The sequence below is a fragment of the Streptomyces chumphonensis genome, from assembly GCF_014779715.1.
In the GTDB taxonomy this organism is placed as follows: domain Bacteria; phylum Actinomycetota; class Actinomycetes; order Streptomycetales; family Streptomycetaceae; genus Streptomyces; species Streptomyces chumphonensis.
The window spans coordinates 1-57,671 of the sequence record NZ_JACXYU010000019.1 but is presented as its reverse complement, the minus strand read 5'-3'; the positions used below and the strand labels follow the sequence as shown (position 1 = coordinate 57,671).

Genomic DNA, 57,671 nt, shown 5'->3' with positions numbered 1-57,671 from the left:
CGCCATCACCTGCCGGTGCAGCGCATGTACGCGCTGACCCGCATCGGCGGGAACACCTGGCTGACGGAGGGCAGTACGGACGGGCTGCTCGCGGCCCGGAACGAGGCGCAGCGGCTCGGCTCGGCCACCATCGTCTACACGATCGACGGCATCCTGATCCTCGACGCGGTCCTGCGCGGCGAGTTCGACGCGGCACGGGAGGCGGGCCGGGAGTGCCTGGCGGTCGTCCAGCGGCTCCGGCTGGCCCCGGCGAGCCGGTACGTGCTGATGGCGCAGGCGACCCGGGCCGCGCACCTGGGCGACCGGGCGGCCATGGACGGCGCGCTGGCGGCGTTCGCCGAGTGGGACGGCAGCGGTTCGCAGGAGGAGCCGCTGACCCGGGGGCTGGCGCGGGCGTTCTGCGCGCTCCTGGAGGAGGACCGGGACGGGGCGCTGACGGAGCTGAGGGCCGTCTCCGCGCTGGAGGACGCCAACCCCAGCACGTACTACCTCAGCGGCCGGTACGGCGTCGGGCTGCTGCTGGAGGTGCTGGCGGGGGAGGCCGACCGGGGCCGGTTCGAGGAGATCGCCGCGACCGCCCCCGGGCGCATGCGCTGGAACCGGCAGTTCCTGTTCTTCGCGGACGCCGTCCTGCTGGGCCGCGAGGGGCGCGGGGACGCGGCGGAGGCGGCCGTCGCCGAGGCGCTGCGGGTCGCCGCGCCGTACCCGACGGCGCTGCACCTGGGGCTGCGGCTGACCGCGGAGGCCGCGCACGAGAGCGGCTGGGGCGAGCCGGTGGCCTGGCTCCGCAAGGCCGAACTCCACTTCCACCAGCACGCGGTGACGGCCGTGGCGAACGCCTCGCGCGCGGCGCTGCGCGGCATGGGCGCCCCGGTGCACCAGCGGCGCAGCGGGGCGAGCCGCATTCCCGACGAGCTGCGCACGCAGGGCGTCACGGTGCGCGAGTACGAGGTGTTCCAGCTTCTGGCGGAGCGGCTGGGCAACAAGGACATCGCCGACCGGCTCTACATATCGCCGCGCACCGTGGAGAAGCACATCGCCGCCCTCGGCACCAAGACGGGCCGCCCGAACCGGGCGGCCCTCTGTGATCTGGCGGCCGCGCTGGCCCCCTGAACCCCGTCTCGTCGAGCCCCGCCGCCCCCGGGCGGGGACGGCGGGGCGGCGGCGGGGGGTCAGCGCATGCCGCGCACGGTCCGGGAGCTGAGCACCCCGAGCGCGGTCAGGCTCAGCAGCACGGCCGAGAAGGCGAACAGCGTGTCCGTGCCCGTCCGGGCCAGCGAGCCGCACAGCACGAGGGAGAGCGGGGCGACGGCGTACCCGATCACCATGTCCACGGAGATGACGCGGCTGAGCACGGAGCCGTGGATGTTGCGCTGGATCCAGCTCATGCCGAAGACGCCCTGGAAGCCGATGCCGAAGCCCATGGTGAGGACCGTGACCAGGGCGGCCACCGTGCTGTCGACCAGACCGAGCGTGCCCATGCCGACGGCGAGCCAGCCCGCCAGGGCGGCGATCAGCAGGCCGACGCGCGGTCTGCTGCTCAGCGCGCCGCCGACCAGCGTGCCGAGCATGGCGCCGCCCGCGAGCGCGCCGTTGAGGAGGCCGAGCGTCGTCGAGCCGCCCTCCAGGCCGGTCTTGGCGAGGGTGGCGAAGCCGACCGTGAAGGGACCGGCCTGGCAGAACGTGACCGCCGCGTCGACGACGAGGATGGTGCGGATACGCGGGTCCTCCCAGGCGTAGCGCAGGCCGGCCCGGATGCGGGCCATGAGGGAGGTGCCGCCGTCCGGTGCCGGGGCGACCGGTTCCGTGCCGTCCGCGCCCGGGTCCTTCACCGTGCCCGCCGCCGACGCCTGCGACGGTTCGGGGTCTGCGGCTTCGGCGGGTTCCTTCGGCGGCAGGGTGCGGACGCGGGACACGCACAGGCCGCACAGGGCGAAGCACACCCCGTCGACGAGGAACGCCACGGGCGCGTTCGTCACGGCGACCACGATGCCGCCGACCGCCGGGCCGAGCACCGAGGAGACCTTGATGCCGAGGCCGAGCAGCGCGTTGGCCGAGGGCAGCAGGTCCTTCTCGACCACGGACGGCAGGATGGAGGCCCGCGCGGGCTGGAAGAAGGCGTCCACGGCGCCGAACGCGGCGGCGGCGCCGCACAGGAGCCAGACGTTCAGCGCCCCGCCGAGCCCGGCCAGGCCCACCGCCACCATCAGGACCGCTCGGGCGTAGCTGGAGAACCGCATGAGCGTGCGGGAGGACCACTTGTCGCTGAGCGAGCCGCCCACGAGCGTCAGCAGGGCGCGCGGGATCGCCTGGCAGGCGAGCACGTAGCCGAGCGCGAGCGTCGAGCCGGTGAGGCTCAGGGTGATCCAGGAGAAGGCGATGTAGCTGAATCCGTCGCCGAGCAGGGACAGGGACTGCCCCAGCCACAGCAGGCGGAACGACGGCGAGCGGGCGGGTGCGCCCAGGCGGGAGCCCGCCGCCGTCAGTGTGTTCGCCATGTCGAACCCTTCGTCGGGCCGCCGCGGGGCGGCCGTGGTCAGTAGCGGACGGGCAGGGCCGTCAGGGCGCGGTTGAGCAGCGAGGGCTGCCAGGCGTGCGCGTGGTCGGTCAGGCGCAGGGCGGGGTACTCGCGGACGAGGACGTCCACCACCACGCCCGCGACGAGGCGGGCGAGCGCGGCGCCGATGCAGAAGTGGGCGCCGAAGCCGAGCCCGAGGTGGGAGGCGGCGTTGTCGCGCCGGACGTCGAACGTGCCCGGGTCGGGGAAGCGTTCGGGGTCGCGGTTGGCCGCCGCCGTCACCAGGAACACGCGGTCCCCGGTCCGCAGGGCCTCGCCGTCCAGCTCGACGTCGCGGGCCACGGTGCGGACGGACATCTTCGACGGTCCGTCGTGGCGCAGCGTCTCCTCCACGGCGGCCGGCACGAGCTCCGGCTCCGCGCGGACGGCCGCCAGGGCCTCCGGGTGGGTGAGGAGGGCGCGCACGGTGTTGGCGATGAGGTTGCTGGTGGTCTCGCCGCCCGCGAAGGCCATCTGCGTGAGCATGCCGACGAACTCCTCCTCGCTGACGGAGGTGCCGATGCGGCCCTGTGCCAGCACGGAGCTGATGAGGTCGTCCTTCGGCTCGGCGCGGCGCTGCCGCACCAGGTCGGCGAGGTAGTCCTCCAGGTTCACCAGGGACTGGAGCGAGGTGCGGTACTCCCGCTCCTCCTGGGCGGCGCCGAGGATCAGGTCGCCCACCCGGGCGTTCCAGTACCAGAACGACGGGCTGTGGGCCTGCGGGACGCCGAGCCAGCGCGCGAAGACGAGGGCCGGCAGCGGCCGGGCGACGTCCGCGAGCAGCTCGCCCGCGCGGCCGGGGGCGGCGCGGCGGGCCAGCATGGCCCGGGTGGCCCGGCCGACGAAGGCGCGGTAGCGGCCGATGGCGCGCGCGGAGAACTGCTCCTGGAACGCCTGGCGCAGCCGCCGGTGGTTCGGCGGGTCGTTGAAGACCATCCAGCGGGAGAGGATCCCGAAGGCCCGCCCGGCGTCCTCGCGGGCGCCCTCGGGGACGGCGTCCATGAGGGGGCGTACCCGCTCGGCGGAGAACGCCGGGTCGCGCAGGCAGTGCATCACCTGGGCGTGTCCGGTGACCAGCCAGGCGCGGTGCAGGGCGCTCCAGTACACCGGCCGGGTCGCGCGCAGGGCGTCCAGGTAGCCGTACGGGTCGGCCGTGAGGGCGGGTTCGAGGAGGTAGCGCTCGGTGAAGCCGGGCGCGGGGGCCGTCGTCGCGTGCGTCAGGGTCGTCATCGCCGGGCCCCCGTCATGATCGTGTCGAGCAGCGCGGCGGTCGAGGGCATGAGGCGTTCGGACATCATGGACATGTGGTCGCCTTCGGTGACGTGCACCGTCACCCCGCCGTGCGCCACGTCACGCCAGCGGTCGAGGTAGGTGCGGTAGTCGACGTCGAGGCCGGGCATGGGTTCTCCGTCCGGCAGGCCGGCGGCCACGGAGCCGACGACGAGGTGGAGGTGGCCGGGGTAGGGGCGGGTGCGGTAGTCGGCGAGGGCCGTCAGCAGGGAGTGCCAGACCTCGATGGGCGCGTTCTCGACGAGGGCCGCCTCGCTCGGGCTCATGCCGTTGTCCAGCAGCAGGCGGGTCAGCTCGGCCACGGCGGCCTCGCGCTCGGGCGACGGCGGCAGGGCGCGCACGTGGTCGCGCAGCCGCAGTCCCTCCTCCATGGCCCGGCCGACCCCCAGGAGGCGGGCGCGGGCGTCCGGGTTGGGCAGGTAGGGCTCGATCAGGACGAGCGGTTCGACGGGTTGCCCGGCCTCGTGGAGCTGGGTGGCCATCTCCAGGGCGAGGTTGGCGCCCATGGACCAGCCGAGGAGGTGGTGCGGTCCCGACGCGCCGTGCGCGGTCATCTCGCCCGCGTAGTTGGCGGCGATCCCGGCGATCGTCGTCGGGTCGACGCCGCCGAGCAGGCCGCGGGCCTGGAACGCCCGCACGGGCCGGCCCGGCGGCAGGGTCCGGGCGAGGGGGACGTACCAGGCGGCGCTGCCGCCCGTGGGGTGCACGCACCACAGCGGGGAGCCGTCGCCGTCCCGCAGCCGTACCTCGGAGCGGACGGGTTCCTCGCCGCCCGCTGTGCCCGCCCGTGCGGCGAGTCCGGCGATCGTCGGCTGTTCGACGAGGTCCCGCACCGAGACGTGCAGGCCGCGCGCGTTCGCCTGGGCGGCCACCCGGACGGTGGAGAGCGAACTCCCGCCCAGCCGGAAGAAGTCGTCGTGGACGCCGACCTCCGGGATGCCGAGGACGTGGCACCACACCTCCGCGAGCACCAGCTCGGCCGGGGTGCGCGGCGCGACGTACTCCGTCGTGGCCTCCGCCCGCCCGGCCGCCGGCAGCGGCAGCGCCCGCCGGTCGATCTTCCCGCTGCTGTTGACCGGCAGCGCGTCCAGGAGGACGAACCGGGCCGGCACCATGTAGCCGGGCATCCGGGAGCGCAGCGCCCGCCGCATCTCCTCGGTGTCGGCGGTGTCGGCGGCGCCGTCGGGGACGACGTAGGCGACGAGGGCGGGTTCGCCGGGCAGGTCGCGGCGCAGCAGGACGACGGCCTGCCGCACGCCGGGCAGTTCGCGCAGCGCGTGCTCGATCTCGCCCAGCTCGATGCGGAAGCCGCGCAGCTTGATCTGGCCGTCGCGGCGGCCGAGCCACTCCACCGTCCCGTCGGGGCGCTGGGCGCCGATGTCGCCGGTGCGGCACAGCCTCTCGCCCGGCCCGCCGTAGGGGTCGGGCACGAAGGTGGCGGCGGTCAGTTCGGGGCGTCCCAGGTAGCCGGGGCCGACGGCCGCGCCGCCCAGGTGGATCTCGCCGGGCACGCCGACCGGGACGGGTTGCAGGTCCTCGCCGAGGACGTACATGCGCGTGTTGCGGATGGGACGGCCGATGGGCGGACGTGCGCAGTCGGGGGTGAGCCGGGCGGCGACCGACCACACCGTGGTCTCCGTGAGCCCGTAGACGTTGAAGAACCGGCGTCCGCGCGACCAGGTGCGGGCCAGCTCGGCCGGGCACGCCTCACCCGCCACCTGGAGGACCTTCAGCTCGGGGAAGCGGTCCTCGCCGAGGACGGCCAGGGCGCTCGGCGGCAGCATCGTCCCGGTGACGCCGTACCGGTGGAGGGTGTCGGCGAGGTCGGGGCCCGGGCGCAGGGCGTCGCGGGGCGGGGTGCACAGCGTGCCGCCGTTGGCCAGGGCCCAGGTCAGCTCCAGGACGGAGGCGTCGAAGCTCGCCGAGGCGAACTGCAGGACGCGCTCGCCCGGTCGCGGCGCGAACAGGTCGCGCTGGCCTTCGAGCATGTTCGTCAGGCCGCGGTGCGCGATGGCGACGCCCTTGGGCGTGCCGGTCGATCCGGAGGTGTAGATGATGTACGCGGTGTTGTCGGCGGTGGCGCAGGCGGGTTCCGCGTCGGCGTCCGGCGCGGGCTCGTCCGCACGCCCCGGCGCCGGCTCCTCCCGGGGCCGCGGCTGCGGCCCCCAGCCGGTGTCCGGGTCGTCGAGCCGCAGTACCGGGCCGTCGAAGGGCACGGTCCCGTCCAGGGCGGACTGCGTGAGCAGCACCCGCATCCCGCTGTCGGCGACCATGAACGCCAGCCGGTCGGTGGGGTGCTGCGGGTCCAGCGGCAGGAACGCGCCGCCCGCCGCCAGGACGCCGAGCACCGCACGCACCCAGTCCGGTCCCCGGTCGACGCAGATGCCGACGACGACCTCGGGTCCGACGCCGAGGCCGCGCAGCCGCCGGGCCAGGGCGCGGGCGGAGAGCTCCAGCTCGGCGTAGCCGATCTCGCCGCCCTCGTGGGCGACGGCCGGGGCGAGCGGGGCGAGCGCGGCGCGTCCGGCCACGATCTCGGGGAAGGTGAGCGGGGTGTTGGTGCGGTCGGGGCCGCAGGCCCACTCCTGGAGCGCGCGCTCGCGGGCCTCGCCGGACAGGGCGGGCGCGACGACGGCGGCGTCCGGGTCCTCGACCATCTGGGCGAGCACCGAGCAGAGCAGGTCGGCGAGTTGTTCGGCGGTGGCGGGGGAGAGGTAGTCCGGGTCCGCGTCCAGGGCGAAGCCGTCCACACTGGCGTTCACCAGCAGCGGGAACATCGTGCGGGAGATCTCCAGGGACTCGTCCCAGGTGTCGCCGGACAGCCGGTGGAAGTTGACGTAGTTGAAGACGGCCTCGACCAGGCTCGGTTCGCCCGGCCGCAGCTGCTGGAGCCGGACGAGCGGGACCCGGCGGTGCGGCAGCATCTCCTGCTCCGCCTCGAAGACCGACCGCAGGTACTCCAGCCAGCTCCCCTCCGGGCGCCGCACGCCGAACGGGACGGTGTTGAGGAACAGCCCGCGCATGCGGTCGGCGCCCGGCAGTTCGGGCCGGCCGTTGGTGACGAGTCCGACGGCGTGCCCGGCGGCGTCGTCGCCGCCGAGGGCACGGGCGGCGAACAGGCTCATGGTGTGGTGGAACGCGGTGACCAGGACCGTCCTGCGGGGCACTCCGGCGCGGCGGGCGAGCCGTCCGATGGGCTCGGCGAGCGTCCGGTAGGAGCGGGTGGTCTCGTGGACGAGACGCTCGGGTTCGGCGGTGTCGGCGGTGTCGGCGCCGCGCCGGGTGAAGCGCACCGGGCTCAGCTCGGACAGCGTCCGGCGCCAGTGGTCCAGGCTCTCCTCGTCGTGGGTGGCGGCGCGTTCGAGGGCGACGTACTCGGCGAACGGGGGTGCGGCGGGCAGCCGCGGGTCGCGGCCGTGGGCCACGGCCTGCCGGTGCAGGTCGAGCAGGTCGGCGATGAGGGAGGTCAGGCTCCAGCCGTCGAGGACGACGTGGCAGTCGGTGAGGGTCAGCCGCAGCTCCGTGTCGGTCATCCGGTGCAGGTGGATGCGGATGAGCGGAGGCGTGGCGAGGTCGAAGCGCCGCCCGAACTCCGCGTCGACGAAGGCCCGCAGCGCCGCGCGCTGCTCCTCGGGCGGCAGCTGCCGCAGGTCGGTGTGGCCGACGGGGACGTCGGCGGCGCGGTGGACGAGCTGCACCGGCTCGCTGAAGGAGACGAGGTCGATGGAGGAGCGCAGGATGCCGTACTCGCGCACGACGGTGTCCACGGCCTGCTGGAACGCGGCCGGGTCGAAGCCCTCCGGCACGGTGATCTTGAGCGCCGTGACGTTGTGGTAGGCGCCGCGCCGGGGGTCGGCCAGCATCTCGTGCAGCATCCCCGCCTGGAGCATGGTGAGCGGGTAGGCGTCCTCCAGCCCCTCGGGCAGCCGGGCCGCGTCGGCCGGGTCGAGCTGGGAGAACGGCGCGACGGGGGCCGGGGCCGCCGTCTCGGCCGGGGTGGCCCGCCGGGCCAGGTCGGCCAGGGTGCGGGCGCGGAAGAGGTCCGGGACGCCGAGGGCCAGCCCGGCCGCGCGGGCGAGGCCGATGACGCGCAGGGCGAGGATCGAGTCGCCGCCGAGGTCGAAGAAGTTCGCGGTGCCGCTGACCCGTTCGACGCCGAGGACCTCCGCCCAGATGCCCGCCAGGGTCTCCTCGACGGGGCCGGACGGCGGGACGTGTTCGGCGTGCTCGCCGGAGCCCTCGGCGGTCGCCTCCGCGCCCGCCGCCACCAGGGCCGCGCGGTCGACCTTGCCGTTGGCGGTCACCGGCAGCCGGGGGTGCCGGACGTAGAGCGCCGGGACCATGTAGCCGGGCAGCGTGAGCCGCAGCCGTTCGCGCAGGTCGGCGGCGTCGAGCGGACGTCCCTCGGTGAGGGTGACGTGGGCGACGAGCCGGGCGCCGCCGTGCCCGTCCTGCCGCGGCACGACGGCCGCGTCGGTGACGCCCGGCAGCGCGCGCAGGGCCGTCTCGATCTCGCCCGGCTCGATGCGGTGGCCGCGGATCTTGACCTGGTGGTCGGCGCGGCCGACGTAGGCCAGCTGCCCGTCGGGCAGGACGCGCACGAGGTCGCCGGTGCGGTACATACGACCGCCCTGCGGCGCGAACGGGTCGAAGGGGAACCGTTCGGCGGTGAGTTCGGGCCGGTTGCGGTAGCCGCGCGCGACGCCGCCCCCGGCGACGTGGAGTTCGCCCACGGTGCCGCGCGGCACGAGCCGCCCGGCCGGGTCGAGGACGTAGCCGTGCTGGCCCGCCAGCGGGCGTCCGATGGGCGAGTACACCCGGGAGGTGATGTCCGCCTCCTCGATCAGCCGGTAGGTGACGTGCACGGTCGTCTCGGTGATCCCGTACATGTTGACCAGCGCGGGACGCTCGTCGGCGGGGGCGGCGAACCAGTCCCGGTAGTCGCGGGCGTCGAAGGCGTCACCGCCGAAGACGACGGTGCGCAGCGGTAGTTCGGCGAAGCGGGCGCCCTGCTGCGCGAGGTGCGCGCGCAGCCCCTTGAAGGCGGCGGGCGTCTGGTTGAGGACGGTGACGCCCTCGTCGCGCAGCACCGCGTGCACGGCCGCCGGGTCACGCACCTCGTCCTCGGTCAGCACCACGACCCGGCCGCCCGAGGCGAGCGGTCCCCACAGCTCCCAGACGGAGAAGTCGAAGGCGGGCGAGTGCTGGAGCGTCCAGACGTCGTCCGGGCCGAAGTCGAAGTGGTGGTCGGCGGCGTCCAGCAGCCAGCCGAGGTTCCCGTGCGTCACCTCGACGCCCTTGGGACGCCCGGTGGAGCCGGAGGTGTAGATGACGTAGGCGAGATCCCCCGGCGCGGGGTCGGCCGGCTCCGGGCCCACCGCGTCGGCGTCCCCCGGCCGCGGGTCCGTCGCCGGCTCGGCCGCCAGCGGGACCACCTCCACGGGCAGTCCCTCCACGGCCGCGCGGCCGGTGGCGTCGGCGACGACCAGCTCCACGCCGGCGTCCTCGACCGTGAAGGCGCGGCGGGCGCGGGGGTGGGTGGGGTCGAGCGGCAGGTAGGCGGCGCCCGCCCGCCACACGCCCAGCAGCGCGACGGCCAGCTCCGCCGAGCGGTCCAGGCAGACGCCGACGAGCGACTCCGGGCCGACGCCCGCCGCGCGCAGCCGTCCGGCCAGGGCGCGGGAGGCGGCGTCGAGCCCGGCGTAGGTCAGGGACCGCCCGCCGCACCGGACGGCGACCGCGTCGGGGGTGCGGCGCGCGTGCTCGGCCACCCGGGCCGGGGCCATGCGCGGGGCGTCCCGTGGGACGTCGGCCAGTGGCGCGGCGGGCCCGTTGGGGCCGAGCAGCTCGCCGATCTCCTCGTCGGTGAGGAGGGCCATCTCGCTCAGCGGGATGCTCGGCACCCGGGTGAAGGCGCGCAGCACGGCCACGGTGTGCGCGGCGAGCCGGGCCACGGACTCCGGCGTGAACAGGTCGGTGCGGTGGACGAACCGCAGCCGGGTCGTGTCACCGTCCTCCTGGAGGTCCAGCGTCAGGTCGAACTTGGCGGTGGTCAGGTCGATGGGGTGGGCGGCGCCGGTCGCGGAGCCGAGGGCGTAGGTGCCCCGCTGGACGGGGGTGTGGGAGAAGAGCACCTGGAAGAGCGGGTTGCGCGACAGGTCCCGCTCCGGGCTCAGCTCGTCGACGACCCGCTCGAACGGCAGGCCCTGGTGGGAGAGGGCGCCCAGCACGCTCTCCCGGGTCCGGGCCAGCAGCTCGGCCGAGGTGGGGTCGCCGGAGAGGTCGGTGCGGATGACGAGGGTGTTGACGAAGAAGCCCACCAGGTCCTCGGTCTGCGGCTCCTCCCGGTTGGCGACGACGGTGCCGATGGCGATGTCGTCCTGGCCGCTGTGGAAGGCGAGCGCGGCCTGGAAGGCGGCCATCACCGTCATGTACGGCGTGGTGTCGCAGCGGCGGCCCAACGCGGTCAGCGCGGACGTCAGGTCGGCGGGCAGCTCGACGGTGTGGACGGCCCCCGCCGAGGAGCGGTCCTCGGGCCGGGCGTGGTCGGTGGGCAGTTCCAGCGGAGTGAGCCCGGCCAGTGTGGACCGCCAGTAGGCGAGGTCGCGGGCCTCGTCCCGGCCGCGCTGCCAGACGGCGTAGTCGGTGTAGTCGACGGCGTCCGGGGCGCGGGCGGGCAGTGGTGCGCCCCCGGTCCGTGCGGTGTAGCAGACGCGCAGGTCGCGCAGCAGGACGTCGAGGGACCAGCCGTCGGAGACGATGTGGTGCATCGCCAGGACCAACACGTGGTCCTCGTCCCCGGCGCGCAGCAGCACCGCCCGGAAGGCCGGTTCACGCGCCAGGTCGAAGGGCCGGACGGCCACCGCGTGGACGGCGGCGGACAGCTCCGCCTCGTCGGCCGGGGCCGGGTCCCCCGTCGCGGGGGCCAGGTCGACGACCTCCAGCGGTGCCGGCGGCGGGGGCAGCACGCACTGGGTGGCGACGCCGTCCTCGTCGGGGAAGACGACGCGCAGCTGCTCGTGCCGGGTGACGAGGTCGGCGACGGCCGCCTCCAGCGCCGCGACGTCCAGCGGGCCGGTGAACCGCCAGGCCGCCGGCATCAGGTACTCGACGCCCTGCGGGTCGAGCCGGTGCAGGAAGTACAGCCGCTGCTGGGCCGCCGAGAGCGGGAACCGCGCCGGGCGCGGGTCGAGCCGGGGGATGCCCGCCGGGGGGAGGTCGGCGGCGCCCCGCAGCCGCTGCTCCAGGAGCCGCCGGGCGGCCGGGGAGAGCGTACGGCCCGAGGCGGCCGGAGCGCCGGCGGGGGACGCGGGGGAGACCGGGAAGGTGGTCATGGGAGTTCCGTCCAATCCGGGGGTCAGTGGTCGGCGGTCAGGGACAGGTCGATCTCGTCGTCGCTCATCGCCGCGATGAGGTCGACGAGCTGCCGTTCGACCTCGGCGGCCAGCCGCTCGACGGTCGGGTGCTCGAACAGGTCCCGCACCTGGAGGGGGCAGTCGAAGGCGGTGCGCAGGCGGGAGGCGGCGGCGACGGCGCGCAGCGAGTGGCCGCCCAGGGCGAAGAAGTCGTCGTGCACGCCGACCTCCGGCACGCCCAGCACCTCCGCCCAGATCTGCGCGGTCACCACCTCGGTCGGGGTGCGCGGCGCCACGAACGCGGCGGCCGGGCGCGGTGCGGGCGCGGGCAGCGCGGCGGCGTCGAGCTTGCCCTGCACGGTGCGGGGCAGGGCGTCGAGCAGCACGAACGCGGCGGGCACCATGTAGCCGGGCAGTTGCGTGCGGCACCAGGCGGCCAGCTCCTCGGTGTCCCGGACCCGTCCGGCGGCGTAGCCGACCAGGGCCCGGTCGCCGCCGAGCTCGCGGACCAGGACGGCGGCGGCGTGCACGTCGGGATGCTGCTCCAGGACGGCCTCCACCTCGCCCAGTTCGATGCGGAAGCCGCGGATCTTCACCTGGTCGTCGCGCCGCCCGAGGAAGTCCAGCTCCCCGGTGGGCAGTCGGCGGACGATGTCCCCGGTGCGGTAGAGCCGTCCGCCGCGCCCGCCGAACGGGTCGGGGACGAAGCGCTGCGCCGTCAGCTCGGGGCGGCCGAGGTAGCCCCGGGCCAGTTCCGGGCCGCCGACGAGGAGTTCACCGGGAACGCTGACGGGCACCAGCTCGTCGCGCTGGTCCACGACGTAGGCGCGCCGCGCGCCCCAGGGCCGCCCGATGGGCACCCGCCCCTCGACCGGCGCGGTGACGGGGTGGGAGCCGGTGGAGATGACGGTCTCGGTGGGCCCGTAGGTGTTCTGGATCGGCACCCCGGGCAGGTGGGCGAACCAGCGGTCGAGGATCGCGGCGGGCAGCGTCTCGCCGCCGGTGACGGCCAGCCGCAGGCTCGCCAGGTCGCCCGCGACGTGGTCGAGTCGGGCGACGATCTCCTCCCAGTAGGACGGCGTGGCCTCCATGACGGTCACCCCGTGGCGGCGCACCTGCTCGGCCAGCTCCTCCACCGACCACACCTCGTCCGGGCGGATGACGACGGCGGCCCCGGCACTCAGGGCGGGCAGGATCTGCTCCAGGGAGGCGTCGAAGGAGAAGGAGGCCAGGTTCATCACGCGGTCCGCCGCCGTGATGCCGAACTCCGCGCGGGCGGTGCGGGTGTGGGCGGCGACGGCGTGGTGCTCGACGCCGACGGCCTTGGGCCGGCCCGTGGACCCGGAGGTGAAGATGGCGCAGGCCAGCTCCCTCGGGTGCGGGACGTGGCGCGGGGCGTCGGGCGCCGGGACGACGTCCTCGACGGCCAGCGTCGGCGGGCCGAGCGCGGCGGCCGGCCCGGCCGTCGGCGCGTCGGTCACCAGGTGCCGCACCCCGGCCTGCTCCACCATGTACCGCAGCCGCTCGGGCGGCAGTTGCGGGTCGAGCGGGACGTAGACGCCGCCCGCCCGCCACACGGCGGCCAGCGCCGTGACCGACCACACGCCGCGCCGCAGGCACACGCCCACCGGCGTCTGCGGACGCACGCCCGCCTCGGTGAGGGCGAGGGCGAGCCCGCCGCTGAGCCCGTCCAGCTCGCCGTAGGTCAGCGACTCCCCGCCGCAGACCAGCGCCACGGCGTCCGGTGCGCCCTGCGGCACGAACGGCGGCCCCTCGGCGACGTGCACCGGCCCCGCGCCCGGCTCCCCGGCCAGCTCCGCGTACTCCTGCGCGGAGAGCATCGTGAGCCGGCCGACGGGCGTGTCCGGGGCGGCGAGGGCCGAGGCGAGCACCTGGCCCACGTGCCCGGCGAAGCGGGTGACGGTGTCGGCGTCGAACAGGTCGGTGGCGTACTCGACGTTGAGGGCGAACCGGTCCGGGTAGAGCAGGAAGGTCGCCGTCAGGTCGAACTTGGCCGAGCCCCACGGCAGGACGAAGTGCGTGACGTCCAGCCCCGGCACGCGCGGGCCGCCGGTGGGGCTCTCCTGCACGTCGAACATGACCTGGAAGAGCGGGTTGCGGGCCGGGTCGCGCTCCGGGCGCAGTTCCTCCACCAGCCGCTCGAAGGGGACGTCCTGGTGCTCGTGGGCCCCGAGTGCCGTCTCCCGCACCCGGCCCAGGAACTCCTCGAACGTCGGCTCCCCGGCCAGGTCGCCGCGCAGCACCACGGTGTTCACGAGCAGCCCCACCAGGCGCTCCAGCTCCACCCGGCCGCGCCCGGCCACCGGCGAGCCGACGGCCACGTCGTCCTGCCCCGACCAGCGGGCCAGCACGATCTGCACGGCGGCCAGCAGCACCACGAACCGCGTCACCCCGTGCCGGCCGGCCAGCGCCGCGACGCCGTCCGCGAGCGCGGCGGGCAGCTCCACCTCGACCGCCGCGCCCCGGCCGGACCAGCCCGCCGGACGCGGCCGGTCCGTGGGCAGCTCCAGCACCGGGAGGCCGGCCAGCGTCCGCTCCCAGTACCGCAGGTGCGGCTCCAGCGCGCCGCCGGAGGCCCGGTCGCGCTGCCAGAGGGCGAAGTCCCCGTACTGGACGGCGACCGGCGGCAGCCCGGCGGGGCGGCCGTCCCGCCGCGCGGCGTACAGGGCCGACAGCTCCTCGATCAGGACGTCCTTGGACCAGCCGTCGGTGGCCGCGTGGTGGAAGGCGATGACGGCGACGTGGTCGTCCCCGGCCAGCTCCCAGACGCCCGCGCGCAGCATCGGCGGCGCGACGAGGTCGAAGCGTTCGGTGGCGAACGCGACCGCCTCGGCCCGCACGGCGTCCAGCCGCTCGGCCACGGTGCCCCCGCGCGGGGCCGGGTGCCAGGCGAGCGGCACGCCGACGCCGTCCAGGACCTGCTGCACCGGGCGGCCGTCGACCTCCAGCAGCGCCGTCCGCAGCACCTCGTGCCGGGCCACGACGTCGTCGAGCGCGCCCTGCCAGGCGGCCCGGTCCAGGCCGCCGCGCAGCCGCCAGGAGAACCACAGCACGTACTCGTCGCCCACGTCCGACATCCGGTCGAGGAACCACATCCGCTCCTGCGCGAACGACATCGGCAGCGGCCCCGAGCGGTCGACGGGCACGACGGTCGCGGTCCCGGCCTCGCGGGCGGCGGCGACCAGCGGGCCGAACGACCGGATGCGCGGGTTCTCGAAGAGGGTGCGCAACTCCACGGCGCGTCCGAGCCGTTCGGCGATGCGCGAGACGGCCATGGTGGCCAGCAGCGAGTGGCCGCCGAGGTCGAAGAACGAGTCGTCGATGCCGACCCGGCCGACGCCCAGCACCTCCTGCCAGATCTCCGCGACCACCCGCTCGGTCGCGTCGCGCGGGGCGACGAACTCGGTTTCGCCCAGCGCGCGCTCCCGGTCCGGTCGCAGCTCCGGCAGCGCGACCCGGTCGAGCTTGCCGGAGGTGCCCACCGGCAGCGTCTCCAGCGGGACGAAGTCCGAGGGGACGGCGTAGTGCGGCAGCCGTCCGGCGCAGTGGGCGCGCAACTCCGCGGCGGGCACGGGCCCGTCGGGACCGGCCACGACGTACCCGGCCAGCACCGCGCCGCCGTGCCCGTCGGACCGGACGGCCGCCGCGGCGGCCACGACGCCGGGGCAGGCGGCCAGCACCGCCTCCACCTCGCCCAGCTCGACGCGGAAGCCGCGCAGCTTGACCTGGTCGTCGGTGCGCCCCAGGAACTCCAGCTCCCCGGTGGGCAGTCGGCGCACGAGGTCGCCGGTGCGGTAGAGCCGTCCGCCGCCCCCGGTGTAGGGGTCGGGCACGAAGCGGTCCGCCGTCAGCTCCGGCCTGCCGAGGTAGCCCCGGGCCAGTTCCGGTCCGCCGACGAGCAGTTCGCCGGGCGCGCCCTCGGGCAGCAGCTCGCCGTGGGCGTCCACCACGTACGTGCGGCGGGCGCCCAGCGGGGTGCCGATGGGCGTGCGCTCCGGATCGTCGTCGGCGGTGACGTCGTGCAGGGTGGCGGTGACGGTCGTCTCGGTGGGCCCGTAGGCGTTGCACACCCGCACCCGCGGCAGCGCGGCCCGCCAGGCGGTGAGCGCGGCGGCCGGGATGCTCTCCCCACCGAGGACGAGCAGCCGCACGGTGGCCAGCGCGGCCGTCGTGGCGTCGTCCAGGGCGAAGGCCAGCTCGGCCCAGTAGGTCGGCGGCAGGTTCAGCACGGTCACGCCGTGCCGGGCGACGACGGCGGCCAGGGTGGCGGGCAGCCACTGCTCGTCGGGGCGCAGCACGACGGTGGCGCCGCAGCCGAGCGAGGTCAGCAGCTGGTCCAGGGAGGCGTCGAAGGAGAAGGACGAGAAGGCCAAGACGCGGTCACGGGCGGTGACCCCGAACGCGGTCCGCACCGCGTCGACGTGCGCGGCGATCGCCCCGTGGGCCACACCGACGGCCTTGGGCCGCCCCGTGGAGCCGGAGGTGAAGATGACGTAGGCGAGCGCGTCCGGGTCGGGGGTGTGGTGCCCGAACCCCGCGTCCGGCCCGACGGAGCCGACGGCGACGAGCGGTCGCCCGAGCGCGGCGGCCCGCTCCCCGGCGGCCTCGTCCGTCACGACGTACCTGACGCCGGCCTCCTCGGCCATGAACCGCAGCCGCTCCTCGGGCAGGTGCGGGTCCAGCGGCACGTACACGCCGCCCGCCCGCCAGATCGCCGTCAGCGCGGCCACGGCCGCCGGGCCGCGCCGCAGGCACACCCCCACCGGGTCGCCCGGCGTCAGGCCCGCCTCGGTGAGGGCGCGGGCCAGGCCGCCGCCGAGCGCGTCCAGCTCGCCGTACGTCACCGTCTCCGCGCCGCAGACCAGCGCGACGGCGTCGGGCTCGCCGCGCACCGCGAAGGGCGGCGCGGGCGCCACCGCCCGCTCCGCACCGGCCAGGGCCACGAGCCGTTCGCGCTCGGCCCCCGGCAACGGTGCGATCCGTGCGGCCGGTGCGCTCAGCGGCGCCTCCGGGGCGGCGACGACGGCCGTGAGCAGTTCGGTGAAGCCCTCGGTGAACCGCCGCATCGTCTCCGCGTCGAACAGGGCGGTGGCGTACTGCAGGCGCGCGGCGACGTCTCCGTTGGCCCGCAGGGACAGGTCGAGGAAGACGTCCAGCGGTGTACCGGGCAGCGGCGTCCGGACGAGGGAGACGTCCAGGTCGGCCAGGCGCGCCGGTTCGGGCACGGTGTTGAGGAGGGTGAAGGACGCCTGGGCGAGCGGGTGCCGCGAGAGGTCCCGCTCCCCGCCGACGGCCGTCACGACCCGGTCGAACGGTGCCTGGGCGTGGCTGAAGTCCTGGAGGGCGCCGGCGCGGACGCGGGCCAGCAGCTCGGCGAACGTCGGGTCGCCGGCCAGGTCCGTGCGCAGCACGACGGTGTTGACGAACGGCCCGATGACGCCCGCCGTCGCGGCCTGTCCCCGGTCGGCCAGCGTCGTGCAGACCGCGATGTCGGAGCGGCCCGAGTAGCGGGCCAGCAGCGCCTGGTAGACGGCGAGCAGCAGCATGTAGCGGGTCGCGCGGTGCTCGCGCGCCACCCGGTCGACGTCCGCCATGAGCGCGGCCGGCAGCTCGAAGCGGACGACGTCGCCCGCGCCGTCCCAGAACCGCGGGCGCGGCCGGTCGGTGGGCAGCGCCAGCGGCGTCACCCCGGCGAGCCGGCCGCGCCAGTGGTCCAGCAGCCGCTCCATGCGCGGTCCCGTCAGCCGCTCCGCCTCGGCCCGCGCCACGTCGGCGTACTGGAGCTCCGGCGCCGCGACGGCCTCGCCCCGGTAGCCGGCGTCCAGCTCGCGCAGCAGCACGTCCCAGGACCAGCCGTCGACGGCGATGTGGTGGACGACGACGAGCAGCAGGTGCTCCTCGGGTCCGAGCCGGGTGAGCGTCGCCCGCAGCGGGTGCTCGGCGGCCAGGTCCAGCGGGCGGGCCAGCTCCTTGTCGAACAGCTCCTCCGCGCTGCCGGCCGCCACCCGCTCCAGCGCCACCGAACCGGGCGGGTCCACGTGCGGCACCGGCTCCCCGTCCTCGGCGACGAACCGGGTGCGCAGCACGGCGTGCCGGTCCGCGACGCCGGTGAGCGCCCGCTCCAGCGCCGCCACGTCCAGGGCGCCGCGGATGCGCAGCGCCAGCGGGAGCAGGGAATCCGTCGAACCTCCGGCGAGCTGGTCCAGGAACCACAGCCTCCGCTGTGCGAACGACGCCACCCGGACGTCCCCGTCTCTCGTCCCGCCGTGCGCTGCGCGAACCTTCACTGTGGGCCTCCAAGCCGTGTTTTCCTCAACCCTGCTGGCGGCGGCGGTTCGTCAGTAGGGAAGAAGACGCAGCCGCACACGCAGTCCGGCGGGCGGCCTGCGGGCGGGCGCGGCGCACGCGACGGCGGCCCGTCCGGCCGGGTGGACCGGAGGGCCGCCGTCTCGCGTCGCGGTGGTGTGCGGGCGCGTGGTGCGCGTGGTGCGCGCGGGTCTCAGGGCGTGCCGTCCGCCCCCTCCCCGCCCGCCGGGGCCGCCGCGTCCGCCGCGCCCCGCCCGTGCTCGTCCACGGCGACGAAGCGCAGCTCGGAGGTGTACGCCCGCCCCCGGTCGTCGGTGAGCCAGCTCTGCTCCGGCGTCGGCAGCATCTCGGTGACGACGGCCCGAGCCGCCGGGTCCTTCCGGGCGGCCCGGCGCAGCGCCTTGGCCAGGATGGTGACGTAGACCGGGCTGTCGAAGTCGACGTAGAACGGCCGCGTCTCGGTGGGCAGCACGACGAACACGTGCCGCGGCAGGTCCCGTTCGGCCCGCCACCGCCGGGCCCGCACGAAGCGGCGCGCCTCGTCCTTCTCGTCGGCGAAGTCCAGCTCCGCGACGGCCGGCCGCCACGTCTCGCGGGCCACGACGAGCCGGTCGACGGTGACGCGCGGGGAGTGCTCGGCCTCCTCGGGCAGCAGCCGGAACAGGTCCATGGCCAGGGTCGTCAGGACGTGCGCGAACACCTCGACGACCGGGAACCGCGCCCCGTCGGGCAGGACGGTCACCAGCGAGCCGTCCTCCGCCTCGGTGACGGCCACGTCCGCGCTGAGCACGGTCCGCGGGCGGGCCGGGTCGGCGGTGAAGTCCACCAGCGCCACGTAGTAGTCCTCGGGGCGGACGAGGGCGTTCCGGATGCGTGCCGAGAGCCGGGAGCGGTGCTCCTTGGGCAGCAGGGGCAGCAGCCGGGGCCCGGGGTGGTCGCGCCCGGTGAGGTCCAGCAACTCCTCGGGGCGCTGGTGCTGGTGGACGAAGAGGGAGGCGCCCAGGGTGTTCGCCGCGAGGTGCAACTCGCCCAGCACGAGGGTGAAGTCGTCCCGCGCCACGGCGTCGGGGCCCTCCGCCGCGACCATGACGTCCGGGCTGAGGTAGCGCGCCGCGCTCCAGCCGGGGCCCCGGGCGCCGCCGAACGCCTCCGCCGCCGGCCCGGCGACGTCCGCGAGGGACAGCCGCACCCGGCGGGCGTCCGGCGGCGGAGCCAGGATCGCCTCCCACCGGCTGCGGAACTCCCGTCCCAGCTCCTCCGCCCGCTCCCGCGCGGCCCCGTGCAGGACCGGCATGCAGGCGAACCAGAAGGCCGCCAGGTCCACCGGCCCCTCGGCGGCCAGCCGCGCGTACACCTCGCGCGCCCGCTCCAGCACCCCGGAGGCCAGCTCGGAGGTGAGCCAGGCGGCGCTGGTGAGCAGCGGGTCCAGCGGCGCGAGCGCCGCCCGCACGGCCCGGCCCGCCGTGGCCGTCGCGGCCCGGCGGCAGTCGGAGTAGACCAGGGCCCGGCACGGCGCCGTCCCCGCCGACTTCTCCCGGTGCGCCGCCGTCTCGGTCAGCGCCACGAAGCGTTCCTCCAGCTCCGTGAGCGCCGCCACCAGCGCGTCCGGCCCCTCCGCCGCGCGGACCCGGTCCCGGCCGCGCTCCAGGGCGTCCAGCGCGGCGAGCCCACGCTGCCGGGGCCCCGGCGCGCCGACGCCTTCCAGCCAGGCCCGCAGGGCGCGTTCCGGCCGGGCTCCGGCGGGCACCTCCAGCCTCCGCACCACCAGGCGCCGCCGGACCAGGTCGTCCAGCACGGCGGGCACGTCGACGCCCGGCAGGTGCCGTCCGATCTCCGCCACCGGCCGCAGCCCGTCGCACAGCGCCAGCACGGCGGCGTCCTCGGCCGTGCCGGGGCGCGCCGGGCGGCCCGGCACGGTGACCTCCGTGCCGGACACCCGCACGAACGGCACCCGGCGCGGCGCCACCCAGGGCCACAGCTCCGGGTCGGCGGCGAGCGACTCGGCGAGGGCGTCGATCGCCCAGCTGGCGAAGTACACCTCCGTCGCGGCCACCAGCCCCGCGCCCGGCTCGACGGCGAGCCCGGCGGTGCCCGAGTCCCAGCGGCCCCAGCCGACGGGGCCGAAGAAGCCGATGGTGTCGTTCTTGACGCAGAAGCGCTGCCAGTAGTGGGCGACGAGCTCCTCCCGCTGCCGGGGCATCGAGCTGCGCCGGTCGACCCCCGGCCTCCAGGCGAGGAACGGCGCGACGCCGGAGGTCAGCACCGGTCGGTTCTGCCAGGCCACCGCCTCCCGGAAGGCGGGGGTGCGGGCGATGTCCTGGAGGGTGTGGGCCGTCTCGACGGCGGCGTCGGCGAACAGGGCGGCGAAGTCCGTCCAGCTCTGGCCGGACAGCTCGTCGCGCGGGCCGAACTTGTCGGCGGCGGCGGCCAGTCCGTCCGGGGCCAGCCGCAGCACGCCGTCGGCGGGGAAGCCCGGGCCGCGCAGCGCGAACTGCTCCCACAGCCGCCAGCGCCCGCCCCCGGGCACGTACGTCTCGGTCATGGCGTGCCCCTCACACCTGGGCCAGGTCGGCGTCGACGACGTCGGCGAGGTCGGCGGGCGTCGGGTAGGCGAAGACGAGGGCCACGGCGACCTCCACGCCGAGGGCGTCCTGGAGCGTCGCGGTGACGCGGAAGGCGGTCAGCGAGTCGCCGCCCCACGCGTAGAAGTCGCTGTCCTGGTCGATCTCGGGCGAGCCCAGCGCCTCGCGGTAGGCGTCGGTGACCAGGGCGGTGAGCGCCGCGCCGGTGGGACGCCCGGCCGCGTCGGCGGTGGCGGGGCTCGCGTGGGTGGTCGTGGTCATGGCAGGTCCTCCCGGTGGGGATAGGTGGTGGCGGCCCGCAGGGCCGTGGCGGTGTTGCCGCCGGAGACGACGGCGACGACGCGGCCGCCGTCGCGGCCGAGGCGCAGCGCCCCGGCCAGCGCGACGGCGCCGCTCGGTTCGGCCTCGACGCCGTGGCCGCGCAGCAGCCGGAGGGCGGCGAGGATGGCGCTGTCGGTCACCGCGACCAGGTCGTCGACCCGGTCGCGGACGAGGGGGTAGGTCACCGCGCCCGGCTCCTGGGCGCGCAGCCCGTCGGCGACGGTGTCGCTGGGCGCCAGCCGGACGGGTCGCCCGGCCGCCAGGGAACGGCCGTAGCGGGGCGTGGCCGCCGGCTCGACGCCGACGATCCGCACCGCGTGGTCGCGGGCGGCCAGGCAGGTGCCCGCCAGCAGTCCGCCGCCGCCGACCGGCACGCAGAGCGTGGTGGTCTCCGGCGCGTCCTCCAGGATCTCCCGGGCGACGGTGCCCTGGCCCGCGACGACGAGTTCGTGGTCCGAGGACGGCACCAGGCGGGCGTCCGTCAGCTCGGCCAGCTCCCGGGCCCGCGTCTCGCGTTCGGCCACGCCGCCCGGCACCTGTACCGTCCGGCCGCCCAGCGCCCGGATCAGCGCCGCCTTGGCCGGGTCGGCCCCGGCGGCCAGCACGACGGTGACCTCGACGCCCAGCGGCGCCGCGAGCCGGGCCAGCGCGATGCCGTGGTTGCCCGAGGAGCCGGTGACGATCCGCCGGGCCCCGAGCGCCAGCACCGCGTTCGCGGCGCCGCGCAGCTTGAACGAGCCGCCGTACTGGAGGTGTTCGGCCTTCAGCCGCAGCCGCCAGCCAGAGCGCCGCTTGCCCGGCACGGGCAGCCCCGCCAGCAGCGGCGTCCGCAGGACCCGTCCGGCGATGCGCCCCGCGGCCTCCTCTACGGCGGCCGGGCCCGGGGAGACGAGGGTGGTGGTCATGACCGTCCCCCGCTTCCGGCCAGGGCGCGGCGGTCCGCCTTGCCGCTGCGGGTCGTGGGCAGCGCGGCCAGCCGCTCGAAGCGGCGCGGCATCAGGTGCGGGGGCAGCGTGGTCGCCAGGTGGGTGCGGAGCGCGCCGTCCGTCGTGCCGGACAGGTCACCCGTCACGTGGGCGACGAGGAAGAGCCGCCCGCGCTCGTCGCGCTCCGCCGTGACGACGGCGCCGGTGACGCCCCGGTGGCCCAGCAGCGCGCCCTCGACCTCGGCCGGGTCCACACGGTGGCCGCGCAGCTTGATCTGCCGGTCGGTGCGGCCCAGGTACTCCAGCCCCTCCGGCCCTGCCTGCGCCAGGTCGCCCGTGCGGTACAGCCGCGCGCCGGGCGGGCCCAGCGGGTCGGGCACGAACCGGTCGGCGGTGCGGGCGGGCAGCCCCCGGTAGCCGCGCGCGACCCCGATCCCGCCGATGAACACCTCGCCCACGGCGCCGTCCGGCACGGGGGCGAGGTCGGCGTCCAGCAGCCGCACCACGACCCCGTCGATCGGCGTGCCCACCACGTCGGCCGGGCCACCCGTGCCCTCCGACCGCTCGCGCTGCCCGGTTCCGCCCGGCACGACGTGGCGGGTGGAGGTCATGGTGCACTCGGTGGGCCCGTACTGGTTGACCAGCCGGCCCTCAACCAGCTCCCGGCCGCCCGCCGCGAGGAACGGCCGCAGCGACTCCCCGCTGGAGACCACCAGCCGCACCCCGGCCAGCAGGTCCCGCGCGTCCGGCTGCCCGGCGAGGAAGGCCAGGAACGACGGCGTCACGCTGAGCAGCGCGTTCACGCCGTGGCGGCGCACGGCCGCCCCGAACGCGTCCGGCCGCATCAGCTCCGCGCGGGGCACCAGGACGAGCCGCCCGCCCGCCAGCAGCGGCGCGAACGTGTCCCGGACGGCCGCGTCGTAGCCCTGCGGCGCGGTCTGGAGCGCCACGGTGTGCGGGCCGAGACCCTGGTCACGGACGAGCCGGCGCAGGTAGGAGTCGGCCGACCGCCGCTCGATGAGGACGGGGCTCGGCGCGCCCGTGGAGCCGGAGGTGTGGCTGACGTAGGCCAGCGCCCGGCCGTCCACCGACTCCGGCTCCGGTGCGGGCGTCGGGCCGTCGGTGGCGGGGGCGTCCACGAGCACCGGTCCGCCGGGCACGTCCGCACCGGGCAGGCCGCCGCGTGCGGCCGACTCCGCCGTCGTCACCACCAGTTCCGCCCCGCCGCTCGCCGCCAGCTCGGCCAGCCGCGCGGGCGGCTGCTCCACGTCGAGGCCGAGGAACGCCGCGCCCGCCCGGAGCACCGCCGCCGGGGCCACGACGGCGTCCACGCCGCGCGGCACCGCCACGGCGCACACCCGCTCCGGTCCCGCGCCCCGGGTCCGCAGCACGGCGGCCAGCCGTTCGATCCGCGTCGCGAGTTCGGCGTAGGTCACGTCCCCGTCCGGGGTGGTGACGGCCGTCCGGTCCGGCGTGCGGGCCGCGTGGCCCAGGATGTCGTCGACGAACGTGCCCATCACGCACCCCCGTCGGCGGCGTCCGCCCGGTCCACGACCGTCTGGTCGACGGCGACGAAGCGCAGCTCGGAGGTGTACGTGCGGCCCTGGTCGTCCGGCAGCCACGCCTGCTCCGGCGTGGGCAGCATCTCGCTGACCTTCAGCCGGGCCTCCGGGTCCTTGCGGGCCAGCCTGCGCACCGCCTTGGCGAGGATGTTCAGGTACACCGGGCTGTCGAAGTCCACGTAGAACGGCCGGGGTTCGGTCGGGGAGACGACGAACACGAACCGCGGCAGTTCGTGTTCCTGCCGCCAGTGCCGGGCCCGCACGAAGCGCCGGGCCTCGGACTTCTCGTCGGCGAAGCCGAGTCCGCCCGCCCGGAACGTCCACGTCTCCCGCGCGACGACCGTCCGGTCCAGCGTGATGCGCGGCGTGTGCTCCCCCTCGGGGCGCAGCGTGAAGCGGTCCATGACGCGCTGCGTGAGGGTGTTGGCGTAGACGTCGAGCAGGTCGAAGCGGCTCCCGTCCGGCAGGACGGCGGTGAGCCGGCCCGCGTCGTCCTCCACCGCGACGTCCGCGCTGAGCACCGTGCGCGGACGGTGCGGGTCGCCGGTGTCGTCGACCAGCGCCACGTAGTGGTCCTCCGGCCGGTCCAGTGAGGGCCGGCTGCGCGAGGACCACTTCAGCGGCAGCTCCTTGGGCAGCATCGGCAGCAGCCGGGGGCCGGGGAAGTCCCGGCTCGTCTCCGCGACGAGGGCCGCCGGCTCGGGGTGCTGGTGCACGAAGAGGGAGGCGCCCATCGTGTTGAGCGCGCAGTGCATCTCGCCCAGCACCAGGTCGAACTCGCCCCGCTCGACCGCCTCCGGGCCCTCGGCCAGCACCAGCAGGTCCGGGCTGACGTAGCGGGCCAGCGACCAGCCCGCGCCGGGCTCCTCGAACTCCTCCCGCACCCGGTCCGCGAGGTCCGCCGTGGACCGCCGCACCCGGCGCACGCCCTCCGGCAGCTCCAGCACGCGCGCCCACTTCGCCCGCAGCTCGGCCTGGACGGCGTCGAGGTCCTGGTCCGCCCCCGGGTACGGCGAGGGCAGGCCGGACAGCCACAGCGTCGCCAGGTCCACCGGCCCGCGCGCCGCGAGCCGCTCGTACAGCGCCCGCAGCCGGGCGGTCGCCAGCTCCGCGAAGCGGTTGGTCAGCCAGCGCGCCGAGGTCAGGCACAGCCCGAGCGGCGTGAGTTCGCCCAGCAGCGCCGTGCCGAGCGTGGCCGTCGCGGCCCGGCGGCTGTCGGAGTAGACCAGGCCCCGGCAGGGCGCGGTCCGCGCCCCCTTGGCCCGCTGGCCGTCGGTGGCCGTCAGCGCGGCGAAGTCCGCCTCCAGGGCGCTGATCGCCGACGTCAGCGCCTCGGCGTCCACCCCGGCGGCCCGCACGGCGTCCCGGCCGCGCTCCAGCACGTCCAGCCGCTCCAGTGCCGCCTCCCGCACCCGCGCGTCACCGACGCGCTCCAGGATCTCCCGCAGCGCGCGCTCGGGGTACGTGCTGCTGGGCACGTCCAGCCGCCAGTGCACCCACCGCTTCCCCTGCAACCAGCGCACGGTCTCGGCCACCTCGGCCTCCTCGCGGCCGAGTTCGGCGGCGAGGACGCTGACCGGCCGCGTCCCGTCGCAGAGCTCCAGCACGGCGTGCGCCGCGTCCGGCAGCGGCTGCGGGGCCCGCCCCGGCACCTGGACCGTGCCGTCCCCCAGCCGCGCGAACGACACCCGCCGGGGCGGTATCCACGCCAGCAGTTCCGGGTCGGCGGCGAGCGTCGTGGCGAGGGCGTCGATCGCCCAGCTGGCGAAGTACACCCCGGACGTCTCCAGGAACCCCTCGCCGGGGTCGACGGCCAGACCGCGCGTGCCGAGGTCCCAGCGGCCCCAGCCGACGGGGCCGAAGAAGCCGATGGTGTCGTTCTTGACGCAGAAGCGCTGCCAGTAGTGGGCGACGAGCTCCTCCCGCTGCCGGGGCATCGAGCTGCGGCTGTCGGCGGTCGGCGTCCAGGCCAGGAACGGCGCGATGCCGGTGCGCAGGACCGCCGGGTTCTGCCAGGCCACCGCCGCCCGGAAGCGGGGGTCGGCGGCGACCTCCTGGAGGAACCGCGCGGTGTGCACGGCACCGGCGTCGAACGCCTCGGTGAAGTGCTCCCACTCCGGGCCGTCCAGCCGGTCGCCGGGCGCGAACTTGTCCGCCGCCGGCGCCAGCCCGGGCGGTGCGGTGCGCAGGACCCCCTCGGCGGGGAAGCCGGGGCCGCGCAGCGCGAAGTGCTCCCACAGCCGCCAGCCGCCGGTGGGCAGGTGCACGTGGTCCGGGACGTCCGTCATGGCGAACTCCTTCCAGGGGTTGCCCGGAACCCTGCCGCCGCCGCGCCCGCGCCACCAGGGAAGGACGGGCAGCGCCCGGCACCGTTCCTTCTGCGCGTTTGTCCCTATGTCCGCTCCGCCGACCGGGGCACGCTGTGCCCCGACGACCGATCGAACGCGGGAGGACGCAGCGATGAGCCAGAGCGACGAGCCCGGCTACCGGGTGGTGCGGAACGACGAGGAGCAGTACTCGGTGTGGCGGCAGGACCGGGCCCTCCCGGACGGCTGGCACGCCGAGGGCACGACCGGCACCCGGCAGGAGTGCCTGGACCACATCGGCCGGGTGTGGACGGACATGCGCCCGCTGAGCCTGCGCCGCCGCATGGCGGAGAGCGGCGCGTGACATGACCGGGGTCGGGCCGGGGCGGGAGGGGGTGCCGCCCCGCCCCGCCCCCTCCGGCCCCGAAGGTGACGCCGGCTAGGAAGCCCGCAGTTCCGCCCAGACGACCTTGCCCGGCCCCTGACGGTCGGAGACGCCCCACCTCGCGGCCAGAACGTCGACCAGTGGGAGTCCCCACCCGCCGGTGGCGCCCCCGGTCGTCAGTTCCCTCACCGGCCGGACGTCGCACGCGTCGTGCACCTCGACGCGCAGCCCATCGGGCACGAAGACATACCGCGTTTCGATCTGCCGACCCGGGGCGTGCGCGTGTCGGACGGCGTTGGTCATCAGCTCTGACAGGACGAGTGAGGCTTCCTCCTCGATGGCCGTGAGCCCCCAGGTCGCCGGCGTGACTCGAAGACCTGCTCGCGCTTTGCTGACGTTGCGCGGATCGCGGTCCCACCGAAGGACGACCGGTGCAGGTGGCGCGAGACCGGGCTGATCCATCAGGCCACCTCCACACCGTGGATGAAGCGTGGCCCGACGTCGACACCGTGAACGGCGAACCCATGAGCCTGACGGTGGCGTCCGGAGGGAGGCAGGAGAAACCGCAACAGCGGTTCGCACGTCAACGTCTTCGATCAACTGCGCTCCGAGGCGATGTCCCCGGAAGAGAGCGCGGGACGGATGCGCGGTCTCCTGGATGAGACGCTGCAACGAATGGAAGAGGAATCATGACCGCCGACATCGTGACCATGTTCCGCAAGTCGTCCTACTCGGACCAGGAAGGTGATTGCGTGGAAGTCGCCCTGACCGCTGGCGAAGGACGGGCGATACGAGACAGCAAGCAGGCAACGGCCGGCATGGTGCGATGCGGCAAGGCGGCCTGGATTTCGTTCATCACCGAAGTGAGCGCCGAAGCCGGTGTCACCACCGACAGCGGGACGACCGTCGTCACATCGCAGTGAGACGTTTCCCCGGAGGCGTGGGCCCGGGCACGGGGACTCGGCCCAGCAAGGCGGCGTCAAGGTAGACCTGCACCGACTCGAACAGCCCGTACGGTACGTACTGCGGGATCTCGTCGTGGGCGACCCAGGCGAGTTCGGCCAGCTCCTCGGTGTCCGCGACGTGCGCCGTACCGGCCAGCACCTCGCAAGCGGCGTACGACATCACACGCCCTGTCTTGGGGTGGACGCGCTCGCCGAGAAGCTTCACCATTGCCACGGTCAACCCGGTCTCTTCCCGGGTCTCCCGCACGGCGGCGTCCTCACGAGCCTCTCCGGGCTCGACTTCTCCGGCTGGGAACTGCCAGGACAGCTGTCCCTCGCTGATCCGGCGGCGCACCAGGAGCACACGGCCCTCGTGAACGACGATGGCGGCGGCGATACCCGGCCGCTTCTCCGTGTTCCGCTGTGTCACGTCTCGTCCTCCCGAACGGCCGAGTGGGTGGGAAGACCGTACCGACGGGACGTGGCAGGCCACTTTGACCAGCTTCTGCTTCGGATCACTGGAAGAACAAGTAGCCCGGACGGGGCGGTCGTGCCGACGCACCGGCAGGGCCGCCCCGGCTCGACGTTGAAGGAGCACCATGGCCAGTCGTACCTTCGGCCACGTCACCGTGACCACCCCCGACCTTGATGAGCCCGGCCTGTACCTGTCCGTGGTCGAGACACTGGACAGTCCCCGCGACGCCGTGCAGGACTTCACCTACGGGGATGTGGACCTGCGCTCGCTCGCCCTCACCGGGATCCGGCTCATCACGGGCAGGGTCAGCGACGTCCGCGCGAAACAGGTCGAGTTCGAGGCGTTGAACCTGCACGGTGTGGAGATCACCAGCAGTGATCTCGGCTCGGTCCGCTGGAGCGGAAGCAAGCTCACCCGGGTCCATGTCCGTGACTGCAGGATCATGGGCGCCGCGCTTGACGGGATGGTCCTGGACGACGTGCTGTTCGAGAAGTGCCGTTTCGACTACGCCGGCTTCCGGAAGGTGCGTGCCGCAGGCCCCGTCGCCTTCGTCGGCTGTGCCCTCACGGAGGTCACGTTCACCGACTGCGACCTGTCCGACGCCGTCTTCTCGGACTGCGGACTCGAACTGACCGAGTTCGGCGCAGGCCGGTACCGGGACACCGATCTCCGCGGCAATGACCTCTCGCAGATCCGGGGCGTCGCCAACCTGGCCAAGATCCGCATCGACTCCGGCCAGCAGGCGGATCTTGCCCAGGCCCTCGTGGACGAACTCGCCCTCACTCTCGGAGACGACTGATCAGAGGTGACAGGACCCGCGTGGCGAGGAGGAGTCCGTGGTCCCGGCCGGCCTGGGGCCGCTGCGGTGCGCTGACGTCCGGGACGGCGATCGGGTGGTGCCGGGGCGTCGCGTCGGGGTGGCGGGGTCGACCGAGGGAGACCGCCATGGCGGTACGGATCTCGTGGTCGACCGGTGAGGTGACGTGTCACAGAGTGAGGTCGCCCGCGACGGTCTGAGCGTCGTTCACCGGTTCGGTGTTCGTGGACGTTCGCTGTGTGCCCGTGCCGTTCATCGCACCTGCCTCAGGTCTTCGGCGTCGGACTGGAAGCCCTCGCGAAATCTGGGGTGGGTGAACGTGAACAGCGCGACCGCCGCCATGATCACCGCACCCACGAGGGCCGGCAGGGAAGGAGCCGTGCCGTACAGCACCGTGCCGGCGATGGGGGCGACGACGAAGGTGAGCCCGTTGGTGGCGTTGACCAGGCCGGCCAGCGCGCCCTGTTCGTCGCGCCTCACCAGCAGGGTCGGACCTGCCGTGTACCCGGGTGTCGCCAGCCCGAGCCCGACGCCGATGAGGACGTTCGCGGCCACGAGCGGTGCCAGTCCGAGATCGGGGGTCAGCAGGATGAACCCGAGCACGGCGGTGGCGCTTCCGACGCGCAGCAGCGCCGGTGGCGTCCAGTTCACCCGGGGGACGATCACCGCTTGGGCGAGGATGAGGCCGACGCCGGCGGCGAGGAGCGCGCCGCCGGTGACGACGCCGGTCAGTGCCGAGTCGAGGTCGAGCCGGTCCTGTACGAGGAACCCCATGATGACCTGGATGAAGCCCAGCGAGGTGAACATCCCGAACCCGGCGACCAGGAAGGGCCACACGCGGGGGTCGAGTGGGTTCACCTGCGCCGGGGAGGGGATGAGTTCGTGTCGTGCCTCGGCGCGCAGTCGGGTGGCGAGCAGAAGCAGTGCGGCCGCCATCAGCACGGGTGTCGCGATCAGCGGCACGATCAACCCGAACGCCGAGAGCGCGCCGCCGACGAGTGCACCGCCGACCATGGCCATGGCCTGCACCGACCCGACGCCGGCCATCCCTTTGACGCGGGCCTGCTCGTCGGTCGTGATGTCGGCGATGTACGCCTGGGCGGTCGGTGGCACCGCGGCGATCGCGCCGCCGAAGCCGACCCCGCGCAGGAGCAGAAAGGCGACGAAGAGCGCGGTGCCGGTGATCGCTCCCGTCATGCCGAACCAGGCCACCACCGCGAACCCGGTCATCGTGGCGGTGGCGATCGCGCAGGCGGTGACGAGTACCGGTTTGCGTCCGAGCGACTGTGAACGCCGGCCCCAGAACTGACTGGTGAGCACCACGGCCAGTGCCGCTGTGCTGACGGTCGCCCCGATCTGCCATTCGGCGAGTCCGACCTCGCGCGACAGTGGCGCGATGATCGGACTGAGGCTCATGTGGCCGAGGAAGACCAGGAAGACCGCGCCGAGCAGCAGGGGTACCTGCGGTTTCCGCTGGGCCGCCTCGGATATGACGGTCGGGCCCGGTTGGTGATGTTCGGCCATGGGTGTCCTTTATGCGCGGGCATCGGATGGGTGGGTGCCAATGTTTACAGCGTTATAATCGCAGAGTTAAAGTAAGGCATGCCTAACTTCGCCGTCAAGGGGTGTCGGCGTCGGCGAGAATGAGGGACGAGGTGAGGAGGCCCGCACATGACAGAGACCTCGACGACCCCGTTCCATGTGGGCATGACGCCGGAGCGCGTCATCGACGGCGCCGTTCACCTCACACGCGAGTCGCACCTGTGGGGGTGGTCCATCCGCGACCTGGCGCGTCATCTCGATGTCACGCCGCCGGTCGTGTACCACCACGTCGGAGGTAAGGACCTTCTCGCGCGCCGCGTCGTCGAGCGCACCACACAGGGTCTGGCGGTGCCCCCCTCGGAGCTGGAATGGCGACAGTGGTTCCGCGTTCTGCTGGCGGACGTCTACCCACGCGTGGCGTCGTGTCCGGGCACCGCGAAGTGGCTCCTCATGCACGGCCCGGCGTTTCCCGCCGTGCTCCCGGTGCTCCAGGCCGGGATCGCGAAGCTGGTCCGGGCGGGCTTCGCCGAGGACGCGGGCTTCGCCTATGCGGCCATGTTGAACAACGCGCTCATGACGGTCTCAACGGGCGACGAGAGGCTGGTGCACGAGGACGATGGTCCACGCGACCACCGCGCGATGATGGCGGAGTTCGAGCGCGCTGGTGCTCAGATCCCCGACGTCGCCCCGGTGCTCGACCAGTTCATGCGGCCGTTCCTCGACGGGGGTGCGGCCGCCCGGCTGGAGCGTCGACGCTACTACGACTACATCGTCGAGAGCACGATCGCGGGGGTGGCCGCACTGCGGCGTTGACGATGCCGCAGGCGGGATGGTGGCGCCACCCCGACGGCACCGCGGGATCTCGCGGTCGGCGGCCGGGCCGAGCCGGCCACGATCCGCATCGACTCCGGCTGACCGGGCGGTGCGGGACCCCGGCACGGCGAGGAGGGGTCCGCGGTCCCGTCCGGCCCGGGTCCGCCGCGGCGCGTTGACGTCCGGGACGGCGATCGGGTGGTGCCGAGGGTGACGGGCCGGGGTGGCGGGGGCGTTCGCGGGGTGCCGGTCGTTAACGTCGCGTGCGCGGGGGCGTCACGTCGGGCGCCCAGCGTGGGGAGCATGGTGAACGTACCGAGCGGCCCGGCCGGGCCGAGCAGGCGGCTGCTGCTGGGGTCCGCCGGGGCGCTGGGCGCGGGGCTGGCCCTGACGGGCAGCAGCCCCGGCCGGGGCGTACCGTCCGGCGGTGGCGAGGGGAGCGGAGGCGGCATGGAGGCGGCCCGCGCGGCGTTGGAGCGGCTGCTGCCCGACCACGCCGACCAGTTCGCGCTCACCCTCCTCGACGGCCGGGAGCGGTTCACCCTCGGCGGGGGCCGGGGCGCGGTGGAGATTGGCGGGACGAGCCCGGCGGTCGCGCTGACCGGCGTCCACTGGTACCTGAAGTACACCTGCCGGGCGCACCTGAGCTGGGCCGGTTCGCAGACGGAACTGCCCACGACGCTCCCCGCGCCGCGCGCGGCGGAGGAGCGCGCCGCCACCGTGCCGCACCGTTTCGCGCTCAACGACACGCACGACGGCTACACCGCCCCGTACGCGGACTGGCCGCGCTGGGAGCGGCTCATCGACGTCCTGGCGCTGCACGGCGTCAACGAGGTGCTCGTCACGCCGGGCACGGAGGCGGTGTACCACCGGCTGCTCCAGGAGTTCGGGTACACGGAGCGCGAGGCGCGGGCCTGGGTCCCGGCGCCGACGCACCAGCCGTGGTGGCTGCTGCAGAACATGTCCGCGTACGGCGGCCCCGTCGGCCCGGAGCTGCTGGCCGCCCGGACGGAGCTGGGCCGGCGCATCGCGGCACGGCTGCGGGAGCTGGGCATGGCGCCGGTGCTGCCGGGCTACTTCGGTACGGTGCCGCGCGGCTTCGCGGCCCGGAACGCCGGGGCCCGCACCGTCCCGCAGGGCACCTGGGCGGGCCTGCCCCGCCCGGACTGGCTGGACCCGCGCACGGACGCCTTCGCCGCCGTGGCCGCCGCGTTCTACGCGCACCAGCGGGAGCTGTTCGGCGCGCCCGCGCACGTCAAGATGGATCTCCTGCACGAGGGCGGCGACGCGGGGGACGTGCCCGTCCCGGAGGCCGCGCGCGGCGTCGAGCGCGCCCTTCACGCGGCCCTGCCGGACGCGACGTGGGTGATCCTCGGCTGGCAGCACAACCCGCGCCGGGAGCTGCTGGAGGGCCTGGCGCGCCCGGAGCGGATGCTCGTGGTGGACGGGCTGTCCGACCTCGAACGCGTCACGGACCGGGAGGCGGACTGGGGCGGCGTGCCGTACGCCTTCGGCACGATCCCCAACTTCGGCGGCCGCACGACGCTCGGCGCGAAGACGCACCGCTGGGCGGAGCGGTTCACGGCGTGGCGGGACCGGTCGGGCAGCGCCCTGCGCGGTACGGCGTTCATGCCGGAGGCGGCCGAGCGCGACCCGGCGGCGTTCGAGCTGTTCAGCGAGCTGGCCTGGCGCGAGGAGCCGGTGGATCGGGCGGCGTGGTTCGCGGAGTACGCCGACTTCCGCTACGGCGGCCGGGACCCGGCGGCGCGGGAGGCGTTCGCCGCGCTGCGGGAGACGGCCTACCGGATCGACTCCCGCGACGGCCGTCCGCACGACAGCGTGTTCGCGGCCCGGCCGAGCCTCACCGCGCGCTCCGGCACGTACTACGCCACCCACAGCCCGGCCTTCGACCCGCCCGCCTTCGACGCCGCCTTCGCCGCCCTGCTGCGCGTCGCCGCCCCGCTGCGCGGGAGCGACGCCTACCGGTACGACGTGGTCGACGCCGCCCGGCAGGCCGTCGCCAACCGCTCCTGGCTGCTGATCGGCCGGTTGGAGGAGGCGTACGCGGAGAAGGACCGGCGGACGTTCGCCCGGCTGGCGACGCTCTGGCTGGAGTTGATCCGGCTGGCGGACGACGTGGCCGGGGCGCACCGCGGCTTCCTCCTGGGGCCCTGGCTCGCCGACGCCCGCCGGAGCGCGGCCGGTGCCGAGGAGCGGGCGGAGCTGGAGCGCACCGCGCGGGTGCTGCTGACCACGTGGGCGGACCGGCCGACGGCCGACGGCGGCCGGCTCGCCGACTACGCCAACCGCGACTGGCACGGGCTCATCGCCGACGTCCACCTCGTCCGCTGGCGGCGCTATCTCGACGAGCTCCAGGACGCGCTCGCCGCCGACCGGCCGCCGAGGACGTTCGACTGGTACGCCCACGAGGAGCCGTGGACGCGGCGGACCGACGACCATCCGCAGCGGGCCGTCCACGACGCCCACCGCACCGCCCTGCGCGCCCACGACGTGCTGGCCCGCGCGCCGTTCCAGGGCGGCGTCGCCCTGGCCGCCGAGCCCCGCTCGCTGCCGCCGGGCGGGGCCGCCGAGGTGACGGCGACGTTCCGCAACGAGAACGGGCTGCGGCCGACGGGAGCCGTCGACCTGACGCTGGCCGGGCCCGCCGGTGCGGTGCCGCTGAGCCGTACGTCCTGGGGCCGGGTGGCGCCCGGTGGGCGGGTCTCGGCGCGTTGGCGGGTGCCCGCGCCGGATGGTGCGCCGCAGCGCCCCCTGGAGCCGCTGCCGTACGAGGTGGCGGTCGCGTACGGCCCGCAGGGCGAGCCCCGGGTCCGCACCACCGGGCGCGGCACCCTCTTCGTCGCCGGGCCGCTGGGCGAGGGGTGGCGCACGCACACGACGAACGAGGCGGTCTTCGGCCGCCTCGGCGACCGGTACGCGGTGCACGGCGGTGGGGCCGACCTGTGGCGTCGCACCGAGGAGTTCGGCACGCTGTTCCGGCCCGGCGCGCTGGGCGAGGAGGGTTCCGCGGAGGTGGCCGTCACCGCGCAGCCGGACACCGGGCCGTGGGCGCGGGCGGGCGTGATCGTCCGCGACGACCTGGCCGGGACGCGCGGCGGGGGCGGCGTGAACCTCGCCGTCACCCCCGGGCACGGCGTCGTCCTGGCCTATGACGCGGACGGCGACGGGGCGTTCGACACCTACCGGCGCGTGACGGGGGTGCGGGCGCCGGTGCTGCTGCGTCTGACCCGGATCGGGCCGGTGTTCACCGGGGCGTACTCCGCGGACGGGGGCGGGACGTGGCGGACGGTGGCCACGGTGGACGTCCCCGGCGCCGCGCCCCGCCAGGACGCCGGCCTGTTCATGACGGCCGCGTCCGAGGCGAGGGCGACGGTGGAGTTCGCCGGCTGGTCGCTGCGCTGAGCCCCGGCCGGGCGGGCGTCAGCGTGCCTCGGCGAGCTCCTTGATCCCGGCCAGCGTCGCCTCGATGCCGCCCCGCAGGGCGGCGAGGCGACCGGCGATGATCTCCCCCTCCTTCTCCGGCGCCTGGGCGATGTAGGAGCTGAGGCCGGAGGGGGCGGGGCCGACGCGCACGGAGTGCCGCAGCAGGGTGCCGCCGTCGGCGGCGGAGAGTTCGAAGCGCCAGTGGCACAGGGGTTCGGCGGTGGCGGCGGGGGCGGGAGCGCCGAACCGGCCGTCCGGGTCGACGACGTCCCAGGCGAGGACGCGCTCCTCGGCCACCTCCACGATGCGGCTCGTGGTCGTCCACTCGCCGATGTCGGGGTTCTTGTTGTGCCCGGCGAAGAGGGCGCCGGGCACGGCCGCGTCCGCTCCGTCGAGCCACTCGACGCGCTGGAGCTCGGGGCTGAACCGGGCGGGTGTGCCGATGTCCGCCACGAGCGTCCACACCGTGGCGGGGGTGGCGTCGACGTGGGTCTCGCTGCTCGTGGCGGGGCCGTCCGCGTACCGCATGCGCACTCCTCGTGTCGGTTCGTCCCGGGCCGCATCCGGCCCGGCAACATTCAGGAACCGCAAGGGATTTGAGCCCATTCCCGAGCAGGTGCGGCAGGGCCGTGAGCCGTGTCACAGGGGTGGCGAAAAACGTTTGACTTCACGTCGGGTTGAACTTCTAGGTTGAGCCCCATGACGCCTCACGCGACCACGGGGGAACGCGCCGGGCGGCGCGAGTGGACCGGTCTCGCCGTGCTCTCCCTGCCCACCCTGCTCCTCTCCCTCGACATGACCGTGCTGCACCTCGCGGTGCCCAAGCTCAGCGCCGACCTCGCACCCAGCAGCACGCAGCTGCTGTGGATCGTCGACATCTACGGCTTCCTCATCGCCGGGTTCCTCATCATCATGGGCACGCTCGGCGACCGCGTCGGACGGCGGCGGCTGCTCCTCACCGGGGCGGCGGCCTTCGGCGTGGCCTCGGTGCTCGCGGCGATGTCGGACAGCGCCGGCATGCTCATCGCGACGCGGGCGCTCCTCGGCCTGGCGGGGGCGACGCTGATGCCCTCGACCATGTCCCTCATCCGCAACATGTTCCACGACCCGCGGCAGCGCACGGTGGCGATCAGCGTGTGGATGTCCAGCTTCATGCTGGGCGCGGGCGCCGGACCGCTGGTCGGCGGGGCGATGCTCGAACACTTCTGGTGGGGCTCGGTCTTCCTGCTGAGCGTGCCCGTGATGGTGCTCCTGCTGGTCGCCGGACCGTTCCTGCTGCCGGAGTTCCGCGACCCGACGGCCGGCCGGATCGACGTCGTCAGCGCCGCGCTCTCCCTCGGCACCGTGCTCTCCGTCGTGTACGGGATCAAGCAGACCGCCGAGCACGGCGTCGGCCTCGTGCCCGTCCTCGCCGCGCTCGCGGGGCTGGTGCTCGGGGTGGTGTTCGTCCGCCGCCAGCGGACGCTGGCCACCCCCTTCCTGGACCTGAGGCTGTTCCGCAGCCGGGGCTTCACCGTCTCGCTGACCACCGTGGCCCTGTCCATCTTCGCGATGGGCGGCGTGATCTTCTTCGTCGCCCAGTACCTCCAGATGGTGCTGGACATGTCCCCGTTCACGGCGGGCCTCTACTCGCTGCCGGGCGTGCTCGCCGGCATGGTCGGCATCCTCGCCGCCCCCGCCCTGGCGCAGCGGTTCCCGGCCGCGTACCTCATGGGCGGCGGGCTGCTGGTCGCCGCGCTGGGGGTCGGGATGCTGACCACGCTCACCCCGGAGTCCGGCGCGGCGACGGCGGTGACGGCCCTGGTCGTCCTGCACGTCGGCTTCGGCCCGATGATCGCCCTCGGGACGGACATGATCATCGCCGGTGCGCCGCCCGAGCGGGCGGGCGCGGCGTCGGCCATCTCCGAGACCGGCACCGAGATGGGCATGGCCCTGGGCATCGCGGTGCTCGGCAGCGTCGGGGCGGCGATCTACCGCACCGAGATCGGCGGCCGACTCCCGGCGGGGCTGCCGCCCGAGGCGACGGACGTGGCGAGCGACACCATCGGCGGCGCGGCCGGTGTCGCCGAGCAACTGCCGGGCGCCCTCGGTGCGGCGCTGATGGACGCCGCCGGGGAGGCGTTCGTCACCGGCCTGCGCACGACCGCGGCCGTCAGCGCCGTCATCGTGGCCGTCATCGCCGTGGCCGCCACCGCCTTGCTGCGGGGCGTCACCCCCGGTGACGGCGGCGGCCACGGGGAGCCGCCCGCCGGGGACGACGGGCCGCGCGGACGCGGGGAGCCGGTGGAGGCCGGCCGGTAGGTCACACGGCGCCGAACAGCCGCAGCAGCTCCTCCTTGCCGAACATCCGGGCCGTGTCGACGGCACTGGGCGTCCCGGCCGTCGGGTCCGCGCCTCCGTCCAGGAGGGCGCGGACCACCTCGTCCTCCCCCTTGAAGACCGCCCCGGCCAGCGGCGTCTGCCCCCGGTCGTTCGGCTTGTCCGCGTCGGCGCCGCGCTCCAGCAGGGCCCGGACGGCCCCGGCGTGGCCGTGGTAGGCGGCCAGCATGACGAGGGAGTCGCCCTTGTCGTTGGTGAGGTTCGGCGGGACGCCCGCGTCGACGTAGGCGGCGACGGTGTCCGTCTCGCCGCGTCGCGCCAGGTCGAAGATCTTCGCGGCGAGTTGCAGGACCTCGGGGTCGTGAGCGGGCTCTTCCGTCATGGGGACCTCCTGCGCAGGCGGTGGGCGTGATCGTTCTCCGTCACCCTACGCACGTGCCCGTCCGCCCGGCCGGTACGCCCGGGGCCCGCCGCCCGGCGGGTCAGAACACCGCGCGGACCTCGCCCACGGGGACGCCGCCGCCGAGCAGCGGGTGCGCGGCGATGCGCGCCGTCACCGGCCCGGTCACGCCCAGCCGCTCCAGTGCCCGGCCGAGCACCGGGCCGAGGGCGCGCACCCCGCCGTCGTCCAGTTTGAAGGCCAGCGCCCGCCCGTCCGGCAGGGCCACCGCCTGCACGGCCTCGGCGCCCATCTTGGACAGCGCCCCCGGGACCTCGCGCATCAGCCACGTGTCGTGCCGCCGCGTCCCCGCGACGTGCTCGGGGTGCGCCCGCATGGCGTCGGCGACGCGCCGCTCGGCCGTGCCGGGCGCGGCGGTGACGAGCGCGCGGAAGCCGCGCGCCAGGCCGGTGAGGGAGACGGCGAGCAGGGGGGCACCGCAGCCGTCGACGCCGGTGGCGGCGACCGTCTCGCCCGTGGCCTCCTCGACGACGTCGGCGACGAGCCGCTGCAACGGGTGCGCCGGGTCGAGGTAGGAGTCGGCGGGCCACCCGGCGGCCCGGCAGGCCGCCAGCATCGCGGCGTGCTTGCCGGAGCAGTTCATGGTGAGCCGGGCCCGCTCCAGCCCGGACCGCAGGTACGCCTCCGCCTCGGCCGGGTCCAGCGGCAGGTCGGCCGGGCACCGCAGGTCGTCCTCGGCGAACCCGTGCTCGGCCAGGACCCGCGCCGCCAGCTCCCGGTGGAAGGGCTCCCCGGAGTGGCTCGCGGCGGCCAGCGCGAGGCGCTCACCGCTCAGCGCCGCCCCGGCGCGCAGGCACGCCACGGCCTGGAAGGGCTTGTTGGACGAGCGGGGGAAGAGGGGGGCGGCGACGTCGCCCAGGGACCACGCCACCTCGCCGTCCGGACCGAGGGCGACGAGCGCCCCCCGGTGGCGGCCCTCGGTGAAGCCGGAGCGGACGATCTCCGCGAGGACGGGCGGGACGGCCCCCGGGGCTATCGGACCGGCGGGCGGGGACGGCGGCGTGGTGGACGGCATGGGGCCCCTCGGAGCTGCTGGGACGGCCCGCCGCCCGAGGGGTCGCCTCAGGCCAGCAGGTCGTCGATGTGTGCTTCGCCCTCACGGTACCTGCGGGCGATCTCGGCGCTGCAATCGTCGGCCGTGCGCTGCACGCTCTGGCGGCGCCGCGAGACCTCGGCCTCGTAGCCGACGAGCCGGCCCATGGCCTCGCGCAGCTCGCCCTCGGTGCGGGCCGAAAGGTCGGAGAGGGCCACCTCGCCGAGCATCGCCTCGGCCAGCGCCCGGTACGCCTCGCCGCGCGGCGCGCCGACCGTCACGTGCCGGGAGGAGCGCTGCCGGGAGGGGCCGTCGGCCAGGATCTGCGGCAGCCGGTCGACGAGGGGCACGGCGGCGTCCCGCCGCCCGGCCAGCTCGGCGCGGAGGATGTCGATGCGGCCCTGGAGGAGCCGGCGGACGTAGCTGAGGTCGGCCTCGTGGTGCTGCGCGGTGCGGCGCAGGGTCCGCAGCCGGGGCAGTCCCAGCCCCGCCAGGCCGTCGCCCCCACCGGGTTCCGGGGCTCCGGGCGGCACCGGCGTCTCCGGCCAGAGGACGGCGTCGGCCTCGTGGTGCGGGACGCGTTGCTGCGGCGGACACGGCGGTGCTCCGCCGACCCCGGTCCCACGGGTGGCGCCGGTGGTCCGGCCGGCTGCGGCTGTGCTCATCGTCGTCCCCTTGTCCCCGGTCCCACTCGTGCGTTGTGCACCGGTTCGTGCCCGCATCGTGTCACTTGGGAGGTACCGCGCGCAGCGCCTTGACACCCATCCGGCGCATGATGGACCCATGCGAGCAGTAGTTCAGAGGGTGAACGGCGCCCGGGTGGCGGTGGGTGGCGAGACGGTCGGGGAGATCGTCGGCGAGGGGTTGTGCGTCCTGGTCGGGGTCACGCACGACGACACGTCGAAGGAGGCGGAGTGGCTGGCCCGCAAGCTGTGGGGGCTGCGGATCCTCTCCGGGGAGAAGTCCTGCTCCGACGTGGGTGCCCCGCTGCTGGTGGTGAGTCAGTTCACGCTGTACGGGGACGCGCGCAAGGGCCGCCGCCCGACGTGGCAGGCGGCGGCCCCGGGCCCGGTGGCCGAGCCGCTGGTCGACGAGGTCTGCGCCCGGCTGCGGGCGCTGGGCGCGACCGTCGCGGAGGGCCGGTTCGGCGCCGACATGCAGGTCGGACTGGTGAACGACGGCCCGTTCACGGTGCTGCTGGAGACGTGAGCCGGGCGGGCGGCGGCGCCCGTCCCTACTTCACCGAGCCGGCCATCACCCCCTGCACGAAGTGGCGCTGGAAGGCGAAGAAGACGAGCACCGGCACGATGAGCGACAGGAAGGCCCCTGGCGCCAGGATGCCGATGTTGGAGCCGAACTGCCGCATCTCCGACTGGAGTGCCACCGTGAGCGGCTGGGAGGACGTGTTGGCGAACAGCAGGGCCACCAGCATGTCGTTCCAGACCCACAGGAACTGGAAGATCGCCAGGCTCGCGATGGCCGGGCGGCCCAGGGGCAGCACGAGCCGGACGAAGATCCGCGCCTCGCCGCCCCCGTCGATCCGGGCCGCCTCCAGCATCTCCTTGGGGATCTCCGCGAAGTAGTTGCGCAGCAGGAAGACGGCGAACGGCAGCCCGTAGGCGACGTGGAACAGCACCACGCCCGGGATCGTGCCGTACAGCCCGAGTCGGCCGAAGAGTTCGGCGATCGGCAGCAGGCCGATCTGCACGGGCACGACCAGCAGGGCCACCACGAGCAGGAAGACGGCGTCCCGGCCGGGGAACTCCAGCCAGGCGAAGGCGTATCCGGCCAGCGCCGCCACCGCGACGACGAGGAACGTCGTCGGCACGGAGATCATCACCGTGTTCCAGAACGCCTGCACGATGCCCGAATCGGCGAGCAGTTCGCTGTAGTTGTCGAACGACAACTGGGCCGGCTCGGTCAGCGCCGTCCACCAGCCGCTGGTGGCGTTCGTCTCCTCGTCGCGCAGGGAGGAGAACAGGAGCCCCGCCAGCGGGGTGATCCACACCAGGGCGACGACGATCAGCAGCGCCTGCACCAGCCCGCCGCTGAGCCAGGACGTGAGCCGGGCCACCGGGCCCCTGCGGCGCCGGGCGCCGGCCGCCGACGCTCCGGCCAGGGCACGTGCGGGCGGGCCGGCGGGACTCCGCTCCAGGGTGTCGTGGGTGCTCAAGACTGGCTCCTGCGGAAGCGTCGGACGTTGAAGATCATGGCGGGCACCACCAGGAGCAGCAGCAGGACGGCGAGCGCGCTGCCGAGTCCCTGGTCGTTGCCGCCGCCGAAGGAGACGAGCCACATCTGCGTGGCCAGCACGTTCGCCTCCTCCTGCACGGTCCCCGGCGCGATGATGTAGACGAGGTCGAAGACCTTCATCACGTTGATCACCAGGGTCACGAAGACGACGGTGAGCACGGGGGCGAGCAGGGGGACGGTGATGCGGCGGAAGATCTGCCACTCGTTCGCGCCGTCCATCCGGGCCGCTTCCAGGGTCTCCCGGGGCAGGGCGGCGAGCCCCGCGCCGATGAGGACCATGGCGAAGCCCGTCCAGATCCACAGGTAGGCGCCGATGATGGCCGGGGTGACGAGGGCCGGGCCGAGCCAGGAGACGCCGCTCCACGGCTCGGCGAAGTTCTCGCCGGGCAGCCGCAGCGTGTAGGCGCCCGGGGCCAGCCCGGCGAACGAGAAGGAGCCGTCGGCCGCCGTCGTCGTCCGGGCCGCGACGGCTCCGCCGCCGTCGAGGGCCTCCACGGCCATGCCCGGCAGCCCGCTCTCCCCGTCGTCGACCCGGCCCGCCTCGCCGCCGCCCCCGGGGACGAAGTCGAGGTGGACGACGCCGCGCAGCTCCTCGGTCGCGGCGGACGGCGCCGCGGCCGGTCCGGCGCCCTCGGGCAGGTCCTTGGGGGCGATGCCGACGAAGCCGAGCGTCACGGTGTCGCCGGGGCCCGCCGTCGCGCCCGTCACGTACGAGCCGCCCTCGCCCGGCTCGACGCCGTGCCCCTCGCGGGCGCGGGCCGTCGGGTAGGGGGACGGGTCGGAGAAGGCGTCGTGGACGCCGACGACGGCCGCGTTGAGGACGCCCTTGTCCGGGTCGTGCTCGTAGGCGAGGCGGAAGATGATGCCGGCGGCCAGGAACGAGACGGCCATCGGCAGGAACATCAGCAGCTTGAACGCCGTCGCCCAGCGGATCTTCTCGGTGAGGACGGCCAGGACCAGGCCGAGCCCGGTCAGCAGCGCCGGGGCGACGACGACCCAGAGGGTGCTGTTGCGGATCGCCGTGAGCGTCGCGGGGTCGCGGAACATCTCGGTGTAGTTGCCGACGCCGACGAACTCGGTGCCGGAGGCGTCGAACAGGCTGCGGCCGACGGAGAAGATCACCGGGTAGACGACGAGTGCGCCGAGCAGCAGCAGTGCGGGCAGCACGAACAGGCAGGCGATCGTGCGTTTGCGCCGCTGGGCCCGGCGCCGCGGGGTGGCGGCGCCGGGGGCGGTCCTGCGATGGGTCGTGGGGGACACGTCGCGCGGGTCCTCAGCCCTTGAAGGCGGCGGCTGCGGCCTTCTCCAGCTCGGCAGCCGTGGCCTCGGGGTCGGAGGGGTCGCGCAGGAAGTCCTGGAGGATCTTCCACTCGCCCTTGCCGGCCGTGCCGCCGAACGCCGCGGGCGCCTGGTCGGACATGTCGAACCGGACGGTGTCCCCGGCCTCCACCAGGGACTCGGCGGTCTGCCGCGTCAGGTCGTCCCCGTAGGAGGAGAGGTCCAGCTCCTTGTTCGGGGAGAGGTAGCCGCCCGCCTCGGCCCAGACGGCCGCCGCCTCCGGGGAGGCCAGGAACTTCATGAGGGCCATGGCGGCCTCCTGGTTCTTGCCGTCCTTGAGCACCACGGCCGCGTCACCACCGCTGACGACGGGCGCCTCGCCGCCGTCGACGGCCGGGAAGGGGAAGAAGTCCGCGTCCTCGCCGAGCGTGCGGCCGAAGTCGTTGGTCACGAGCGCGCCCACGAAGTCGCCCTCGTAGACCATGCCGGCCTGCGGCTCGGGGCCGAACACCTTCTGGACGGAGGTGGGGAAGTCGGTGCGCAGCGCGCCCGCCGCCCCGTCGGCGAGCAGGTCGTCCTCGGCGAACAGCTCGCCGAGGGTGGTCAGCGCGTCGACGACGCTCCGGTCCGTCCACGGCAGGTTGTGCTCGGCGAGCTCGTCGTACTTCTCCGGGCCCGCCTGGGACAGGTAGACGTTCTCGAACCAGTCGGTGAGGGTCCATCCGTCCTGCCCGGCCACCGAGAAGGCGGGCAGTCCGGAGTCGGATATGGTCCCGGCCGTCTCCATCATGGCCGCGTAGGAGTCCGGCGCCTCGACGCCCGCCTGGGCGAAGGCGTCGGGGCTGTACCAGACGAGCGACTTGTGCGCGGCCTTGAAGTACAGGCCGTAGTACTCCCCGTCGACCGTGCCGTAGTCCTTCCAGACGTTGGCGAAGTTCTGCGAGGCGTCCTGCTCGACGTCCGAGGACAGCGGCGTCAGCCAGCCGTTGTCGGCGAACTGGTTGAGCACGCCGACCTGCGGCACCATGACGACCTCGGGCGCGTCACCGCCCTGGATCTTGCTGCCGATGACCGTGGAGACGTTGTCACCGGTGGACAGGAAGTCGGTCTTGGCGCCGGTCTTCTCGGAGAAGGCGTCCAGCACCTTCTGGAAGTTCTCCTGCTCGGTACCGGTCCACACCCCGGCCACGGTGACCGTCTGGCCGCTGAACTCGCCCTCCGACGCCGGTCCCGTCGTGTCGCCGTCGCCGCACGCGGCGGCGGTGAGGGCGAGGGCGAGGGCGGCGCCGGAGGCGGTCGCGGTACGGCGGACCCGACCGGCCCGTCCGGCGCGGTGGGCGGAGCGGTTCGTGGTGCGTCTCATCTCTGATGTCCCTTCGGGGGGTTCAGCGGGGTTCAACGGGGTTCGGGGATGTCGACCGCCGTCCCGGCCGGGGGGCCGGCCGGGGCCTCGGCGGGCGGATCGCTCATGTACCAGGCCGCGGTCGAGCCCGGCAGGACGCCGTCCGGGCAGGCGCCGCTGGCCAGCAGGGGGAGGCCGGCGACGGGCGACACGGCCGGCTCGGTGCCGAAGTTGACGGCGCACACGAGCCCGTCGCCGCGGACGAAGGCCAGCACGTCCGGCGGCGTCTCCAGCCAGCGCAGCGTCCCCTCGCCCAGTTGCGGCAGACTGCGCCGCAGCTGGAGGCCGTCGCGGTAGAGGTGCCACGAGGAGCGGGTGTCGGCCAGGGCGCGGTCGGTGGCGTGCTCGGCGAAGTAGGCGGGCTGCGGCAGCCACGGGCGGGCGGCCTCCTGCCCGGGAGCGCCGGGGGTGAAGCCGAAGGGGGACGCCTGCCCGCTCCACGGCAGCGGCACCCGGCAGCCGTCGCGGACCCGGGCGCGGCTGCCGGTGCGGCGGTAGATGGGGTCGGTGAGGACGTCGTCGGGCAGGTCCACGACCTCGGGCAGACCCAGCTCCTCGCCCTGGTAGACGTAGGCGGCCCCCGGCAGCGCGAGCATGAGCAGCGCGGCGGCGCGGGCCCGGGCCGTACCGAGGTCCGCCGTGTCCCGACCCGTGTCCGCCGTGCCGCCGCAGCCCGCGTACCGGGTCACGGTGCGCACCTGGTCGTGGTTGTTGAGCACCCAGGTGACGGTCGAGCCGGTGCCGGCGATGTCCCGCATGGCCTCGCCGATCGTGGCGCGGAAGGCCCCGGCGTCCCAGGGCGCGCTCAGCAGGTCGAAGAAGAACGCCTGGTGCAGCTCGTCGGGCCGCACGTAGCGCGCGTGCTCCCGGGCGGTGGGCACCGAGACCTCCCCGACCAGCAGCCGCTCGCGGCCGTCGCGGGCGGTGTACTCGTCGCACACCGCGCGCCACTCGCGCCACACCTGGTGCACCTCCTCCTGGTTCCACGCCAGGGGGTTGACCGAGTCGCGGGCGCGCTCGTCGGCCGCCGGGTCGGGGGAGTCCGGCAGGGCGGGGTGCTTGTAGAGCCCGGCGGCGACGTCGATGCGGAACCCGTCGACGCCCCGGTCGAGCCAGAACCGCAGCACCGCGTCGAAGTCGTTGCCGACGTCGGGGTTGCGCCAGTTCCAGTCGGGCTGCTCGGGGGTGAAGAGGTGCAGGTACCACTGGCCGGGGCTGCCGTCCGGCTCGGTGACGCGGCTCCAGGCCGGGCCGCCGAACATGGCCCGCCAGTTGTTGGGCGGCTCGTCGCCGCCCGGCCCCCGGCCGTCAGCGAAGTGGAACCGGGCACGGGCCGCGCTGTAGGGCCCGGCGGCCAGCGCCGCACGGAAGTGCGGGTGCTCGACGGAGCAGTGGTTCGGAACGATGTCGAGCAGGACGCGGATGCCGAGCCGCCGGGCGTCGGTCACCAGCCGGTCGAACTCGCCGAGGTCCCCGTAGACCGGGTCGACGTCGCAGTGGTCGGTGACGTCGTAGCCGTGGTCGTGCTGGGGCGAGGGGTAGAAGGGGCTGAGCCAGATGCCGTCGACCCCGAGCTTCTTGAGGTAGGGGAGCCCGGAGCGGACGCCCGCGAGATCCCCGATGCCGTCGCCGGTGCTGTCCAGGAAGCTCCGGACGTAGACCTGGTAGATCACGGCGTCACGCCACCAGTGACGCCGCTGACCCGGATGGAGGAGAGGGCCGTCTCCGGCCGTTGCTGTGAGCATGTCCCCGCTGACCTCGACGTGTGCGCTGCGCGGTCCGTCGGCGCCCGTTCTCGATTGCTCCCCTCTGTTATGCATATATGTTATGTAGCGCTGTCGAAGGGGCGTGTCAACGCCCTACCCGCAGGTATCGCCAGAAAGTCCGCCTGGTGACGGGGAACGTGGCCTGCCTGAGACCCAGACATGCCTAACGTGTAACTAACGCGAGGGTTGACCGTCCGACCCCGACGGGGGCCGCGGCGGGGGCGTTGCCCCGGCGGACGGGGGTCCGCTCAGCCCCGGTCGGCGATCCGGGCCAGCTCCCGGCCCAGCCGGGCGACGGCGTCCTGCGGCGACTGCCGCAGCGCCAGCGCGTCGTGCACGACGGCCTGCACGGCCAGGCTGACCTGGTCGTACCGGGCGCTCTTCGGCCGGGGTTCGGCGGCGAGCACGCTCTCGCGCAGCGTCGGCAGGTACGGGTGCTCGCGCACCAGCTCCGGGTCCGCGTACAGGTCGGCGCGCACCGGCGGCAGCGACCCGTCCGTCAGCACCCGGCGCTGCACCGGCTCGCTCGTCAGGTAGCGGATCAGGTCCGCCGCCGAGTCCGGATGGCGGGAGTGGCTGGAGACGGCGAGATTGGAACCGCCCAGGACGCTCGTGCCCGGCCCGTCCGGCCCCGGCAGCGGCACGGTGCCGAACTTCCCCGCCACCTCCGAGCCCGGCGCCCCGGCCGGCCCGTGCACGTACGGCCAGTTGCGCAGGAAGAGCAGCTCGCCGTTCTGGAACGCCAGCCGGGACTCCTCCTCCTTGTAGCCCAGGGCCTCCCGGGGGATCCAGCCGTCCCGCACACCGTCCGCCAGGAAGGCCAGCCCCTCCACGGCGGCGGCCGAGTCGACGGTCACCCGCGTGCCCTCGTCGTCCAGGAACGAGCCGCCCGCCGAGCGGACCACCTCCACCGCGTTCGCCGTCAGCCCCTCGTACGGCAGGAACTGCCCGGCGTACCCGTCCAGCCCGTACTCCGGGGCGATCGTCCGCGCCTGCCGCTCCAGCTCCGCCCAGGTGCGCGGCGGCTTCTCGCCCTCGCGTTCCAGGACGTCCTCGCGGTAGTACAGCAGCCCCGCGTTCGTCACGTAGGGGACGGCGTACAGCTCGCCGCCGAACGTCGCGGTGTCCACGACCGGCGGCAGGAAGGACTTGAGCGGGAAGGCGTCGCGGTTCAGCGGCGTGATCCAGCCGGCCGCCGCGAACTCCGAGGTCCAGGCCACGTCGATGTTGAGCACGTCGAAGCGGTCGCTCCCCGAACGCAGCTCGGTGATCATCTGGGCCCGCGTCTCGTCCGCCGAGTCGGGCAGCTCGACGAGGGTGACCTCCTCCCCGGGGTGCGTGCGGTTCCACCCGTCGAGAAGGGGGCCGAGGTAGTCGGTGAGGTCACCGGCCGTCACCAGCGTCATGGGGCCGCGCTCGTCGCCCCCGCCCGGGGACGGAGCGCCGCACCCGGCGTAGGCTCCCACCAGCACGGCGCCCGCCAGGAGACCCCTGCCCGCGGCCCGCTTCCACCGCATCGGTCCTCCCGGGCCACCGGTCCCACCGGCTCCTTCGCACGGCCTTTCCCACCCATATATACCCGTTGGCCATGCGCGATACTAGGCGTGCGTGAGCACGGGCGCGGGTGCCCGCGGCGCACGCACAGCGACGAACGCGCACGACGAACGACCGGCCGGGGAGGAGGAGACCGCCGTTGCGTCTCCCGCTCCTGGCCCTCCTCGCCCGGGGACCGGCCCACGGCTACGAGCTCAAGCAGGCCCTCGAAGCCCTGCTCGGCGCCGCGTACCCGCAGCCCAACATCGGCCAGATCTACGTCACCCTGGGCAGACTGGAGAAGGCCGGACTCATCGAGGGCGAGGACGTCGAGCAGAGCAACCGGCCGAACAAGCGGACCTACCGGCTCACCGACGCCGGAGTCGAGGCCGTGGAAGCCTGGTACGAGGAGACGACCGCCGAGCCGCGGGTGCGGGACGAGTTCTTCATGAAGCTCGCACTCGCCCCGCACTCCGGCACGGCCGACCCGATCACGCTGATCAACAAGCAGCGGCGCCAGTACCTCAACACCATGCGCGACCTGTCCAAACTCGCGGCGACCGAGGAACGCGACAACCGCGTCGCCCAGCTGCTCATCGAGGGCGCCATGCTGCACCTGCAGGCCGACCTCGACTGGCTGGAGCGCTGCCAGGAGGAGCTGGAATGAGAAGGTCCCGCCCGGCACCCGACACACCGCCCGAGCCCGCCGAGCCCGCCGAGCCCGTTACGGAGCCGATCGTGCGCGCCGAGGGCCTCAGCAAGACCCACCACGGCGAGAGCACGCCCGTGCACGCGGTGCGCGGCGTCGACCTCAGCGTGGGACGCGGCGAGTTCGTCGCCGTCACCGGCCCGTCCGGCGCGGGCAAGTCCACGCTCCTGCACCTCGTCGGCGGCCTCCAGCGCCCCGACGCGGGCAGCCTGTGGATCGACGGCCGCCGCGTCGACGGCTACGACGAGGCCCGCTGGGCGGTCCTGCGCCGCCGCAGCATCGGCGTCGTCTTCCAGTTCTTCAACCTCATCTCCAACCTCACCGTCGCCGACAACGTCGAACTGCCCGCCCTCCTCGCCGGCACCGGCCCGAAAGCCGCCCGCGCCGCCCGCGAGGAGCTGCTGGAGGAGCTGGGGCTCGCCGGCAAGGAGCGCTCCATGCCCGGCGAACTCTCCGGCGGCGAACAGCAGCGCGTCGCCCTCGCCCGCGCCCTGGTCAACCATCCGGCGCTGCTCCTGGCCGACGAACCCGCCGGCAGCCTCGACAGCCGGGGCACCCGCGAGGTGCTGCGCCTGCTGTCCCGCTTCCACCAGCGCGGCCAGACGATCGTCCTCGTCACGCACGACGCCCGGGTCGCCAGCGCGGCCGACCGGGTCATCAGCTTCTTCGACGGGCGCATAGCCGACGACGCCGTCCTCGGCGCCGGGCCGCGGCGGCCCCGTCCGGGCGGCGTCGCGGGCACGCTGGAACTGAAGGACTGAGCCGCCGTGCGGGCCGTACTGCGCTGGGCACACGCCGATCTGCGGGCTCACCGGGGGGAGGCGCTGTTCATCCTGCTGGCCACCGCCGGGATCACCGCCTCCCTGCTCCTGGCCGGAGCCCTGTTCAGCTACGCGGCCAACCCCTGGCAGCGCGTCTTCACCCAGTCCGAGGGCGCCCACGTGTGGCTCCACACCCGCGCCGGGACGGAACGCTCCGACGTGGCCGGGCTCGCCCGCCTGGACGGCGTCGCCGACATCGCCGGCCCCTACCGCACCACCCGCACCAGCGCCTCGTCCCCCGGCGCCGAGGCCGCCGTCGAACTGCGCGCCACCGGCCCCGAGCTGCCCGGCACCGCCCGCCCGCTGCTCGTCACCGGCCGCTGGCTGACCGCCGACGACGCCCCGCGGGCCGCCGGGGAGCCGGACCGCGAGCCCGGCGACGGCACCGCGGGGGACTCCCCGCACCCCGGCGTCGTCCTGGAGCAGTCGCTCGCCACCGTCCTCGGCGCCGCACCCGGAGACACCGTCACCGTCCCCGACGAGAACCGGGGACGGCAGCCGCTCACCGTCGTCGGCGTCGTGGAGACCGCCGAACCCCGATACCGCCCCGGCGAACGCGCCGGCACCGCCTGGGTCCTCCCCGGGGCCTTCTCCGGCGCCGCGCCCGACGGCGTCGGACAGACCGTCGGGCTGCGGCTGACCGACCCGGCCGACACCGACTTCCTCGTGCAGCGCGCCGTCACCGAGCTCGGCGCCGACCGGGTCGCCCAGGTCACCAAGTGGCAGCAGGCCAGAGCCGAGGCCGAGGGCGGCGACCGACTGCTCGGCCTGCTCTTCGCCGCGTTCGGCCTGGGCGCGCTCCTCGCCGCCGGGCTCGCCGCCTACGGCGCCATCAACACGCGCGTCCGGGGCCAGCTCCGCGACATCGCCGTCGTCAAGGCCGTCGGCTTCACCCCGGCCCAGGTCGTCAGCACCTTCCTCCTCCAGCACCTCACCTACGCCGTCGTGGGCGTCACCGCCGGGACGGCCGCCATCGCCGTGCTGGGCGACCGCATCCCCGGCCGCATCGGCGAGGCCGCCGGCGTCTGGGACGACCTGCCCGGCCACACCTCCCTGCTGCTCGCCATCCCCGCCGCCGCGGTGCTGTTCATCGTCGCCGCCACCTCGCTCGCCGCCTGGCGGGCCGGACGGGTGCCGCCCGTCCCGGCCGCCCGCGCCGCGCTGCCCGCCGGACGGCGGCTCTCCCCGCCCGCCCGCCGGGCCCTGGGCCTGCGCCTGCCGCCCGCGCTCGTCCTCGGCTGGCGCGGGGCGTTCGCCGGGGCCCCGCGCCGCCTGCGCACCCTCACCTCGGTCGCCCGGCTCGCCGTGCCGCTGTTCATGATCACCGTCGCCCTCACCGCCTGGACCACGGTCGACCGCTTCCGCACCGAACCGGCCGAGGTCGGCATGCCCGCCGCCCTCACCGCCCGGGTGACCGACCCGGGCGCGATCACCGACGCCGAGGCCCGCCGCGTCCTCACCGCCCGCCCCGACGTGGCCGCCGCGCTCCCCGGCGCCGAGGTCGCCGCGCTCGTCCCCGGCCAGACCGGCACGATCACCCTGCGCGGTCTCGGCACCGCGGAGCACCCCTACCCGTTCACCGTCGCCGAGGGCCGCCCGCCCACCGGCCCGGACGAGGCCGTCGCCGGGCAGGGCCTGCTCGACCTGCTGGACGTCGAGGTCGGCGACTGGGTGCGCATGACGGTCGAGGGCCGCCCGCAGATCCTCCACCTCGTGGGCCGCAGCATCGAGCCCGACCGCAACGGCCGCGTCGTCTCCACCCCGCTCGACACGCTGCACGAACGGGACCCCGGCCTGCGCCCGGCCTTCTACCGGCTCGTGCTGGACGAAAGCGCCGACCCCGCGACCGTCCGCGACGCCCTCGCCCCCGCGGTCGGGCCCGCCCTGGAGATCAGCGAGACGCCGTCCTTCACCGACGGCCTCGCCCCCGCCCGGGTCGTGTTCGTCGGGGTCATCGTCGTGCTCGCCCTCATCGGCCTCACCGAACTGCTGACGGCGATCGGGGCGACCGTCCGCGACCGCGGCCGCGACCTGCTCGCGCTCAAGGCCATCGGGCTCACGCCCCGGCAGATCAGCGGTGTCATCGTCGTGGCCACCGGGTTCACGGCCCTGGCCGCCGCCGTCGTCGGCATCGCCCTCGGCGTCCTGGCGGGACGGCTGCTCGTGGACGCGCAGGGCGCCGCCTCCGGCATCGGCGCGGGCATCGCCGCGGCGCCCCCCTTCCCGGTCCTCGCCGGGGTCGCGGCGGCGGCCGTCCTCGGCGCCGTCGCGGTCTCCGCGCTCCCCGCCGCCCGCGCCGCCCGCCGCCGGCTGGCCGACTCCCTCAGTGAGACGCTGTAGCCCGCCGCCGGTCGCCCGCCGCCCGCCGAGCGGCCGCTGCTCCGCACACGGCCTCCTACAATGGCCCCGTGGTGAGCAGCGACTGGCAGACGGATCTGCGCAAAAGGGGCTACCGCCTGACCCCGCAGCGCCAGCTCGTGCTGGAGGCCGTGGACGCCCTGGAGCACGCCACCCCCGACGACATCCTCGCCGAGGTCCGCAGGACCGCCCACGGGGTGAACATCTCCACCGTCTACCGCACGCTGGAGCTCCTGGAGGAGCTCGGCCTCGTCAGCCACGCCCACCTGGGCCACGGCGCCCCCACCTACCACCTCGCCGACCGGCACCACCACATGCACCTCGTCTGCCGGGACTGCACGACCGTCATCGAGGTCGACGTCGCCATGGCGGCGGGCTTCACCGACGAACTGCGCAGGCGCTTCGGCTTCGACACCGACATGAAGCACTTCGCGATCTTCGGCCGCTGCGAGCAGTGCGGCACGCCGGAGCCGGACGGCGCGCCGTAGGCTTGCAGGCATGTCCTACCTGAGCCCTCTGCTGTCCCTGCCCGGCGCGGTCGCCGGTGAAGAGCCGGACGAAGGCGTCGCCGCCCACTACGGCGACCTGTTCCGCGAACAGCGCCACCTCGCGGACGGCGTCGGGTTCGTGGACCTCTCGCACCGGGGCGTGGTGACGGTCTCCGGCGCGGACCGGCTGAGCTGGCTCCACCTGCTGCTGACCCAGCACGTCAGCGACCTGCCCCCGCACCGGGCGACGGAGGCGCTGGTCCTCTCCGCCAACGGCCACATCGAGCACGCCCTGTACCTCGTGGACGACGGCGAGACGGTGTGGGCGCACACCGAGCCGGGCGCCCAGGACGCGCTCATCGCGTACCTGGAGTCGATGAAGTTCTTCTACCGCGTCGAGGTCGCCGACCGGACGGACGCGTTCGCCGTCGTCCACCTCCCGGCCGGTTCCATCACCGCCACGCCCGAGGGCGTCCTGGCCCGCGAGACGCCGCACGGACGCGACCTCTTCCTGCCCCGGGAGCGGCTGTCCGCCTTCGCCGAGGAGCACGGCCCGGCGGCCGGCGTCCTCGCGCACGAGGCCCTGCGCATCGAGGCGCACCGCCCCCGGCACGGCCTGGAGACCGACCACCGCACCATCCCGCACGAGCTGGGCTGGCTGGAGACGGCCGTCCACCTGCAGAAGGGGTGCTACCGGGGGCAGGAGACGGTGGCCCGCGTCCACAACCTCGGCCGCCCGCCGCGTCGGCTGGTCTTCCTCCACCTCGACGGCAGCGAGGTCAAGATCCCCGTGCACGGCGACCCGGTGCGGCTCGCGTCCGACGGCGCCGAGGGCCGCGCCGTGGGCTTCGTGACGAGCTCCGCCCGCCACCACGAGCTCGGCCCCATCGCGCTGGCACTGGTCAAGCGCAACGTGCCCGCCGACGCCGAACTGCTCGCCGGTGAGCGCACGGCCGCGGCCCAGGAGCTCGTCGTCCGCCCCTGACGCACCCGCGACCCCCGTCCGACGCTCCGGGCCCCGGTCCCGGAGCGTCGGGAAGCCCCCGGCTCAGCTGTTCTCGCGCACGAACGCGCCCAGCGTCTCGACGGCCGCCGGGTTGCGCGGGCTCTCCACCAGGTCCACGTAGTCCAGGACGACGATCTTGTCGTTCTTGATCGCGGAGACGTTCTTCAGCGGTCCGAAGGACTTCAGGAACTCCTCCTTCTGCTCCGCCGTCACGTCCCCGTAGTCGTTGATGACGATGATCTCGGGGTCACGCTCGACGACGGTCTCCCAGCCCACGGTCACCCACGAGTCCTCCAGGTCGGACATGACGTGGTCGCCGCCCGCCTTGGTGATGATGTCGTGCGGCCCGGCGAAACGGCCCGACGTCAGCGGCTTGTCCCGCCCGTCGTCGTACAGGAACACCCGCGGCCGGTCCTCGCCCTCCGGGGCCTGCTCCCGGACCGCCGCGACGCGCTCCTCGAAGTCGGCGACCAGCTTCTCCGCCCGGTCCTCGACGTCGAAGATCTTCCCCAGGTTCCGCAGGTCGGTGTAGAGCGCGTCGAGCGGCGACATGACGCCGCGCGCCTTGCCCTCACCGTTGCGGCACGACTCCGACAGCAGGTAGGAGTCGATGCCCAGCTTCTCCAGCGTGGCGGGGGTGAAGCCCTCGGCCTCGTTGAACCCGTAGTTCCAGCCCGCGAAGACGAGGTCCGCGTCCGCCCCGACGGCGATCTCCTTGCTGATCGACTCCTTGCCCAGCCACTCGGTCTTCTCGTAGCCGTCGGCCCACGGCACGCCCGAGGTCTCGCCGTGCCGGTCCCGCATGACGTAGCCCGCCATGTGGTCCTCCAGCTCCAGGGCGAACATGATCTCGGTGATGCCGACGTCGTTCGTCACCACGCGCTCCGGCGCCGCGTCGAACGTCCTCTCCTCGCCGCAGTTGGTCACGGTCACGGGGTAGTGGCCGCCGCCCCCCTTGCCCTCCGCCTCGCTCTCCTCGACCTGCGCACCGCAGCCGGTGACGAGGGCGAGCGCGGTGAGCGCGGAGAACGCCGGAAGAACGGATCGCAGCGGATGACGCATGGTGGAGCTCCTTGCAGAGGTGGGAACACGGACCGTGGGGGGTGGAAGCCTCGTCGGGTGGACCACGCCGTCAGCCCAGCCGGTCGAACAGCAGCTGCACCGACCCCGACTCCGGGTGCCTGACGCGGTGCGCCCGCACCCCGAAGACGTCGGCCAGCAGCTGCGGGGTGAGGACGTCGGCGGGCGCACCGGAGGCGACGATCGCGCCCCGCGCGATGACGTACAGCTCGTCGCAGTACCCGGCGGCCAGGTTCAGGTCGTGCAGCGCCGTCAGCACCGTCATGCCGCCCGGCACGTCCCCCGCCGCCCGGTCCCGCACCAGCGTCAGGACCTCCAGCTGCTGGGCGATGTCCAAGTGGTTCGTCGGTTCGTCGAGCACCAGCACCTTCGGCTCCTGCGCCAGCGCCCGCGCGATGAGCACCCGCTGCTTCTCGCCGCCCGAGAGGCTCAGGAACGCCCGCTCGGCCAGGTGCGCGGCGCCCACGCGGTCCAGCGCGCGGGCGCAGTGGTCGCGGTCGGCGGCCGACGTCCGGGCCGACGCGCGCTGGTGCGGCAGCCGTCCCATCGCCACCACCTCGGCGACGGTGAACCCGAACTCCGTCACCACCTCCTGCGGCAGCGCCGCCAGCCGCCGCGCCCCCTCGCGCGGCGCCATGGCGTGCAGGTCCTCGCCGTCCAGCCGCACCGTCCCGGCGGTCGGGCGCAGCGCCCGGTAGACGCACCGCAGCAGGGTCGACTTCCCGCTCCCGTTGGGCCCGACGAGCCCCACCAGCCGTCCGCTGCCCGCCCGCAGCGTCACATCCCGCACCAGGTGGGCCCCGGCGATCCGCACGCTCAGCCCGTCGACGTCGACCTTCATCAGGCGGCTCCGAACGTGTAGCCACGGCGCCGCATCAGCAGCAGGAAGGACGGCACACCGATCACGGCCGTCAGAACGCCCACCGGCAGCTCCACCGGAGCCAGCACCGTGCGGGAGGCCACGTCCACCCACACCAGCAGCAGCGCCCCCGCCGGCGGCGCCACGGCCAGCAGCCGGCGGTGGTCGGCGCCCACCAGCATCCGCGTCGCGTGCGGCACCATCAGCCCGACGAACCCGATCGTCCCGCTGACGGCGACCAGCGCCCCGGTGACCAGCGCCGTCATCAGGAACAGCTCCCGGCGGAACCGCTCCGCGCCCACCCCGAGCGCCGCCGCCGTCTCGTCGCCCATCGCCAGCGCGTTCAACCGCCGCGCGGACAGGGCCAGATAGGCCAGCCCGGCGCACACCGCGCCCGCCGCGATCGGCACCGACTGCCACGTCGCGCCGCCCAGGCTGCCCATCAGCCACATCATCGCCGAGCGCGCCGCCTCCCCCCGCTCGGCGGCGAACACCATCAGCGTCGTGATCGAGGAGAAGCCGTAGTACATCGCCGTCCCCGTCAGCACCAGCCGCAGCGGCGTCATGCCCTGCGCGCTGCGCGCCACCACGTAGACCAGCGCCATCGCCCCGAGCGCCGAGACGAACGCCGCCCCCGACAGCGCCCACACCCCGAGCATCCCGAACGCCCCGAAGATCAGCACCGCGTTGGCCCCGACGGCCGCCCCCGAGGAGATCCCCAGCACGAACGGGTCCGCCAGCGCGTTGCGCACCATGGCCTGCAACGCCACCCCCACGGCCGCCAGCCCCGCACCGACCACGGCCGCCAGCAGCGCCCTCGGCAGCCGCAGTTCCCACACGATCGTGTAGGCCGAGACGTCCTCGGCGGCCACGACGCCGCCCGTCAGCCCGGCCCGCAGCAGGCCCAGGGCCTCCCCGAACGACAACCCCGCGGCCCCCAGGCCCACGGCGGCGGGGACGGAGCAGAGCAGCGCGAGCAGCAGCCCGCACACCAGGGCGGGCACGGGAAGACGGCGCGGCGCGGGCGGCCGGTCCGCGTCCCCGCCGGGTGGCGCGGCCGACGGCGTGCCGACCTCGGATCTGACCGGTGTGGCCACGGGCGGATCACCTTCGCCTCGGGCCGTGCGCGTATCGGGCAGGAGCTGCCCGGCCGTCCCGTGCGCGGCGACCAGCACCGCGCGCGGCGTCACCGCGCGGCTTCCCCTCGCAGTCCACGACGAGTTGACAGGAGCGTTGCGCCACCGCAGGTGATCGGGCTCGCGGAGCCGGGTGACGGCTCCGCCTACCGTTGCGGGTCAGCGCCGGGATTCGACCGGCTTCCCCCGCGGAGGCGTACCGCAGCGTACCGCCTCGCGCCGCCCGCCCGACCGCCGCCCGGGATAATCGGACCCATGGACGACGCATCCCCGCGGCCCCCGGCCGCCGCCCGCCCCGCGCCCGGCGGACCCGCGACGGACCCCGACGCGCCCCGCCCCGCGCCCCTGCGCTTCTACGGCACCACCTGGGTCGACCACAGCGGCGGCTACACCCTGCGCCGCGCCGGCCTCGCCCTCGGCGCGCTCGGTGCGGCGGCGGCCGGCGCCGCGGTCCTCGTCCTCGCCTACCAGGGGCTCACCATCGCCGCCGTCGGCGGGCTGGTGAACCTCCTCGTCCTGGCGGCCTTCGCCCTGTGCAGCGCCCTCGCCTTCGTCCGCACCTGGTCGGGCTACCTCCGCCGCCCCGAGGGCGACGACCCCGTCGCGAGCAGCCAGGGCCTGCGGTTCATCGGGTTCCTCGGCGTGCTCCTCGCCTACGCCGCCCGCACCCTCGTCGAAGCGCCCGGCGAGCGGCTGCACCGCGCCGAGTACGAGCGGGCCCTCGCCCGGCACGAACGCCGCCGCAGCACCCGCACCGGCAACCCGGCGGCCCGTCGCAGGAACTCCCGGCGCCGACGCTGAGGCACACCCAGGGGGCACCGTCGGCGTTTCCCCCTTGACCCGCCGACCCCGCCGGGCGCACGTTCGGCGCATGACCGACCCCGCGCCGCCCGGCGCCGTCCACGCCCGCGACCTCACGGTGCGCCGAGGCCCCCGCACCGTCCTGAGCGGCCTGACCTTCGACGTCCGGCCCGGCACCGTCACCGGCCTGCTCGGGCCCTCCGGCGGCGGCAAGTCCACCCTCATGCGCGCCGTCGTCGGTACCCAGGCCCACGTCACCGGCACCCTCGACGTCCTCGGCCGCCCGGCGGGCCACCCCGACCTGCGCCGCCGCGTCGGGTACGTCACCCAGGCGCCGTCCGTCTACACCGACCTCACCCCGCGCCAGAACCTCGACTACTTCGCCGCCGTCCTCGGCGTCCGCCGCGCCGAGCGGGCCGGACACGTCGGCCGCACCCTGGCGGATGTCGACCTCACCGACCACGCCGACGACCTCGCCCGCACGCTCTCCGGCGGCCAGCTCTCCCGCGTCTCCCTCGCCGTCGCCCTCCTCGGCCGTCCCGAGCTCCTCGTCCTCGACGAACCCACCGTCGGCCTCGACCCCGTCCTGCGGCGCGACCTGTGGGACCTCTTCCACCGCCTGGCCCACGAGCACGGCACGACGCTCCTCATCTCCTCCCACGTCATGGACGAGGCCGACCGCTGCCAGCGGCTGCTCCTCCTGCGCGAGGGCCGCCTCCTCGCCGACGACACCCCCGACGCGCTGCGCACCCGCACCGGAGCCGGCACCGTGGAGGGCGCCTTCCTCCACCTCGTCGAGACCGGGGCCGCCGCATGACGTCCTCCCTGCCGTCCCCGTCCCGCGTCCTGGCCACCGCGCGACGCGTCCTGCGCCAGCTCGCCCACGACCCCCGCACCATCGCACTGCTGCTGCTCGTCCCCGTCCTGCTGCTGGTGCTGCTCTACTACGTCTTCGACGCCGACCGCACGGCCTTCGACCCCATCGGCGCCGCGCTCCTCGGCATCTTCCCGCTGACCACGATGTTCCTCGTGACCAGCATCGCGACCCTCCGCGAGCGCACCTCCGGCACCCTCGAACGCCTGCTGGCGATGCCGCTGGGCAAGGCCGACCTGATCCTGGGCTACGCCCTCGCCTTCGGAGCGCTCGCCACGGTGCAGGCGACCCTCGCCACGACCGTCGCCGTCTGGGCCCTCGACCTCGACATCGCCGGATCCACCTGGCTGCTGCTCCTCATCGCCCTGCTCGACGCCCTGCTCGGCACCGCGCTCGGCCTCTTCGTCTCGGCGTTCGCCCGGTCCGAGTTCCAGGCCGTCCAGTTCATGCCCGCGGTGATCTTCCCGCAGCTCCTGCTGTGCGGCCTGTTCGCGCCGCGCGACAGCATGCAGCCGGTCCTGGAGGCCGTCTCGAACGTCCTGCCCATGTCCTACGCCGTCGACGGCATGCGCGAGGTCCTCCAGCACCCCGAGGTGACGGCCGACTACGTCCGCGACGCGCTCGTCGTCGGCGGGAGCGCCGCCCTGGTCCTCGCCGTCGGTGCCGCCACCCTGCGCCGTCGGACCACCTGACGTACCAGCGGGCGGACGGCGCCGCCCGGCCGCGGTCCGCTTTTGCCACGATGGAGGCATGACGCAGAAAGTCGCCGTGCTCGGCACGGGCAAGATCGGTGAAGCGCTCCTCAGCGGCATGATCCGCGGTGGCTGGTCGCCCGACGACCTGCTGGTCACCGCACGCCGCCCCGAACGGGCGGCCGAGCTGCGCCGCCGACACGGCGTCGAGGCGGTCACCAACGCCGAGGCCGCCAAGGCCGCCGACACCCTCATCCTGACCGTCAAACCGCAGGACATGGCCGCCCTGCTCGACGAACTCGCCCCGCACACCCCGGCCGACCGCCTGGTCATCAGCGGCGCAGCCGGCATCCCCACCGGCTTCTTCGAGGCCCGCCTCGCCGAGGGCACGCCCGTCATCCGCGTCATGACGAACACCCCCGCCCTGGTGGACGAGGCCATGTCCGTCATCTCGGCCGGCACCCACGCGAGCGAAGCGGACCTGCGTCACGCGGAGGAGATCTTCAACGGCGTCGGCAAGACGCTGCGCGTCCCCGAGAGCCAGCAGGACGCCGCCACCGCGCTGTCCGGCTCCGGCCCCGCGTACTTCTACTTCCTCGTCGAGGCCATGACGGACGCCGGGATCCTCCTGGGCCTGCCCCGGGACAAGGCGCACGACCTCATCGTGCAGGCCGCCGTCGGCGCCGCCGTCATGCTCCGCGACAGCGGCGAACACCCCGTCAGGCTGCGGGAGAACGTCACGTCCCCCGCCGGAACGACGATCAACGCGATCCGCGAGTTGGAGAACCACGGCGTACGGGCGGCCCTCATCGCCGCCCTCGAAGCCGCCCGCGACCGCAGCCGCGCCCTGGCCGGGGGCCAGGGCTGAGCACGCCGTTTGGACGTGGCGGGGGCGTCGTGTAGAGTTCTTCGAGTTGTCAGCGGGTCGACACGACTCCGCGAAGCAGCACCTCCGCCACATCCGGTGGCAACCCCTACTGACGTACGACTCCCGATCGGGATGGCTTTCGGCATGCCGGAATCCCTTTCGAATCGCTCGATTTTGAGCGGTGCGGGAAATCCTCTAAAGTAGCGGTCACGCCGGAAGGCGGTCCCCGCCGACAGGGGAATTCGGATGCGAATCCAGCCGGAAACGGCAAGGACGAAGATCTGATAGA

40 protein-coding genes and 1 pseudogene (1 of these 41 running past the window's edge) are annotated in these 57,671 nt (G+C 74.8%); 17 read left to right on the top strand and 24 right to left on the bottom strand.

Going from position 1 to position 57,671, the window contains the following annotated elements; genetic code table 11:
• Window positions 1-1,113, top strand: the final stretch of a protein-coding gene (locus IF129_RS24500) for an AAA family ATPase (RefSeq protein ID WP_191212010.1). It extends 1,797 nt beyond the left edge of the window; only the last 1,113 of its 2,910 coding nucleotides appear in the window; its start codon lies beyond the left edge, outside the window; its stop codon occupies window positions 1,111-1,113.
• A gap of 59 nt (window positions 1,114-1,172) precedes the next feature.
• Here IF129_RS24500 and IF129_RS24495 read toward each other — a convergent pair whose 3' ends face one another.
• From IF129_RS24495 to IF129_RS24455, 9 genes and pseudogenes are all read right to left on the bottom strand, one after another.
• Window positions 1,173-2,498: an MFS transporter gene (locus IF129_RS24495; protein ID WP_191212009.1), complete on the bottom strand. Its 1,326-nt coding sequence runs from the start codon at window positions 2,496-2,498 to the stop codon at window positions 1,173-1,175.
• 38 nt (window positions 2,499-2,536) lie between these two features.
• The gene (locus IF129_RS24490) at window positions 2,537-3,787 is read right to left on the bottom strand and encodes a cytochrome P450 (protein WP_191212008.1); all 1,251 of its coding nucleotides are present in this window, start codon (window positions 3,785-3,787) and stop codon (window positions 2,537-2,539) included.
• Window positions 3,784-11,160, bottom strand: a pseudogene (locus IF129_RS24485) (amino acid adenylation domain-containing protein); the annotation flags it as partial. The gene IF129_RS24490 and the pseudogene IF129_RS24485, both read right to left, overlap by 4 nt.
• A 44-nt stretch (window positions 11,161-11,204) precedes the next feature.
• Window positions 11,205-17,462 carry a non-ribosomal peptide synthetase gene (locus IF129_RS24480; RefSeq protein ID WP_318153923.1) on the bottom strand — a complete coding sequence of 2,086 codons (6,258 nt, stop codon included), beginning with the start codon at window positions 17,460-17,462 and terminating at the stop codon, window positions 11,205-11,207.
• A gap of 260 nt (window positions 17,463-17,722) precedes the next feature.
• Window positions 17,723-20,071, bottom strand: a complete 2,349-nt coding sequence (locus tag IF129_RS24475) for a lantibiotic dehydratase (protein ID WP_191212005.1) — start codon at window positions 20,069-20,071, stop codon at window positions 17,723-17,725.
• 10 nt (window positions 20,072-20,081) lie between these two features.
• Window positions 20,082-20,372, bottom strand: coding sequence for a phosphopantetheine-binding protein (locus tag IF129_RS24470; protein WP_191212004.1), 291 nt, complete (start codon window positions 20,370-20,372; stop codon window positions 20,082-20,084).
• Window positions 20,369-21,337 carry a threonine ammonia-lyase gene (locus tag IF129_RS24465; RefSeq protein WP_191212003.1) on the bottom strand — a complete coding sequence of 323 codons (969 nt, stop codon included), beginning with the start codon at window positions 21,335-21,337 and terminating at the stop codon, window positions 20,369-20,371. The genes IF129_RS24470 and IF129_RS24465 overlap by 4 nt, the downstream gene beginning before the upstream one ends.
• Window positions 21,334-22,875, bottom strand: coding sequence for an amino acid adenylation domain-containing protein (locus tag IF129_RS24460; protein WP_191212002.1), 1,542 nt, complete (start codon window positions 22,873-22,875; stop codon window positions 21,334-21,336). The genes IF129_RS24465 and IF129_RS24460 overlap by 4 nt, the downstream gene beginning before the upstream one ends.
• Window positions 22,875-25,208 (bottom strand): lantibiotic dehydratase, encoded by a 2,334-nt coding sequence (locus IF129_RS24455; RefSeq protein WP_191212001.1) that lies wholly within the window; start codon window positions 25,206-25,208, stop codon window positions 22,875-22,877. The genes IF129_RS24460 and IF129_RS24455 overlap by 1 nt, the downstream gene beginning before the upstream one ends.
• Before the next feature lie 172 nt (window positions 25,209-25,380).
• Here IF129_RS24455 and IF129_RS24450 point away from each other — a divergent pair, with 172 nt between their 5' ends.
• The gene (locus tag IF129_RS24450) at window positions 25,381-25,590 is read left to right on the top strand and encodes an MbtH family protein (protein ID WP_191212000.1); all 210 of its coding nucleotides are present in this window, start codon (window positions 25,381-25,383) and stop codon (window positions 25,588-25,590) included.
• 75 nt (window positions 25,591-25,665) lie between these two features.
• On the opposite strand, the gene IF129_RS24445 is transcribed toward IF129_RS24450, so the two are convergent.
• A complete protein-coding gene (locus IF129_RS24445; protein WP_191211999.1) occupies window positions 25,666-26,073 on the bottom strand; it encodes an ATP-binding protein in 408 nt (135 codons plus the stop codon).
• A 227-nt stretch (window positions 26,074-26,300) separates the two neighbouring features.
• Here IF129_RS24445 and IF129_RS24440 point away from each other — a divergent pair, with 227 nt between their 5' ends.
• Window positions 26,301-26,534 (top strand): DUF397 domain-containing protein, encoded by a 234-nt coding sequence (locus tag IF129_RS24440; RefSeq protein ID WP_191211998.1) that lies wholly within the window; start codon window positions 26,301-26,303, stop codon window positions 26,532-26,534.
• Here IF129_RS24440 and IF129_RS24435 read toward each other — a convergent pair.
• Window positions 26,521-26,985, bottom strand: a complete 465-nt coding sequence (locus IF129_RS24435; protein WP_191211997.1) for an NUDIX hydrolase — start codon at window positions 26,983-26,985, stop codon at window positions 26,521-26,523. The two genes, IF129_RS24440 and IF129_RS24435, sit on opposite strands and share 14 nt — an antisense overlap.
• A 169-nt stretch (window positions 26,986-27,154) precedes the next feature.
• Here IF129_RS24435 and IF129_RS24430 point away from each other — a divergent pair, with 169 nt between their 5' ends.
• The gene (locus IF129_RS24430) at window positions 27,155-27,829 is read left to right on the top strand and encodes a pentapeptide repeat-containing protein (RefSeq protein ID WP_191211996.1); all 675 of its coding nucleotides are present in this window, start codon (window positions 27,155-27,157) and stop codon (window positions 27,827-27,829) included.
• Window positions 27,830-28,099: 270 nt separating this feature from the next.
• Here the strand turns inward: IF129_RS24430 and IF129_RS24425 are convergent, their stop codons facing one another.
• Window positions 28,100-29,371, bottom strand: a complete 1,272-nt coding sequence (locus IF129_RS24425) for an MFS transporter (RefSeq protein WP_191211995.1) — start codon at window positions 29,369-29,371, stop codon at window positions 28,100-28,102.
• Window positions 29,372-29,518: 147 nt separating this feature from the next.
• Between IF129_RS24425 and IF129_RS24420 the strand changes: the two genes are divergently transcribed.
• Together IF129_RS24420 and IF129_RS24415 are read left to right on the top strand one after the other, a co-directional pair.
• Entirely contained in the window at window positions 29,519-30,202 is a 684-nt protein-coding gene (locus tag IF129_RS24420; protein ID WP_191211994.1) for a TetR/AcrR family transcriptional regulator, read from the top strand.
• A gap of 303 nt (window positions 30,203-30,505) precedes the next feature.
• Entirely contained in the window at window positions 30,506-33,625 is a 3,120-nt protein-coding gene (locus IF129_RS24415) for an alpha-N-acetylglucosaminidase (RefSeq protein ID WP_191211993.1), read from the top strand.
• Window positions 33,626-33,643: 18 nt separating this feature from the next.
• Here IF129_RS24415 and IF129_RS24410 read toward each other — a convergent pair whose 3' ends face one another.
• The gene (locus IF129_RS24410; protein ID WP_191211992.1) at window positions 33,644-34,174 is read right to left on the bottom strand and encodes an SRPBCC family protein; all 531 of its coding nucleotides are present in this window, start codon (window positions 34,172-34,174) and stop codon (window positions 33,644-33,646) included.
• A 171-nt stretch (window positions 34,175-34,345) separates the two neighbouring features.
• Here IF129_RS24410 and IF129_RS24405 point away from each other — a divergent pair, with 171 nt between their 5' ends.
• Window positions 34,346-35,947, top strand: a complete 1,602-nt coding sequence (locus IF129_RS24405) for an MFS transporter (protein ID WP_191211991.1) — start codon at window positions 34,346-34,348, stop codon at window positions 35,945-35,947.
• 1 nt (window position 35,948) lies between these two features.
• Here the strand turns inward: IF129_RS24405 and IF129_RS24400 are convergent, their stop codons facing one another.
• The 3 genes from IF129_RS24400 to IF129_RS24390 form a co-directional block, all read right to left on the bottom strand.
• Window positions 35,949-36,347, bottom strand: a complete 399-nt coding sequence (locus IF129_RS24400; RefSeq protein ID WP_191211990.1) for an ankyrin repeat domain-containing protein — start codon at window positions 36,345-36,347, stop codon at window positions 35,949-35,951.
• Between the two features lie 100 nt (window positions 36,348-36,447).
• Complete coding sequence (locus IF129_RS24395; RefSeq protein WP_191211989.1) at window positions 36,448-37,440, bottom strand: asparaginase; 993 nt, start codon at window positions 37,438-37,440, stop codon at window positions 36,448-36,450.
• A gap of 47 nt (window positions 37,441-37,487) precedes the next feature.
• Window positions 37,488-38,123, bottom strand: coding sequence for an RsiG family protein (locus IF129_RS24390; RefSeq protein WP_191211988.1), 636 nt, complete (start codon window positions 38,121-38,123; stop codon window positions 37,488-37,490).
• Window positions 38,124-38,241: 118 nt separating this feature from the next.
• Here IF129_RS24390 and dtd point away from each other — a divergent pair, with 118 nt between their 5' ends.
• Window positions 38,242-38,667, top strand: a complete 426-nt coding sequence (dtd, locus tag IF129_RS24385) for a D-aminoacyl-tRNA deacylase (protein WP_191211987.1) — start codon at window positions 38,242-38,244, stop codon at window positions 38,665-38,667.
• Between the two features lie 25 nt (window positions 38,668-38,692).
• Here the strand turns inward: dtd and IF129_RS24380 are convergent, their stop codons facing one another.
• The 5 genes from IF129_RS24380 to IF129_RS24360 form a co-directional block, all read right to left on the bottom strand.
• On the bottom strand, window positions 38,693-39,532 hold the full coding sequence (locus IF129_RS24380; protein WP_318153927.1) for a carbohydrate ABC transporter permease: 840 nt from the start codon (window positions 39,530-39,532) through the stop codon (window positions 38,693-38,695).
• A gap of 95 nt (window positions 39,533-39,627) precedes the next feature.
• Window positions 39,628-40,971 (bottom strand): carbohydrate ABC transporter permease, encoded by a 1,344-nt coding sequence (locus IF129_RS24375; RefSeq protein ID WP_191211985.1) that lies wholly within the window; start codon window positions 40,969-40,971, stop codon window positions 39,628-39,630.
• Between the two features lie 13 nt (window positions 40,972-40,984).
• On the bottom strand, window positions 40,985-42,352 hold the full coding sequence (locus tag IF129_RS24370; protein ID WP_191211984.1) for an ABC transporter substrate-binding protein: 1,368 nt from the start codon (window positions 42,350-42,352) through the stop codon (window positions 40,985-40,987).
• A 32-nt stretch (window positions 42,353-42,384) separates the two neighbouring features.
• Window positions 42,385-44,136, bottom strand: coding sequence for a glycoside hydrolase family 13 protein (locus tag IF129_RS24365; protein ID WP_191211983.1), 1,752 nt, complete (start codon window positions 44,134-44,136; stop codon window positions 42,385-42,387).
• A 269-nt stretch (window positions 44,137-44,405) separates the two neighbouring features.
• On the bottom strand, window positions 44,406-45,674 hold the full coding sequence (locus IF129_RS24360) for an ABC transporter substrate-binding protein (protein WP_191211982.1): 1,269 nt from the start codon (window positions 45,672-45,674) through the stop codon (window positions 44,406-44,408).
• Window positions 45,675-45,850: 176 nt separating this feature from the next.
• On the opposite strand from IF129_RS24360, the gene IF129_RS24355 reads away from it, so the two are divergent.
• The 5 genes from IF129_RS24355 to ygfZ all read left to right on the top strand — a co-directional run bounded on the left by IF129_RS24355 (window position 45,851) and on the right by ygfZ (window position 51,051).
• On the top strand, window positions 45,851-46,357 hold the full coding sequence (locus IF129_RS24355; protein ID WP_191211981.1) for a PadR family transcriptional regulator: 507 nt from the start codon (window positions 45,851-45,853) through the stop codon (window positions 46,355-46,357).
• Complete coding sequence (locus tag IF129_RS24350; RefSeq protein ID WP_191211980.1) at window positions 46,354-47,160, top strand: ABC transporter ATP-binding protein; 807 nt, start codon at window positions 46,354-46,356, stop codon at window positions 47,158-47,160. The genes IF129_RS24355 and IF129_RS24350 overlap by 4 nt, the downstream gene beginning before the upstream one ends.
• 6 nt (window positions 47,161-47,166) lie before the next feature.
• Window positions 47,167-49,560, top strand: a complete 2,394-nt coding sequence (locus tag IF129_RS24345) for an ABC transporter permease (RefSeq protein ID WP_191211979.1) — start codon at window positions 47,167-47,169, stop codon at window positions 49,558-49,560.
• A gap of 68 nt (window positions 49,561-49,628) precedes the next feature.
• Window positions 49,629-50,066 (top strand): Fur family transcriptional regulator, encoded by a 438-nt coding sequence (locus IF129_RS24340; protein ID WP_191211978.1) that lies wholly within the window; start codon window positions 49,629-49,631, stop codon window positions 50,064-50,066.
• 10 nt (window positions 50,067-50,076) lie between these two features.
• Entirely contained in the window at window positions 50,077-51,051 is a 975-nt protein-coding gene (gene ygfZ, locus IF129_RS24335) for a CAF17-like 4Fe-4S cluster assembly/insertion protein YgfZ (protein WP_191211977.1), read from the top strand.
• Window positions 51,052-51,114: 63 nt separating this feature from the next.
• Here ygfZ and IF129_RS24330 read toward each other — a convergent pair whose 3' ends face one another.
• The 3 genes from IF129_RS24330 to IF129_RS24320 all read right to left on the bottom strand — a co-directional run bounded on the left by IF129_RS24330 (window position 51,115) and on the right by IF129_RS24320 (window position 54,108).
• Window positions 51,115-52,134 carry an ABC transporter substrate-binding protein gene (locus IF129_RS24330; protein ID WP_191211976.1) on the bottom strand — a complete coding sequence of 340 codons (1,020 nt, stop codon included), beginning with the start codon at window positions 52,132-52,134 and terminating at the stop codon, window positions 51,115-51,117.
• 70 nt (window positions 52,135-52,204) lie between these two features.
• Window positions 52,205-52,993 carry an ABC transporter ATP-binding protein gene (locus IF129_RS24325; protein WP_191211975.1) on the bottom strand — a complete coding sequence of 263 codons (789 nt, stop codon included), beginning with the start codon at window positions 52,991-52,993 and terminating at the stop codon, window positions 52,205-52,207.
• Window positions 52,993-54,108 carry a FecCD family ABC transporter permease gene (locus IF129_RS24320; protein ID WP_191211974.1) on the bottom strand — a complete coding sequence of 372 codons (1,116 nt, stop codon included), beginning with the start codon at window positions 54,106-54,108 and terminating at the stop codon, window positions 52,993-52,995. Before IF129_RS24320 ends, IF129_RS24325 begins: the two co-directional genes overlap by 1 nt.
• A gap of 294 nt (window positions 54,109-54,402) precedes the next feature.
• Between IF129_RS24320 and IF129_RS24315 the strand changes: the two genes are divergently transcribed.
• The 4 genes from IF129_RS24315 to proC all read left to right on the top strand — a co-directional run bounded on the left by IF129_RS24315 (window position 54,403) and on the right by proC (window position 57,382).
• Entirely contained in the window at window positions 54,403-54,948 is a 546-nt protein-coding gene (locus tag IF129_RS24315) for a hypothetical protein (RefSeq protein WP_191211973.1), read from the top strand.
• Window positions 54,949-55,018: 70 nt separating this feature from the next.
• On the top strand, window positions 55,019-55,765 hold the full coding sequence (locus tag IF129_RS24310) for an ABC transporter ATP-binding protein (RefSeq protein ID WP_191211972.1): 747 nt from the start codon (window positions 55,019-55,021) through the stop codon (window positions 55,763-55,765).
• Complete coding sequence (locus tag IF129_RS24305; RefSeq protein ID WP_191211971.1) at window positions 55,762-56,514, top strand: ABC transporter permease; 753 nt, start codon at window positions 55,762-55,764, stop codon at window positions 56,512-56,514. The genes IF129_RS24310 and IF129_RS24305 overlap by 4 nt, the downstream gene beginning before the upstream one ends.
• 58 nt (window positions 56,515-56,572) lie before the next feature.
• Window positions 56,573-57,382, top strand: coding sequence for a pyrroline-5-carboxylate reductase (proC, locus tag IF129_RS24300; RefSeq protein ID WP_191211970.1), 810 nt, complete (start codon window positions 56,573-56,575; stop codon window positions 57,380-57,382).
• Window positions 57,383-57,671 lie beyond the last annotated feature (289 nt).

Bases quoted from the DNA above. Each gene is read 5' to 3' on its own strand.
- IF129_RS24495 (WP_191212009.1), bottom strand. From the start codon at position 2,498: ATGGCGAACACACTGACGGCGGCGGGCTCCCGCCTGGGCGCACCCGCC.
- IF129_RS24490 (WP_191212008.1), bottom strand. From the start codon at position 3,787: ATGACGACCCTGACGCACGCGACGACGGCCCCCGCGCCCGGCTTCACC.
- IF129_RS24475 (WP_191212005.1), bottom strand. From the start codon at position 20,071: ATGACCGAGACGTACGTGCCCGGGGGCGGGCGCTGGCGGCTGTGGGAG.
- IF129_RS24470 (WP_191212004.1), bottom strand. From the start codon at position 20,372: ATGACCACGACCACCCACGCGAGCCCCGCCACCGCCGACGCGGCCGGG.
- IF129_RS24465 (WP_191212003.1), bottom strand. From the start codon at position 21,337: ATGACCACCACCCTCGTCTCCCCGGGCCCGGCCGCCGTAGAGGAGGCC.
- IF129_RS24460 (WP_191212002.1), bottom strand. From the start codon at position 22,875: ATGGGCACGTTCGTCGACGACATCCTGGGCCACGCGGCCCGCACGCCG.
- IF129_RS24455 (WP_191212001.1), bottom strand. From the start codon at position 25,208: ATGACGGACGTCCCGGACCACGTGCACCTGCCCACCGGCGGCTGGCGG.
- IF129_RS24450 (WP_191212000.1), top strand. From the start codon at position 25,381: ATGAGCCAGAGCGACGAGCCCGGCTACCGGGTGGTGCGGAACGACGAG.
- IF129_RS24445 (WP_191211999.1), bottom strand. From the start codon at position 26,073: ATGGATCAGCCCGGTCTCGCGCCACCTGCACCGGTCGTCCTTCGGTGG.
- IF129_RS24440 (WP_191211998.1), top strand. From the start codon at position 26,301: ATGACCGCCGACATCGTGACCATGTTCCGCAAGTCGTCCTACTCGGAC.
- IF129_RS24430 (WP_191211996.1), top strand. From the start codon at position 27,155: ATGGCCAGTCGTACCTTCGGCCACGTCACCGTGACCACCCCCGACCTT.
- IF129_RS24425 (WP_191211995.1), bottom strand. From the start codon at position 29,371: ATGGCCGAACATCACCAACCGGGCCCGACCGTCATATCCGAGGCGGCC.
- IF129_RS24420 (WP_191211994.1), top strand. From the start codon at position 29,519: ATGACAGAGACCTCGACGACCCCGTTCCATGTGGGCATGACGCCGGAG.
- IF129_RS24415 (WP_191211993.1), top strand. From the start codon at position 30,506: ATGGTGAACGTACCGAGCGGCCCGGCCGGGCCGAGCAGGCGGCTGCTG.
- IF129_RS24410 (WP_191211992.1), bottom strand. From the start codon at position 34,174: ATGCGGTACGCGGACGGCCCCGCCACGAGCAGCGAGACCCACGTCGAC.
- IF129_RS24405 (WP_191211991.1), top strand. From the start codon at position 34,346: ATGACGCCTCACGCGACCACGGGGGAACGCGCCGGGCGGCGCGAGTGG.
- IF129_RS24400 (WP_191211990.1), bottom strand. From the start codon at position 36,347: ATGACGGAAGAGCCCGCTCACGACCCCGAGGTCCTGCAACTCGCCGCG.
- IF129_RS24395 (WP_191211989.1), bottom strand. From the start codon at position 37,440: ATGCCGTCCACCACGCCGCCGTCCCCGCCCGCCGGTCCGATAGCCCCG.
- IF129_RS24390 (WP_191211988.1), bottom strand. From the start codon at position 38,123: ATGAGCACAGCCGCAGCCGGCCGGACCACCGGCGCCACCCGTGGGACC.
- dtd (WP_191211987.1), top strand. From the start codon at position 38,242: ATGCGAGCAGTAGTTCAGAGGGTGAACGGCGCCCGGGTGGCGGTGGGT.
- IF129_RS24370 (WP_191211984.1), bottom strand. From the start codon at position 42,352: ATGAGACGCACCACGAACCGCTCCGCCCACCGCGCCGGACGGGCCGGT.
- IF129_RS24365 (WP_191211983.1), bottom strand. From the start codon at position 44,136: ATGCTCACAGCAACGGCCGGAGACGGCCCTCTCCTCCATCCGGGTCAG.
- IF129_RS24360 (WP_191211982.1), bottom strand. From the start codon at position 45,674: ATGCGGTGGAAGCGGGCCGCGGGCAGGGGTCTCCTGGCGGGCGCCGTG.
- IF129_RS24350 (WP_191211980.1), top strand. From the start codon at position 46,354: ATGAGAAGGTCCCGCCCGGCACCCGACACACCGCCCGAGCCCGCCGAG.
- ygfZ (WP_191211977.1), top strand. From the start codon at position 50,077: ATGTCCTACCTGAGCCCTCTGCTGTCCCTGCCCGGCGCGGTCGCCGGT.
- IF129_RS24330 (WP_191211976.1), bottom strand. From the start codon at position 52,134: ATGCGTCATCCGCTGCGATCCGTTCTTCCGGCGTTCTCCGCGCTCACC.
- IF129_RS24325 (WP_191211975.1), bottom strand. From the start codon at position 52,993: ATGAAGGTCGACGTCGACGGGCTGAGCGTGCGGATCGCCGGGGCCCAC.
- IF129_RS24315 (WP_191211973.1), top strand. From the start codon at position 54,403: ATGGACGACGCATCCCCGCGGCCCCCGGCCGCCGCCCGCCCCGCGCCC.
- IF129_RS24310 (WP_191211972.1), top strand. From the start codon at position 55,019: ATGACCGACCCCGCGCCGCCCGGCGCCGTCCACGCCCGCGACCTCACG.
- IF129_RS24305 (WP_191211971.1), top strand. From the start codon at position 55,762: ATGACGTCCTCCCTGCCGTCCCCGTCCCGCGTCCTGGCCACCGCGCGA.
- proC (WP_191211970.1), top strand. From the start codon at position 56,573: ATGACGCAGAAAGTCGCCGTGCTCGGCACGGGCAAGATCGGTGAAGCG.